This is a genomic window from Aeromonas aquatilis (assembly GCF_054052405.1).
In genome coordinates, this window is the sequence record NZ_JBSTYP010000010.1 from 57,672 (window position 1) to 103,134 (window position 45,463).

A 45,463-nucleotide genomic window follows, 5' to 3' on the forward strand; every position below is an offset into this window, starting at 1 on the left:
GAGCAACCGGGCTGGTTTCGCGAGGCGGAGGCCAACAGCCGCCTGCTTGAGGAGTTGCAAGAGCTGGCGCAGATGGAGCCAGCCAAACGGGAGGCTCTGCTGCTGGAAACGGGAGGGCCGGAAGCGGTGGATCGGATGCGCCAGCTGGAGCAGAACCGGCAAGGGTTCGAGGAACAGCTCAGCGGCTTTCTGGCCGAGCTCAGACAACTGCCGAACGAGGCCCGGGCCGAACAGCAGCAGGAGCTGCTGGCCCGCTGGTTCGAGCCCGGACAGTGGCGCCGGGTCGAGGCGCTCACCCGGATCAAACTGGGGGAGCCACACACCGAATGAGAAGGGGGCCCGAGATGGGCCCCCTTGCTATTGCGCTTATTGCGGCTTGTTGGTCGCCGGCAGCGGCTGCCAGGTGAGGCGGGTTACCTGAGTGCCCTGCACCTCGCACTTGAGGCTCAGCTCCTGCCACCCCTTATCCTGACGCAGGGAGACCTCTCCTTCGATCCCCTGCTCGCCAATCTTCAGCTTATCCTGCTCGAAGATCACCTTGTCGCCGTGGGCGAGATCCATCAGTTTGCCGTTGCAGAGCCAGTGAGCGAGATCCGCCCCCTTCAGCTTGACGCCCCCCTTGGCCGCCTTCTGTTCGGCCGCACCGGGAGCAAAGAGCTTGCTCAGCTCGGCGGCTCGCTTGGTGAGCCACTCCTGACGCTGCTGCATGCTCATCTTGCTGACGAACTCGGCGGGCTGGCCCTTCTCGTCCAGCCATTGGATCAGCTTGCCGCTGTCGTCAAAGGCGAACTGGGCGGCGGGCTCTTTGACCCCGAACAGCTTGCCGCCCTTGAAGTAGTAGCGGCTCTCCCCTCCCAGCTTGCCCAGCTCGTTCATGATGGGCACGGCGATGATGACGGGGGCGCCATCGATCCAGGCCTTGATATCAACGCCGTCATGGCTGAATTGACGGGTATCGAGGGCGCTCTCGGCCCCCTTCTCCATCAGGGTAAACTGCTCGGCGAGAGAAGCGGCCAGAGAAGGGAGGGAGCAGAATCCCAGGGTCAGCGCGATCGCTGTGTTGCGCATTGAGTTGTACATAGCACTCCTGTGATGGACCATCCGGCCCGTGGTTAACTCTCTGTCAGCCAGGCCCGCAGCCCTTCCCGGTGAGCATCGCTCAGGGGCAGGGATTGGCGGGCCCGGTAGTCAAAATGGATCAGGGTCGTTTCGGCGGTGACGGCCAGTTCGCCGCCCTGCCAGGCCTCCTGCCAGACCGTGAAAGAACTGGTGCCGATGCGGCGTACGCCGGTCTTGATGGTGACCGGCTGGCCGTAGAACAGCTCCCGTTTGAACTGCACCGTGTAGCCCGCGATGATCAGATGCCAGTTATGCACATCCAGATCTGGGGAGAAGATCCGGAACAGGGGATCCCGCGCCGATTCGAACCAGACCGCCGGCACCGTATTGTTGATATGGCCGAGGGCATCAGTCTCCTGAAAGCGGGGTTGGATCTGCATTTCCAGCATGGGTTGACTCCTTGTCTCTTTGTTCTGTCCTTGTCCTGTTGATTGGACATCAGTGGCCAATGGGTGGCTGCCGGGCATCACCAGCGGATCAGCATGTTACATGATACTGCTGGCCCAAGCACAGGGATGCCAGCGGCCCTGCGATACCGGCCAGCAGGTGTCGCAGCGCGGCGGATTGTAGGGCTGCACAGAAAAGCGGGCAGTAAAAAGCCCCGCACATCTTGGCTGTGCGGGGCTGATTCAGATAACCAAACGGCTCGGGGGTTAGCCGAGCAGATCGAAGCGATCCGCATTCATCACCTTGTTCCAGGCGGTGATGAAGTCACAGACAAACTTCTCCTTGTTGTCATCCTGGGCATAGACCTCGGCATAGGCGCGCAGCACCGAGTTGGAGCCGAACACCAGATCCACCCGGGTGGCCGTCCACTTCAGGGCGCCGCTGCGGCGATCGCGGATCTCGTAGAGATTGCTCGCTTTCGGCAGCCACTGGTAGCCCATGTCGGTCAGGTTGACGAAGAAGTCGTTGCTGAGTACCCCGACCCGATCGGTAAAGACCCCGTGCCCGGTACCGCCGTGGTTGGTGCCGAGCACCCGCATCCCGCCGACCAGCGCCGTCATTTCACAGGCGGTGAGCCCCATCAGCTGGGCACGATCCAGCAGCAGCTCCTCCGCCGTCACCACATAGTCCTGCTTCAGCCAGTTGCGGAAGCCATCGGCCAGCGGCTCCAGCACCTCGAACGAGGCCACATCGGTCTGAGCCTGAGTGGCGTCCCCCCGGCCCGGCGCAAACGGCACGCTCACCGTCACCCCGGCGGCCTGGGCTGCCTGCTCGATGGCGAGGTTGCCCCCCAGCACGATGAGATCCGCGACGCTGACGCCACACTCGGCCGCCAGCTTGTCATAGACCGCCAGCACCTTCGCCAACTTCGCCGGTTCGTTGCCCGGCCAATCCTTCTGCGGCGCCAGCCGGATGCGGGCGCCGTTGGCACCGCCCCGCTTGTCGGAGCCTCGGAAGGTACGGGCGCTATCCCAGGCGGTACTCACCCGCTCGCTGATGGAGAGGCCGCTGGCGGCGATCCTGCCCTTCACCGCCGCCACATCATAATCGGCACGTCCGGCTGGCACCGGATCCTGCCAGATCAGATCTTCTGTCGGCACATAGGGGCCGACATAGCGGCTCTTCGGCCCCATATCCCTGTGGGTCAGCTTGAACCAGGCGCGGGCGAAGGCGTCGGAGAAGGCCGCCGGATCATCGCGGAAGCGCTCGGCAATCTTGCGATACTCGGGGTCGAATTTGAGCGCCATATCGGCATCCGTCATCATGGGTTTGCAGCGGATCGACGGGTCCTCCACATCCACCGGCATATCCTCTTCGGCGATATTGATCGGTTCCCACTGATGGGCCCCCGCCGGAGATTTTTGCAACCACCAGTCGTACTTGAACAGCAGCTCGAAGTAGCCGTTGTCCCATTGGGTCGGGTGGGTGGTCCAGGCCCCCTCGATGCCGCTGGTCACTGTGTTGCGGCCGATGCCGCGGCTGTGGTGATTGATCCAGCCGAGCCCCTGCTCCTCGAGGCTGGCCCCTTCCGGCTCGGGCCCAAGCTGTTTGGCATCGCCGTTGCCGTGAGCCTTGCCGACAGTGTGTCCACCAGCGGTCAACGCCACCGTCTCTTCGTCATCCATCGCCATACGGGCGAAGGTGACTCGCATATCCTGCGCGGTTTTCAGTGGATCGGGCTGGCCATCCACCCCTTCCGGGTTGACGTAGATAAGCCCCATCATCACCGCCGCCAGCGGGTTTTCCAGATCCCGCTCGCCGGAGTAACGACCGCCCGGCTTGCCGCTGGGCACCAGCCATTCCTTCTCTGAGCCCCAGTAGATATCCTTCTCCGGATGCCAGATATCCTCGCGGCCAAAGGCGAAGCCGAAGGTCTTGAGCCCCATGGACTCATAGGCCACGGTGCCCGCCAGAATGATCAGATCGGCCCAGCTGATCTTGTTGCCGTACTTCTTCTTGATGGGCCACAGCAGGCGACGGGCCTTGTCGAGGTTGGCGTTATCCGGCCAGGAGTTGAGGGGGGCGAAACGCTGGTTGCCACTGCCGCCACCGCCGCGACCATCGGCGATGCGATAAGTCCCGGCCGAGTGCCAGGCCATGCGGATCATCAGGCCGCCGTAGTGGCCCCAGTCGGCGGGCCACCACTCCTGACTGTCGGTCATCAGGGCAGTCACATCCTGCTTGAGGGCCGCCATATCGAGCCCCTTCAAGGCTTCCCGATAGTTGAAACCGGCCCCCAGCGGATTGGTCTTGGTATCGTGTTGGTGAAGAATGTCGAGGTTGAGGCTCTTCGGCCACCACTCCATTCTGGACGTCTCGACGGAGGTGGTTCCCCCGTGCATGACCGGGCATTTTCCTGCGGAACTGTCTGAATTATTGCTCATCGTTTTCCTCATTTGCTCTGCTGTCCATAACCTGACACAGCATGGCACAGAGGCGTGACACAAACTGTGCAGCAGCGGCCGATTTACGGATCTTGCACGCAAGCGGCCACGGAGCGCCCATCGGCCGCGACAGAAATTGGACGAACTATGGCGCCTCTGCGGGCTGATGGGGCGGCTCGGGCCGCAGCCAGGCGCTGCGAAAATCGAACCAGCCGAGCGCTGTCATCCGCACCCCGTGCACGCCGACCCGACTCTCCAGCTCCAGCCAGTGGTGGAACAGCGGCACAAACCAGCTCTGCTGCTGCACTGTTGCCAACAGGGCGCGGGGGCCAGGCTCCTCACCGCTGGCCCGCCACTGCATCAACCCCTGCCACAACTCATACTGACTGCCCCACACCTTGCGCAGCAACGGGGTGCCCTGCAACCAGGCGTAGGGGGCAAAGGGGCCGGCATGTTCGAGGTTGAGGGTGCCGAGCCAGAGATCCACGTCTTCATCCTCGCCACTCACCCAGCGACCGTAATCGAGGGTGCGCACCTCCAGCCGGATCCCCTGTTCGGCCAGCAGGCTGCTCATGGCGTTAGCGCACTCGTTGAACTCCAGATGCTGGTTGAAGCAGGCAAGCACCAAGGTCGTCGGCATCTGCGCCGGTGTGGGCAAGGGCGCGGGCAGCGCTTCGCGCCAGTGGGGCAGCAGGCCAAGGGCGCTGGTCCAGCCCCGTTGCAACTCGGGGGCGACCCGCCCCATCAGAGCCACCGGATTGAGCAGTTGGCCGAGCCACTGCCGCAGGGCGGGATCCTGCAAGGATCCGGAGCGATCGTCCTGCAGCAGGAAGTAGCAGCCCGACTCCAGCTCCGATTCGCCGCGCATGGTGCCGAGCTCAGGGCTGTCGCGCCCCAGCTGCAGATGTGTCTCCAGCCGCTCCGCCAGCTCCGGCAGCATCCAGATATCGATCTCGTCGAGCAGGGCGCGCAGGCCGAAGTAGTCGTCAAACGCCGCAAGGCAAAGATGCAGGGGATCGTTGGCGGCCACCCGGTAGGGGCCGGTGCCCACCGGTTGCAGGGCAAAGCCCGCCTCCCCCTTGAGCTCCCGCGGCAAGATGGTTGCCACCGGCTCGCCCAGCAGGTGGGGCAGCCAGGGATCCGGGCTGTCGAGATAGAGATCCAGCGTGCGCGGCCAGGGGCTCTCCAGACGAGTCAGATGGGAAAACAGCGGGCGATCCCGCAGGGCCAGCAGACTCTCCATCACATCTTCCACCACCAGCTCGCGGCCGTGGTGAAAACGTACCGCCGGGCGCAGGTAGAAACGCCAGTGACAGGGGCCCAGACACTCCCAGTGGTGGGCCAGATCCCCTTCGATTTCCCCATTTTCCTCATTTCGCCGGGTGAGGCCGTTGAAGATCTGGCGGCTCAGGTGAATTTCGGAGCGGCGCATCGGGCCAGTGGGCAGCAACTGCGGCAGCGGCCGGTAGTATGGCACCCGCAGGATCTGGCGCCCTTCCCGGGTGGCCTGACCGAGCTGTTCGATCAGCAACGGAGTGAGCAGATCAAGGCGATTTTCGGCCAGCCGCACCGCCTGCGCCAGCTGGCCCTGACTGAGCAGATCCCGCAAGCGGCGCCGGGTCAGGCTCTCCTGACTATCGAGCAGGGTGAGCCGGGAGCGCCGCCCCCGCCCCGCTTCCGCCGACCAGCTGAGCCAGCCCTGATCCTGCATCCGCCGCAGCAGCAGACGGACGTTGCGCGGGGTGCAGCAGAGCAGCTCCGCCACCTCGGCGAGACTGATCTCCCGCTCGTCGCAGCCAAGCAGCTGGGCGAGTCGTTGAAATTGCTGGTAGAGGCGACCGGTCGGCATAAAAGAGGAAATCCTGTTGCTATAAGTCATCAGTTTTTACTTCCGCATTTTAGCTCAATACTGCTGGCGAACGTGAGAACCACCGCACAGGAGCACCATCATGAGCCACGCCAATCCCCTCAAACCGAACCGGATCCAGCAGACCTTGCGCCGTTACTTCAAGCGGATCCTGCCGCGCCCGCTGGCACTCATCGAGGATCCCATGCAGCAGCTCAACCGCCTGATGCAGTGGGATATGAACCAGATCGATGACAAGGAGTATCGCCGCCGCCTCTGAGTGCGGGCCATGCCAACCACTCGGGACGCGCATCCCCTGCGGGCGACATTGCTTTGCCGGATCTTGCTGTTTACATCGGCCACGGGCCTGATAGATTGGACGTCTATCCATCTATAACTGCCACAAGCAACATCCAACAAGGAGTGTGTGATGAAAGATGCGACCCTGGCCCTGCACCACGGCTTTTCCAACGACCCCACCACCAAAGCGGTCGCCGTGCCCATCTACCAGACGGTGGCCTACGAGTTCGAGAGCGCCCAGCACGGGGCGGATCTGTTCAATCTGGCGGTGCCGGGCAATATCTACACCCGCATCATGAACCCCACCAACGATGTGCTGGAGCAGCGGATGGCCGCGCTGGAAGGGGGCATCGCCGCGCTGGTGGTCTCGGCAGGTTCCGCCGCCATCACCTACGCCATTCAGGCGCTGACCGCCGCCGGTGACAACATCGTCTCCACCCCTCAGCTCTATGGCGGCACCTACACCTTGTTCGCCCACATGCTGCCGAGTTTCGGGGTCGAGGTGCGCTTTGCCAAGGATGACAGCGCCGAGGCCATCGCCGCCCTTATCGACGACAAGACCAAGGCGGTCTACTGCGAAAGCATCGGTAATCCGGCGGGCAACATCGTCGATCTGGCCGCACTGGCCAAGGCGGCCCACGCCCGTGGCGTGCCGCTCATCGTCGACAACACGGTCGCCACCCCGGTGCTCTGCAAGCCCATCGAACACGGCGCCGACATTGTCGTACACAGCCTGACCAAATATGTGGGCGGCCACGGCAACTCGCTGGGTGGCGTCATCGTCGACTCGGGCAAGTTCCCCTGGGCGGATCACGCCGAGCGCTTCCCCCAGCTGACCAAACCCGAGCCCTCCTACCACGGGGTGGTCTATACCGAGGCCTTTGGCCCAGCTGCCTTTATCGGGCGGGTGCGTACCGTGCCGCTGCGCAATACCGGCGCGGCGCTGGCGCCGATGAACGCCTTCCTGCTGCTGCAGGGGCTGGAGACCCTGAGCCTGCGCATGGAGCGCCACGTCGACAACGCCCTGCGGGTCGCCAACCACCTCAAGCATCACCCCAAGGTAGCCTGGGTCAGCTACGCCGGTCTGCCGGGTCACCCGCACTATCTGCTGGCGGAGAAGTACATGGCCGGTCGCCCCTCGGCCATCCTCTCCTTCGGTCTGAAGGATGGTTATGAAGCGGGCGTGCGCTTCTACGATGCGCTGAAGATCTTCAAGCGGCTGGTCAACATCGGCGACGCCAAGTCGCTGGCCTGCCATCCTGCCTCCACCACCCATCGCCAGCTGAGCGAGGAGGAGCAGGCCAAGGCTGGCGTGAAACCCGAGATGATCCGGCTGTCGGTCGGGATCGAGGCCATCGAAGACATTCTGGCAGATCTGGATCAGGCGCTGGAGGCCTGAGTCAGTCAACGAGGGAGCGGGCATCAGCCCGCTCTTTTTTAGCCATCGGTGAACCGCCCCCCTCGCTTGCTCGTATACCCCATCCTGCCACCGAATCGAGGTCGTTATGATAGTCCTGCACCACCTGAACAAATCCCGCTCCCAACGCATCATCTGGCTGCTCGAAGAGCTGGACCAGCCCTATGAGATCAAGGCGTATCAGCGCGATGCCACCACCTTTCTGGCACCGCCCGAGCTAAAAGCCATCCATCCACTCGGCAAGTCGCCGGTCATCGAGTTCGACGGCCGAGTGCTGGCAGAATCGGGCGCCATCACCGAGTACCTGATCGCCCGCCACGCTCCGGAACGGCTGGCACCGGCTCAAGATAGCCCGGAGTATCCCGAATATCTGCAGTGGCTCCACTTTGCCGAGAGCTCGGGCATTCTGCCGCTGCTGCTCGACATGTTCGTGCGCAAGGATGGCAGCCCGATGCGCTTCCTGCCGGACTACGCCAAGGCGGAGTGTGCCAAGGTGCTGGGCTACCTCAATGAGGTACTGGCGAATCGCCATTTTCTGGTGGGGGATCGCCTCTCCGGCGCCGACATCATGAACTCCTTCTTGGTGGATCTGCTGGCGCAAAGCGGTCAGCTGGCCCACTTCCCGCATCTGCAAGCCTACTGGGAACGCCTCAATACCCATCCGGCCCGTCAGAAGGCGGTAGAGCTGGAGCGCGAGCTGGATCAGCGCCCCTGACCGAACAGCCATCATGCAAAACGCCCCGACAGTCGGGGCGTTTTTGTTATGCAGCGAGCGCGGTTTACTTGGTCGCAGGCACCTTGTCCCGGCGCGACTTCCACCACCAGCGCAGCCGGATCTGAGAAATGAGCATCCCCGCCAGCATCAGGGCGCAACCGGCAATGGCGCGCTCATCCAGCGTCTCACCCAACAGCAACACGCCACCCACGGCGGCAAAGACGGTCTCCAGACTGAGGATGATGGCAGCGTGGGCCGGATGAGCACCCCGCTGCCCCACCACCTGCAGGGTATAACCGACCCCGACCGAGACCAGCCCGGCATAGAGCAGCGCCTGCCAACCGGCTACTGCGCCAGCCACGGTCGGGGTTTCGATGACAAAAGCGGTGGCGAGGCTGAGCAGGCCGCAGACCACAAACTGCACCCCGGCCAGCTTGATGGGAGCAACCCGGTTGGAGTAGTGATCCACCAGCAGCAGGTGAACGGCCCAGAAGAGGGCGCCGACCACCTGCAACAGATCGCCAAAGCCGATGGTGAACTCGTCGGTGACGCTCAACACATAGAGACCGGCCAGCGCGATGACGGCGCCGATCCAGGTATTGAGGCCGCTCTTGTGACGCAGCAGTAGCCCCAGTACCGGCACCAGAATGATGTAGAGCCCGGTGATGAAACCGGCCTTGGCGGCAGTGGTATAGAGAAGCCCCACCTGCTGCAGGGAGGCGGCACAGAACAGCACCAACCCGGCCAGCACACCACCGATCAGCAGCTGACGATGGTCGCCCGCAACGGCAACAGGTTGTCGGGATTTGAGCCACCAGAGCAGCGGCAGCAGGGAGAGGGCGCCGAGCAGAAAGCGCAGGCCATTGAAGGTATAGGGCCCCATGTGATCCATCCCGAGGCGCTGGGCGACAAAGCCCATACCCCAGATGGTGGCAGCCATCAGCAACATCAGATTGGAGCGCATGGCGATTCTTCCTTAAATCGGCGCGTGACGGGTTATCCGATCCAAGATACCCGCCTCCCTATCCTCTTGTCTCCACTCTTTGTCTTCGCTCTCTACGTTCTGCATCGCACGGCTTTTGAGCACCGCGAGTGTTACAGCAGCGAGGGCTTGGTGAACACGGCCAACAGGGCAATCAGTAGCAGATTGCCCCGCAGGATCCACATCACCCAGACATACTGCTGGCTGGAGATCATCGGTGCCTTGCCCAGACGCAGGGCGCGACGCCAGCGATAGAAGAGGCGACTGGGGTAGTCGAGGGTGCCGACCATCAGCAGAAACAGCCCCATTTTGAGGCCGTAGGCCGGATGGGCAAAGATCTCCGCCACCGAGCTGGCGTGTTCGAGTGCCAGCAGGCAACCGGTGGCAAAGATGGAGAGGAGCGCCAGCGCCGCGATGCCATCCGCCAGCAGCAGACGGCGCACCCGCAACATATTCAGGCCGCGACGAAAGATCAGATATTCGATACAGAGGGCCAGCAGCAGCACCGCTATGCTGCCGTAGTGAGCCATTAAGAGCAGAGTGGGGTTCAGCATCGGAAAAATCTCATTTTCTGCCTTTAGACACGCTATGGGGCATCATATATGCTGGTGTCACTCGAGACGAAAAGGATTTGGTCATGCCTCCCAGCCCCCCCAGAAAAACCTGGTCCCTGACAACCAGAATGCGACTGGGTTTAGTCTTTCTGTTCATTCCCGTACTGCTGCTGGGCACCGTCTACTACCTGCATATGGAGCGCACCTTGCACCGTGAGCAGGAGAACAATCTTATTGCCCGCAATAACCAGTTCTTCCATACCCTGCTGGAGCCCTATCTCAAGAATCTGGAACGCCAGTTTACGCTCATTTATCAGCAGGTAAATTATCAGGACTTCAGTGGCCAGGCGATCCGCAACGGCGAACACTATCTGCAGCAGTGGCAGGCCTACCGCAAGGTGATGGACCTCGATTATGTCTACGTCGGTACCGAGCAGCGCCAGATGCTAATCCACCCCGCCTGGCAGGCTGATGCCGCGTTCGATCCCAGAACACGCCCCTGGTACCGGCTGGCCGCAGAGCATCCCGGCAAGATGGTCTGGGTCGAGCCCTACTATGATTACACCTTGGGTACCCTCACCATGGCGCTGGCCCGGGTAATTGAGGATCCTGCCGGCAAGCGGGTCGGGGTGTTATCCATGGACACCCAGCTGGCGCCCCTCTCCAGCTGGCTCAATCATGCCCACCAGCTAGATGAACATGGCGAACAGGGCTACCAACTGCTACTCACTCATGAGGGTATCCAGCTGGCACATCCCGATCCGAAACAACTGTTCAAACCGCTGCCCCATCCCGAATGGCTAAGCAGGATGCCTGATGAGCAGGGCTTTTTTCTGGACAACAAGAGCGGCAGCATGGTGGCCTACCACAGGATCCCGCAGCAACGCTGGATCCTGCTGAGTGTGACCCCGACCGCCAGTCTCCATCAGGTGGTCGATAGCGTCACCCTTAACGTCCTCGGTATGATAGCGCTCGCCTCCATCCTCTACCTGCTGCTGGCCTTGCGCTGGTCACGCTATTTCACCCGCATGCTGAAAGAGATCAGCAGCCTGATCCGGGCCAGTATCAAGGGGGATCACCACGATCCGGAACACCAGATGAGTGAACTATCCACCATCTATGCCGAGATGGAGGCGGCGGGCAAACTGGTGGCAGACGTGCGCCAGCAAGCCCACCAGGACCAGCTCACCGGGCTCTACAACCGCCGCTTCTTCGACGAGTGCCTGCAACAACAACTGGTCAGCGGCGCCCCTTTCGGGGTGGTGATGTTCGATCTCGACGATTTCAAGCGCGTTAACGATACCTACGGCCATCAGGCGGGGGATGTGGTGCTCAAGCGGGTGAGCAAGCTGGGGATGCAACTGTTTGACCAGTGGGGCTGGTTCTGCCGCTACGGCGGTGAGGAGCTGGTCCTGATCTTCCGGCTCGATACCCAGATGAGCGAAATAGTCGTGCTGCTGGAGGCATTCCGTAATGCGGTCGAAAAACTGGAATGGCGCGAGCAAGGTCTCACCGTCACCATCAGTGGCGGCGCGGCCATTAGTCACTCGGGGCTATCGGCCAAAGAGCTGGTGGAGCTGGCCGACAAGGGGGTCTATCAGGCCAAGCGGGAGGGTAAAAACCGTATCTGCTTCACCCAACGCAGTGTCAGTGACCAGATGGACGAGGAGCCCCATCCTCACCTCGATAAGACTCGACGGCATGCCCATTAAGTGGAATGGGTAATCCCCATCGGCGACACAAAAATAAAGAGAGAGGCCATCGCCTCTCTCTTTTTTATCTCGCTCTTTTCTATCCCTTTTTCGCGCGATAACTCAGCGCTGCCACTCCCACACCGGCCAGCCCAGCTCCTCGGCCTGCTGACGCAGCGCGGGGGCCGGATTGACCGCATGGGGATGGCTCACTGCCCGCAGCATGGGCAGATCGTTGTGAGAGTCGCTGTAGCCAAAGCTACCCTGCCAGAGGTGGTCCCTGCCTGCAAACAGCTGGTTGATGCGGGCTACCTTGCCCTCGCGAAAGCTGAGGGTGCCGCGAGTCTGGCCGGTCAGCATCCCCTCCTCCTCATCGAGCAAAATGGCGACGCAGTGATCCATCCCCAACATCTTCGCCATGGGGGCGACCAGATGCTCACCAGAGGCGGAGATGAGCACCAGGTCGTCGCCCCGCTCCCGATGCCATTCGATGCGCGCCAACCCCTCGGGGTAGAGGCGCTCGCGCAGTACCTGCTCGGCAAAGCGGGTGCAGAGCGAGTCGAGCCACTGACGCGTCTTGCCCGCCAGCGGTTGCAGGGTGAAGGCCATGTACTGGTGCATATCCATCTTGCCCTGATGGTAGAGGGACATCATGGCCTGCTCCTCGGCGATCATGCTGGCGGGGGCCAGCTCCTCGGCCACCATGTACTCCAGCCAGAGGCTGGCGGAATCCCCCGCAATCAGGGTCTCGTCCAGATCAAACAGTGCCAGTGCCATGAGGGCTCCTTGCGGTAACAACGAAAATGAAATGAGGCGTCATGCTACCTCACAGAGTTGATCCCGGGCCACCGCCAGGGTCACGGCACTGCCAGTGGCCAGCAGATCGCCAGCCGAGCGGTTGAGGCAATCCACCGTCAACAGCCCCACCTCGCACTCCACCTGATAGCGGATCACGTTGCCGAGCAGCTGTTGCTGGCGAATGATGCCGGGCAGGCTGGGCTCGCTGCTGGTCGCCCCGGCTGGCAGCAGGGTGATGGACTCCGGCCGCAGCGCCAGCTTGCCCTGAAAACGGGGGCCGAAGAGCGACTTGCCCTGCTCGGCGCCGAGCAGGTTGTAGTTGCCGATAAAGCCCGCCACAAACTCGCTGGCGGGGCGGGTATAGATCTCCTCCGGCGTGCCGCTCTGGACGATGGAGCCCTTGTTCATCAGGAAGATCCGATCCGACATGGTGAGCGCCTCCTCCTGATCGTGGGTCACGAAGATGGTGGTGAGCTCGAGGCGCTGCTGGATCTCGCGGATCTGCTGGCGCAGGCTGCGGCGGATGCGGGCATCCAGCGCGGAGAGCGGCTCGTCCAGCAGCAGGATCCGCGGCTGAACCACCAACGCCCGCGCCAGCGCCACCCGCTGGCGCTGACCGCCAGAGAGCTCACCCGGATAGCGGCGCTCGAAGCCGGTCAGCTCTACCAATTCCAGCGCCTCCTGCACGCTGGCGGCGAGATCCCGCCCCGGCTGGGGTTTCATCTTGAGGCCGAAGGCAACGTTGTCCCACACCGTCATGTTGGGGAAGAGTGCATAACTCTGGAACACCATGCCGATGCCCCGCTTCTGGGGCTCCTGCCAGGTGATCTCCTCACCGGCCACCCGCACCTGACCGCCATCCACCGGAGTGAGCCCGGCCAGCGCCCGCAGCAGGGTCGATTTGCCGCAGCCAGAGGGGCCGAGCAGGGTCACCAGCTCCCCCTTGCGGATACCGAATTCGATCCCCTCGAACACTTTGGTGTCGCCGTAGGATTTGTGCAGTTGATTCACTTCTAGATGGAACATGTTGATTCACCGATGAAATCTGTTGGCCGCCCAGGTGAGCAGCAGGGTCAGCAGGAAGTAGCTCATCACCAGCGCACTGGTGAAGTGGCCCGAAGTGGCGCGCATGTTGTAGAGGTAGACCTGCAGGGTCTCGTAACGGGTGCCCACCAACATGTTGGCAAACACGAACTCGCCGAGCAGGAAGGAGAGCGAGAGAAACAGCGCCGCCAGCAATCCCTTGCGCAGGCAGGGGATCACCACCAGCAGGAAGGCGCGCCGACTGCTTGCCCCCAGCAGGTGGGCAGCATCCATCAGATCTTTCAGCGGCACTCCTTGCAGGCTGTTGGCCAGCGCCCGGTACATAAAGGGGAGCACCACGGTGAACCAGGTGCCGATCAGGATCCACGGCGTGCCGATGATGGGCAGAACACCGTCAGCGTAGATCTGCAGCAGCCCGACTGAGGAGACCACCGGCGGCACCGCGAAGGGGAGCAGGATCAACAGGTTCATCCAGGGATCCAGCTTGGGGAAGTAGTAGGCCACCACCAGCACGGTCGGCACCAGCACCAGGGTACCCAGCAGCAGGGTGGCGAAGCAGACCAGGAGGCTGCGGCCAAACGCAGCCAGAAAGCGCGGGTCGCCCCACAGCTTGAGATACCAGTCGAGGGTGAAGCCATCCGGCAGCAGGGTCGCCCCCCAGCGGGTGGAGATGGAGTAGAGAAAGGTGGCCAACAGCGGCAGCAGCAGGGTGGCGACCAGCCCCCCCAGCACCCACTTGGGCCAGCGCGGCGTCAAATCATGCATGGGATTGCCCCTTGTTCACATAGCTCTTTTTCAGCAGCCACTGGTTGGCGGCCGTCACCACCCCCTGCAGCACCATCAGGATCACCGCCAGCGCCGCCGCCATATTGGGCTCGAGGAAGATGTCGCCGGAGACCAGACTGGCCACCCGGATGGTCACCAGATTGAAGTTGCCGGTGGTGAGGGCGTAGGCAGAGGCATAGGCCCCCACCGCGTTGGCAAACAGGATGATCAGGGTGCCAAGCAGCGCAGGCGTCAGCACCGGCAGCGCCACGTGCCATACATACTGCCCCTTGCTCGCGCCGAGCAGCGCGGCCGCTTGCGGCCACTCATCCTGCAGCGCATCGAACGCCGGATAGAGCAGCAGCAGGGCGAGCGGGATCTGGAAGTAGGTGTAGATGAGAATAAGGCCCGACCCCGAATAGAGGTTGAAGCCGTCGATCAATCCCCAGGATTTCAGCAGCAGGGTCACTGCGCCGTTGATGCCGAGAATGATGATAAAGGCGAATGCCAGCGGCACGCCGCTGAAGTTGCCGGTCATGGTGACAAAGGCCAGCAGCACCCGCTTGACCCGCTCACCGCTGTGACGTAACGCCGCTGCCCCGAGGGTGCCGATGGCAAGCCCCGCCAGACTGGCGATACCGGCGATGCGCAATGAGTTGCCGAACGATTGCAGGTAGAAGGGGGAGCTCAAAATCTCCCGGTAGTAGTCGATGCCCCAGCCATCGGGGGTCTGGAAACTGCCCACCAGCACCCACACCATGGGGGCAAGCTGGAACAGGATCATCAAGAAGATAAAGGGCAGCAGCACCAGTGCGGGCAGCCAGTGGCGGCGCACCCGGCGCTTGGTTGCCACGGGTTGATCCACCAGGATCTCGGTGGTTGCGGGCATCATCAGTGCACCTCGCGCATAAAGGCCGCCTTGAGCAGCGGTGGCGCTGTCGGCTTGTCGTGGGAAACCCCCAGCAGATCCGCCATCAGGGCGCAGAGCTGGGTCTGGGCGATCACCACCCCATCCGGCCAGCGCTCGATAAAGGCATCGCCAAACAGCCAGAGCGGCACGGTGCGCTCTTCCGGCAGGGTGCCGCCGTGGCTCAGGTCGTTGTTCATGCCGTGATCCGAGGTGACCACCACCTGATACCCCTCCGCCAGCCACTGGGGCAGCAGGTCGGCCAGCAGGCTGTCCATGCGGCGCGCCTGATTGCGGTACTGGCGGGAATCGAGGCCAAACTTGTGGCCCGCATCGTCCACCCCCATCGGGTGGATCAGCAGAAAATCGGGGTCATATTGGGTTCTGAGCCATTCCCCATCCATCAGCAGATGACTGTCGGGGTAGTGGTCATCCCAGTAGAAACAACCGTGCTGGATCGGCAACAGCTCATCGTGGGTAAAGCGATCGCGGGCCGCTAGCCAGGGACTCTTGTTGTAAAGCTCGCTCACCCAATGGTAGGCCGCCGCTGCGGTGCGTTTACCCGCGGCGCGGGCCAGATGGAAGATGGAGTCATGCAGACTGAGGCGACTCACCCCGTTGTGGGTGATGCCGCTCACCACCGGCGGCACGCCGGTCAGGATGCACTCGTAGAGAGGCCGGGAGAGAGACGGCAGAGCAGCATTCAGGGTCGTATGCAGGCCCCGCCCCGCCTCCACCATGCCACCGAGGTAGCCCATGGTGTGGGCTACCTCGGCTGCCAGACCATCCACAAGTACCACTATCACCTTGTGTTGCACTGGATTCCCTTACTGCATGTTGATCATGACGGTTTCTTGCCACTGGCGCGGCAGGGCTTTGGAGCTCTGCTCCCAGGCGGCGTGATCCTGCACCGGTTTGGCATTGGCATACTGCTCGGCCGGCAGCAGCTTGGCCTTCACGTCATCCGGCAGGGTCACGTTGCTGCGGATCGGGCGAGCGTAGCCACGGGCCAGGTTGATTTGACCGGCATCGGAGAGGATGTATTCACGGGCCAGTTTGGCGGCGTTGGGGTTCTTGGCCCACTTGTTGATGATGGTGGTGTAACCGGCGATGACTGAGCCGTCGCTCGGGATCACCACATCAAACTTCTTGGGGTCGATCTGGTCGCGGTAGTTGAGGGCGTTGAAGTCCCACAGCACCCCTACTTCCACTTCGCCCTTCTCGATATTGGCGATGGTGGGATCGTTCAGGGAGAGACGACCCTGTTTGGCCAGCTGACCGAACAACTCCAGGGCTGGTTTCAGATTCTTCTCGCTACCGCCGGTGGCATAGGCCGCCGCCAGCACGCCGTTGTTGGCCTGGGAGGCTACGCCCACATCACCCAGGGTCACCTTGTAGTCGCCACCCAGCAGGGATTGCCAGCTGGTGGGGGCGGCCTTGACCAGGTCCTTGTTGATCAGGAAGGCAATGGTGCCGGTATAGGCCAGCATCCAGTGACCGTCCGCATCCTTGGCCCAGTTGGGAATATCGGCCCAGGTGGAGGGTTTGTAGGGCTGGGTAACCCCCTGCTTGACCGCAACCGGACCGAAGGCGCCGCCTACGTCACCGATATCGGCGGTGGCATTGGCCTTCTCGGCGGCGAACTTGGCGATCTCCTGCGCCGAGCTCATGTCGGTATCCTGATGCTTGATGCCGTAGATGTTGCCCAGCTGCTGCCAGGTATCCTTCCAGTTGGCCCAGCTGTCGGGCATGCCGATGCTGCTGAGCTGCCCTTCGCCGCGGGCGGCCTTCTCCAAGTCCGCAATATTTTCCGCGGCATAGCTATTTGCAGCAAAAAACGGTTGGCTGATGGCCACCAGAGCCAGTGCACTTGCGATCACGCTTTTCATCATCCCATCCCTCTGGACTAGGTCAGTTAAGGTTCGAGAGGGATGCTAGAGGGGAAATATGACGGTCGCGGGGCGCTTTGATGGCAGTTTGATGACAATTTCCCTGTCATGTCGCTGTCATCCACAGCAGTTACAACTCTGAACCCGAGTGAGGCTGGACTATTCCAGTAAGGGATTGGCCAGCCACCCGCCTTCTGAATAAGCAACAGGGACAAGAGTGTGACCGAGCCGAGATTGAGCGAGCAGAGAGTGAACGAACAGAGCATGGCCGATGGCCGCTCCTCCTCCAAGTGTGAACAGATTTGCCAGACCCTGCGCCGCTATATCGGCAGCGGCCAGTTGGGGGCCGGGCAGCAGTTGCCCGCCGAACGGGCCCTGAGCGAGCGCTTCGCTACCACCCGTATCACTATCAAGGAGGCGCTCTCCAGCCTCGAAGCAGACGGCCTTATCTACCGGGCCGAGCGCCGTGGCTGGTTCGTTGCGCCGCCCCGCCTCACCTACGATCCCGCCATCCACACCCACTTTCACCAGTGGATCGGCGAGCAGCAGCGCACCGCCGAAACCCGGGTGCTGGCCCACGGTAGCGAGCTCGCCAGCAGTGAGCTCTGCCGCTGGATGGGGCTGGATCCTTTTACGCCGCTGTATGAAATTCGCCGCCTGCGCCTGATCGATGGCCGCCCAGTGCTCCATGTCAGCCACCATCTGCTGGCGAGCCGCTTTCCCGATATCGCCAGCGCGCCGCTGGCCAGCTCCCTCACCGAGCTCTATCAGCAGCGCTATGGCATAGGCCAGGGCGGGGCGAGTCTCGAGATCACCCCCTCGGCGGCGCGGGGCGCCATCGCCCGCGCCCTCAATCTGGCAGAGGGGAGCGCGGTGCTGCGACTGGTGCGGGTCAACTATGACGAGCGGGGTGGTCTGGTGGATTGCGATATCGAGCACTGGCGGCCGGATGCCATCCGTATCTGCCTCGATACCCGGGCATTGCAGCCGCTCGCAGGCAAGCTGCAACAAACCCGGGTCGCCGATTAGACTCCAGCCAACAGAGCGGATCCCGCAGGATCCGCCGGGATCAGTTGTCGATATTGGGGATCATGTCGTCAAAGCTCTGGTAGCCGCAGTCGGCCAGTTGCAGCGACATGGTGTAGGTCTTGGCGTGCTCCTGCTGACCGATGGCGGGGCGGTTGAGCTTGATCTCCTGATGCCAGTACTCCTTCATCCGGTCGATCAGCGCCATCGCCTCGCTCTCGTTGAGGTGCAGCTGGCAGAGCGCCATATAGTTGTTCGACTTGTGCATGTTCTCCACCAGATACTCCCCCAGCACCGACATTGCCTGCCGCGCCTGCTGGCGGGCGAAACGGCTGTGCTGCTCGAAGCTGATCCGCTCGCTGATGAGGAAGTGGTAACTGTTGTCGATACCGAGCTGCAAAATGCCGAGCTTCTCCAGCTTGCGCAGATAGAGGTAACAGGAGGCATCGGTCAGGCCGTACTCCCGCTTGAGATCGATCAGCGTCTTGTCGCGCCAGAAGATATTGGCGAGAAAGGCGTAGAGCCCAGGCTCGTTGTGAAACGCCTCGTCCTGCTCCTGGGTAAAGACGGCGCGGCGGCTCTGGGCGTCCTGAGTGCGATCCAGCAGCTCCTCGAACGAGAGCCCCACCAGATGGCAGATCTCCAGCAGGGTATCGAACGGCAACGAGGGCTTGTTCATCATCCGTTTCACGGTGGCGATGGAGACGCCCATGGCTTCTGCCAGGGTCTGATAGCGGATCCCCTTGTCGGTCAGGGTCTTCTTCAGGGTGTCGAGAATATTGTTGGCCAGGGTCTGGCTGTAGGTCATGCCACTCTTCCTTGTTATCGCACTTTCATTGCATGGTTATGCCGAGTCAGCTTCTGACCTGTTTTTACCTTCAAGGCTCAGATATTGACACCGAAAAAACAGCCTAGAGAAAAAATCGCCTACAACACCCATCAGGACAGACCAGTTAAGCAGAAAGGTCGCAAAATGTGACACCAGACAGTGCATATCTTTCAACCCGCAAACATTTTGCTAGTGCTGCATAGAACATCGCGCATAATCGAAACGTATCGAATTCAAGACCCTTCCTGGTTGAGAAATCGATTGTTTGCTTCCAAATTTTTATCTTTTAAACCGTAAGGTTTTTTCTCTTTCCTGGCATTGGGCGGCGCTGATAGCACCGCCCTTTTCTTTTCCCTGAATTCGCAGGTCAGGTCAAGGGCCCCGGCAAGGGGAAGTGTCACCGGCCACCCGCCGCCCACTGATGCACCAGCCACCACGACCGTTCTGACAAGGTATCCTAAACGGCCATCAATAGCGTCTCATTGCCATTCAATATATTTAAATGGCTTAATTGGAACGCTTCATTAAATATAAAAACGAATATAATAAAGTTATTTAAAACACCAAAAACCTATCTTTTAAATGGCTTGCATATATAAGACAAAAAAATTAATCAGGCCGCACGACCCATATCTGCTTATCACACCCCATGCCCACCCCAACGAGTGCTGCCGGGTGAAGAGAAAAGCCACCCACAAGCGCCCATTCGCGTATCTGATGGGCAACATGGCCCACGCAAAAGCAGCCTCAAAAGACCACCAGAAGTCACAATAGGAACAATCCCAAACCCAAAAAAGAGCAAAAAACAGGCAAAAAGATAGATTTTTTTCTCACGGTTTCACCTTGTTAGGCGCTCACAAAAACATCAAAATGAGCCTAATGCCAATCAGTGACATCTGAGATGCCAATTTTTAGACAACTCATCATGGCAACGCTAGAATGAAAACTAAATACCGATACAAATCAATCACATAGAATCAAAACCAAACTCTCAGCCTGTCATTTGCCTCATCGGTTAATTATTTAAACATCAATAAAGCTAAAACTCTAATAACACCATTTATTAAACAAAATGCCCCTGCTTGCAGCCAGTCATATTTAAAAGAATGGGAAAATCACTCTCTTGTTATTCAGAAAATCGCTGACTATACTGCGGCCCCTCTGTGAAAGCAGAGCAATGACGGAAATATAAAAAGCTTCATGGATTGAGCAATATAAATCACACGCAGTTCACGCAACATAAGGTTTATTTATCCATGAACAAGTTTAATAAAATTGCCGCGTTCTCCCTGCTTGCTCTGGCCATGAATGGCAGCGCCCATGCCGAAGGCTGGTATGCAGGTCTGGATCTGACCACCTCCAAGATGGATCTCGACGGCCAAGCCAAAGATCTGAGCAATGCCGGCATCATCGATGACCAGCTCAATGGCGGCAGCCTGATCGTGGGTTACAGCTTCAAGTCCTGGCTGGCGGTTGAAGGCGGCTTGCATGGTCAGCACATGAGCCAAAGCAAGAATGGTGTAGACGTTTCCACCAACACCAGTATCGATACCAGCAGCATCAGCCTGGCAGCCAAGCTGAGCCAGCCGCTGGCCTGGGGCTTCAGCGCCTATGCCAAGCCGGGTATCGCTTACACTCGCACCAAAAGCGAGTTCTCCATGAATATTGCTGATGTCCAACTGACCAAAAACACCACCAAGGGTACTGTACACCCCAATCTGGAAGTGGGTCTGGACTACGCCTTCAACGACCACTTCTCAGCCGGTATCGGTTACGAGCGTCAGTTCAACGCAGTCTCCCTGCGTGATGATCACTACTCTCTGGATACCTTCAAGCTGGGTCTGCGCTACCACTTCTAAGTCGCGCCGCGTCAGTAACAATGCAAAAGGGCCGCAGATTTCAAACCTGCGGCCCTTTTTACTGCTCTTCTTTCCGTGCCCTGCGCGTTAGCAGATCTGGTCTTTACCCAGCTGCTTGGCCTGATAGAGCGCCCGATCGGCGCGCACCATCAGGCTCTCCTTCTGCTCATCCGGTTGATACTCCGCCAACCCGAAGCTCATGGTAGCGGGCGCATGGGGGCAGATGGGCTCGCTCGCCATCAATGCCTGAAACTTGCTCGCCACCACCAGCGCATCCTCACGGCCGGTGTTGGGCAGCAACACCATAAACTCGTCACCGCCCCAGCGGGCCAGCAGATCGATCTCGCGGATATGGCGGCGCACCAGCGCCACTATGTTGATCAGAGTCTGATCCCCGGCGCTGTGGCCATAGCTGTCGTTGATCTGCTTGAAGTTGTCCACATCCATGGCGATCACCGTAAACGGCTGATGGAAGCGGCGCGCCCGCTCGCACTCCAGCTGCAACGCCCGCTCCAGCCGATAGCGGCTGGCGGCGCCAGTCAGGGCATCGGTCTCTGCCAGCAGACGGTTCTCCTCGGCTTTCTGTTGCAGCGCCTCGTTGAGTCGCACCAGCTCGGCGGTGCGCTCGGCAACCTGCTGCTCCAGCGAGTGATTGCGCCGCTCCAGCTGCTGCAGCAACAACTTGCTGGCGTGGATATCGCGATGGGCGCCGATCATCCGCGCCACAGACCCGTCGGGATTGCGCTCAATGATGCGGCCGCAATCCTCAATCCAGAGGTAACTGCCATCACGGCAGCGGCAACGGTACTCGGCACGATACTCATGGGCGCTGCCGCTCAGGCAGAGATCGAACTTCGCCATCACAGCCGCCAGATCGTCGGGGTGGATCACGTTCTCCCAAGTGAAGACGGTATTGCCGAGGGAGTGAGGCTCGTAACCCAGCATCCGGTACCAGCCCGGGTTGCGATAGACAAAACCGGTATTGGCATGCCAATCCCAGATGCCATCGCTGGTCACCTCCAGAATGCCATGCACCACGGCCTCGCTGACATCCGAGATCCTGATCGTGTCACTGTCCTGCACCATAGCCGTTATCCTTGTTCTTCCGCCCCGCGCCACCACGGGGAATCGCGCTGTTATCGTGAGGTGCTACCTTGGCATATTGCAACAGTTCTGTCAGCCAGAACCCCACCGCCCCACCGTTTCCCCGGTTATCGGCCACTCACGGCACAGGCTGAATCAGGGTGACCATAAGTGTGGCTCAAGCGCGCCCCATTTACCGGATTTAACTCACGATTCAGTCATTTGGGGGATGGGAAAAATGAGGGGATACCCAGAGGCCCTCACAGAGGTCACTCGGCCAGAATCAGTCGGTAAAAATCCGTCTCCCGATGCTTCGGATTGGGGCGCAGAAATACCCAGCCAAAGCGCCGGTAATGATTCAAGGCCCGCACATTGGTGCGACTCACGGAGAGCATTGCCCATTTGCAGCCAGCCCCCAGCAACTGCTGGCAAATATAGGCCTGCAACTGCGCGGCCAGCCCGCGGCCACGATATTCAGGGAACAGATAAATCAGCTGCACATAACCGGTCTCGGGCTCATCGGAAAAACTGCGAAATTCCAGCTGACCCGCCAGTTGTTCACCCGCCCAGACATGGAGGTAGTGCCATTGCGCTTGCCCCAGCCTTTCGCGGATCCGCTCCCGATAGCCATCGATAAAGTCGGCAAAACCATCATGGGTATGAAAGCTGCAAAAATAGGCATCCCTGCGTGCCTGCACACAGAGCTCGTAATCCCGATCCAGATCGATGGTGTTAAATTCAAGTCTCAAGCAATGACATCCTGTCGTGTATGGGTTGGATGTAGGGTGTAATAAGCGCAGCGCATTACACCTTTTGGCAGATAAATAGCTGCGGTGCAATGCACTTCGTTCTTTGCACCCTACTCGCCCTCACCCTGCCCTCTCCCATTAATTAGAAAAGGAGGAGAAGGGCTGGGGATGGGGGGGAACAGGTTTCGCGGTAAACGTTGAGCCTCGTTCAAGCACAACCTACACAATCGATAGGTTGGTTATGAGCCTGCTAAGCCCAACAAAAAAATATAATGGTTCACTTAGACATTTCTTATTATTATGCACACAATTTAATATTTAGACAATATTGAGAACACCACATTGAACATTACAGTAGAAATGTTTATTAATTTTTACACATCCTGTCTTTGTGCGGTTATATGCTATATCTAGCTTAAAGTCACTACCACTAAATAGCTCCCATTGCTCTCTATAAAAGTTACTAAGTACGAAATTCGTGAACAGTTCTGGAGTAAAGATTCTGTCAGTTGCAATCCTTGAACTATTGTTTACACCTAAATGTAAATGCGCTATTGGATGATTAACTCTTTTATGTTGTTCTTCACTTAGATCATAGCGCAGCATTGGCGTTGTTATATTCGCTCTTAACTCACAAAGTGCTTGCGTGTACTCCTCAAATGACCATTCTTCATTGATATAATACTGATGATAAGTTTGTAACAAATCCGTTGGTGATTCAGGACTGCTTGTGCGGGGACTAGCATTCATAGGGTTGGGATAGAAGGCCATTCTAATTTCATAAGGATATGACAACTGTGGTTTTCCAGGTTTAGCGATCACATCTTGGAATGAGAAGTGAAAGTAGGAAAAATCATTAAGAATAAAATTGTAATACCTTTCATTTAATCCAGAAAAATAAATATCCTCATGTGTTGCCCCCTCAACCAAAGCTACTTTATTAAACTTTTTATTTACCTTCAAGCTGACTGGTGTAACCATTTGGGGATCTAAGCCGATAGTTTTACATATTTCCATAGCACGAATAATTCCCTTATCGAAGTCTCTCTGATTCATTTTAGACCCCCTTAAAAAATTCGTTCTTTTCTTCTTCACTAACACCCAGTAGATCTAGTTGCTCACGATATGTTCGTTGTAGTTCTTTTAATTTCTGGCTTTTCTCAGATAAGTCTCTTTGGAGCGTCTCGATATATTTAGGATCTGGTTGAACAAACTCTAACCTAGGAGTCTTACTGAGAGATTCCTGTAGTTCATTGAAAAACAGCTCTGCATTGGCACCAATACCACTGACTCGAAGCCAAGCTTTTGCCCTAGTGAATGCAGTAAAAATTCTATTTCGAGAATAATGACTACCCTCAGTGAAAAATAAAGAGTCTATCCCTATTACAAGAACAGCTGGAGCTTCGTTCCCTTTTGCTCTATGAATAGTTGACATGGTTACTAGCCCCTTCTCAATGAAAGACTTTGAGCTATAAGGATTTAGTAACACATTGTTTGATTGAATGCTGCGTGTAATTAATCTGCTTTGAATAGCGTTAAAGTAGCTACGAGCATTGCGATCATCCAATGCGATAATCATTATGTCTTCCGGTTTCAAGCCATCACTTAATAGAGATGTAACATTTTCTACAACCCAATCAGCTTCTTGATATAGGTTTTGAAACGATTTGTATTTGATAAGTTCATCTAGTGGTTCGTATTTTGATATCGATAGTGGACTATTTTTGCTTGGTCGTTCTAAAATAATTTCAGAGCCAACTTCGAAGTTACCTTTCAAAACTTCGTATCCGACATCTTCCCAGTGAGCTTTATCTTCTAAATTCTGCACAGGGCAGCCATCTTTCCTATATAAACCAAATCCTAATGCATGCGCAGCGATCAACACTTCACGTGGATTTCTATAGCATTTAGTAAGAACGATATCGTTATCTAGATATTCTGGTAGATTTCTTCCCGCTCTTTGAAGATCGATATAGTCCTCACCCTTTTCATCTTGACCAAACAGCTCTTTAGGAGAGCGTGTTTTAACCTTAAATATGTTTTGAAGTTCGTCATAACCCCAAATTATATTTTTAGCATCTCTATCGCCTTTTGTTATGCGATATATAAGACGGAAAAATGATAAGGTCATATCTTGAGCTTCATCCATTAATACGTAGTCATACTCTGGCCTGAGCTTATTGCTAGCAACAGCATCTGCACAAACATACTCAAAGGGGTTACTTGGTGACTGCGCCTTTGCATGTGAGAAATTAACTGTAGGTATACCATTTTCATTACATGCTGAGTAGTAAACTCCATCTACACCGGCACCACCCCATGCATGTTTAATTTGTAGATTCTCCCAGTTGGGATCAACCTTTTTATAGTGACGATAAAAGCGAGTAATAAGATTTTTAACATGTACATAGAGACTTTTTGTAAAAAAAGTAAATAGAATTTTTTTCTCAGGATACTCCATATGAATATGAGCGGCTTTCATAGCCAAAACTACTGTTTTACCTGACCCAGCCAATCCACGAATTCTTTGTGGTCCATCGATGATCGTTACTGCACTATTTCTTTGACGAATATCAAATACTTTAATTTCTTCTTCAAGCTTCATCAAAGTGAAAGCCTTAGTAGCCTTCTCATCTTCATCAACGTTTCTTTGGGTATCAGAGGTGAGCGCTTTTGTTCCTTCTAATATAGAGCGACACTCATTAAATTTTTCTTGTGATAATGGTTCTGCAAGCTCCCCTCTCATTATTTCAAGAGTCTCAGCAAGCTCAGTTATGGACGTTATAAATAGGTCTTCATCACAATTCAGAGAATTTATAGACTCCGCATAAAAAAATGCATCAAAACCAATGGCCAGTTCTTGGGCTCTTTTCTTTTTTGTCCTAAGCAACTTACTTTCGTAGAGATTTGAGAATATTAAACTTCTAAATTCATCCCACTCCTCATCAATTTTATTAGATAAGGTTTTGTTGTCAAAGTCACTAAATCGCAGTGCTAAAATACCATGTTGCTCGCTTAGTATTACTAAATCAGATGTTTTGATCGCATCTGATTCGTAACCATAAAACTTTGGAAAGCCAAAGTAGACAATGGCCTTTTCCAAGCCTAATGCTTTACTGTTTAATTTAAGGTGTTCTACTACTAGTTTTGCTAAGGGCACGCTTTCAAAGTGCTTCGAGGTTATTACTGTTTCCATTGCCATAAACCTTTATTTATATGATTGTTTTATCATATAGATGAATATAACCAGATTCTACTGGGAAGAAAAATATTTGTAATAGTCAGTCGGAGCTACTAGAGCCTCCAAACAGCAGATAAATTGAGGAACTCATCCCTACCACAGAGCGATCTGTACGATCCCCGTTAAAACCTCACTCGAACCATTCCAGAAATGGTAGTTCTTGTACCACCGTCAAATGGTTCACTCCCCCAACCTCTCCGCCAATCCGGAATAACGCTCGGTCTTTTTCCGCACCGCCTGGGCCAGCAGGGCGCGATCGCCGTAGAGATCGAGCCGCGCCTTGGCGCGGGTGATGCCGGTATAGACCAGCTCGTGGGTGAGCAGCGGGCTGGGGCTGTCGGGCAGCACCAGCACAGTATGGGCAAACTCCGAGCCCTGGGATTTGTGGATGGTCATGGCGTAAACCGTCTCGTGGGGTGGCAAGCGGCTGGGCAACAGGGCGCGCAGGGTACCGTCCGGCTGCTCAAACCAGACCTTTAACCGGCCAGTTTCATCGGGCAGGCAGAGCCCCATATCACCGTTGTAGAGGCCGACGCCGTGATCGTTGCGCACCACCATCACCGGACGACCGGCATACCAGTCGCCATCGCGGGCAATCAGGCCGGCCCGTGACAGGGCCAGTTCGAGCCGTTCGTTAAGTCCCAGCACCCCGAACGGGCCATCACGCAAAGCGCAGAGGATCTGGAAGCTGTTGAATGCCTTGAACACGGCGGCGGGCGCCTCCCCGGCGCGGGCCGCCTTCAGATAGGCTCCGTAACCGGCCACCCCCTGGGCAATCAGGGCGTCGTAGGCCTCCCCCGCCCAGGGGTGCAGGCTGATATCGGCAAAGCCCATGCCCCAGACTGATTCCACCGCAGTGGCATCGCCGCTGTTGCAGGCGCGCGCCAGCTGGCCGATGCCGGAGTGCTGATCAAAGCGCCAGCTCTTGGCCAGCAAGCAGAGGCTGTCGCGCACCGGTGCTCCTGCTGGCGAGCCCTGCAAGCGGTAGCCGGTCTGGCGGGAGAGCCACTCCGCCTGCGCCGGGCTGATGCCCTGTTCGATAAAGCCGCAGATATCGCCGAGCACGGCCCCCGCCTCCACCGAGGCGAGCTGATCCTTGTCACCGAGCAGGATCAGGCGGGCGTGGCTGGGCAGCGCATCAAGCAGGCGCGCCATCATCGGCAAATCGACCATGGAGGCCTCATCCACCACCAGCAAGTCGAGGTGCAGCGGGTTGCCCGCGTGGTGGCGGAACTGGCTGCGCCCCGGAATGACCCCGAGCAACCGGTGCAAGGTGCCCGCCTCGGTGGGGATCGCCTCGACCCATTCGGGGGGCAGATCCAGGGCCTGCAGGGCGGAGCCGATACTCTCGGTGAGGCGCGCCGCCGCCTTGCCGGTGGGGGCCACCAGCCGGATCGCCGGGGCCTTGCCCGCTTGCAGGCCGGTCTCCACCAGAATGGCGAGCAGTTTGGCGACCGTGGTGGTCTTGCCGGTGCCGGGGCCGCCGGAGATGACCGCAAAGGGGCGCGCCGCCGCGGTGGCCGCCGCCAGCTTCTGGCCGTTGCAGCAGAGCGCCTCGGGCACCAGCGCATCCAGCTTGCTCAAGTCGCTCGCCGCCTGGGCGTTGGCCAGCAGTGCCTCGATGGCGGGCCAGTCCACCTCGTTCGGGAACACCAGATCCAGATACTTCTCGATAAAGTGGCGGGCCGAGAAGTCGGGGGCGAGGCGGGCTTTGAGCAGCGCCGCGAACACCAGCCCATAGTCGCGGGCAAACAGCCGCGACAGGGCCGGGGCAATCTCCGGCCATTCGGCTCGTTCACTCAACGCGCGCAGATGGCGGGCTACCCCCAGTTCAAAATCGTGGTAACGGGTGAGGTAGAGCCGTCCGTGCCACAGCCGCAGCGGCCAGCGCGGGGCGAGCCCGTCATCTTGTTCGGTGCCAACCAGGGGACTCTCTGCAAACAGGGCGGGCCAGCTGGCAGGATCCGCCAGACCCAGCAACAGATCCCGGCTCTGCTGGGGATCCAGCCCGAACGGGCGCAGGGATCCGGCAGTCAACATTTCAAGCGGCAAACAGACATGGCCGCGGCCCAGCTCGAAGCAGGCGAGCGCCGCCCCCAGCACCAGCTCGGGGCTGCCGCCAAGGTCGGCCACCAGCCTGGCAAATTGCAGATCCAGCTGGCGGATACGGCCAGCCAGCGCCAGTGTTTTCAACCGTTCAACCATCATTGCGCTGGTCGCGGTGCTGATCATGGTGCCGCTCATGCCTCTACCTCGTTCAATGGATGAGATCTTGCTGTGGGTGTCTCACAACCTTCGCTAAACAACTTATCCAGCCCCAGCACCAGTTCACGGCTCGGGCGGGTATGGAAAATGCCCCCCTGCGGCATGCCGCGCAGGAACAGATAGAAAACGCCGCCAAAGTGCTGCTCGAAGTCGTAGCCCGGCAGGCGCAAAGTGAGCAGCCGGTGCAGCGCCAGCGAGTAGAGCTGGTATTGCAGGTCGTAGCGATGCTCGGCCATCGCCCGCTCCAGCGCCGGACGGCTGTAATCGGCGGGGCTCATGCCGAGGTGGTTCGATTTGTAGTCGAGCAGATACCAGCGCCCCTGCCACTCGAATACCAGATCGATAAAGCCCTTGAGCATCCCCTGTACGGTGGCAAAGCTGAGCGGCTTGTTGCCCCGCGACAGCGGGTCATGCTGCTGGCAGAGGGCGGTCAGCGCCGGTGCCGTCACCCGCCCCATGGGCAGGAAGAACTCCAGCTCCACCTGTTTGCGCTCGGCACTCAAGTCCCGCAGCCGCACCGGCTCACCAAAGCCTGTTTCCAGCGGGGTATCCAGCACCGCCTCCACCTGCTGTTGCAGCACTTGGGCCCAGCTCTCGTCGAAGCCGTCCTGCGCCAGCAGGGTGGCAATATGCTCCGCCAGCGGCTCGCCCGCGGCGCTTTGAAAGTCGATGGTCTCGAACAGGCTGTGCAGCAAGGTGCCGGGGCGCGCCCCCTTCGGGAAGGTGAAGATGGAGGGTTGGGGCGCCTCCTCCGGTTGCTCGGAAGCCAATGCAGCCGCCTCTGTGACGACCTCGTCATCGAAACCGGGATTGGCGAGTACGCCCTTGCTGTGGCCGTGACCCTGCGCCGCCAGCCCGGAGTAGGAGCTGATCCACCAGTCCCGCTCAAGGGAGCCGGTAAAGTGGCGCACCTGCGGCTCGCCCAACTGCTCCTCTTCTGGCGGCAGCGGGGCCGGACGGGTGAGCGAGGGCTCACCGACGGCCACCCCGGGCAGCGCCTGCGCCAGCTCGGTCAGGGCGGTCGCCAGCGTCTGTGCATCCCCCTCTTCGCCCTTTTGCAGCAGGTAGCCGATGGCGGTGTGGTGCAGGTCGGTCTTCTCCGACTTGCCCGCACCCGCCCGCACCGGCGCCAGCCCCAGCCAGGTGGCGTAGACGCCCCGGGTCAGCGCCACATAGAGCAGCCGCAAATCTTCGGCAAGGCGCTCCCTGTCCGCTTCGGCGAGCGACGAGTCGGCGCCGGTGAGATCGAGAATGGTGCGATTACCCGCCTCATCCGCCTCGTGATAAAGCGGGGTCTCGGCGGTTCTGTGGCTGCAGATAAAGGGCAGGAACACCAGCGGGTACTCCAGCCCCTTGGATTTGTGGATGGTGACGATCTGCACCAGCTTGCGCTCGGATTCGAGGCGCAGTACCTGCTCAGCATCCTGGCCGCTCTGGCTGTTCACCGCCTCCCCCAGCCAGCGCAGCAGGGCGTACTCCCCGTCCAGCTCGCTGCTCACCTGTTGCAGCAGCTCGCCAAGATGGAGGAAGTTGGTCAGCCGCCGCTCGCCATAGGGGCTAGCCAAAAGCGAAGAGGCAAGATTGCGCCGGTGCAGCAGGGCCCGCAGCATCGCCAACACGCCGCGGCGATGCCAGATCTTGCGGTACTCCATAAACTCCTGCACCGCGCTCTCCCACGCCCGCTCGTCGCTGGCCAGCCCATCGAGCGCCTTGGCATCGAGATCAAACAGGCCGGTCGCCAGCGCCGCCCGCAGGCTGCGCTCTTCGCTCGGGTTCTGGCAGGCGTGCAAAATCAGCAAAATCTCCCGCGCCTCCGTCTGCTCCAGCACGCTCTCGCGGTTCGACAGGTAGACGGAGGCGATGGCGAGCCGCGCCAGCTCCTGCTGCACCAGCTTGCCCTCGCTGCCGGTTCGCACCAGCACGGCGATATCCCCGGCCTTCACCGCCTTGTCGCCGATCAGCGCCTTGCCCTCGCGGGCCAGGGTCAGCAGGCGGTGGATCTCGGCGGCGGTGGCGCGCGCCATCTTGCTCTGGTAATCCCCCCGATTGAAGGTGGGCTGGCCGGTCAGCTGCCAGCAGTGGAGCACAGGGGCGGTGACGCCATCGAGCAGCAGCGCCTTGCTCTTGCCCTGCGCCTCCACCGGCAGGAAGGGGATATCCGCCTCGTAGATAAAGGGATCCTTGGCCCGCTCGAACAGGCCGTTGACCGCCCCCACCAGCGCACTGCTGGAGCGCCAGTTGCGCCCGAGGGTGTAGTGGGCGCTCACATTTCGCCGCGCCTGAATGTAGGTAAAGATGTCGGCGCCGCGAAAGCCGTAGATGGCCTGCTTGGGGTCACCGATCATCAAAAGCGCCGTGTCTGTGTGGCCGCCACTCTCTTGTGAACCATAGAGGCGATGGAAGATGCGGTACTGCTGGGGATCGGTATCCTGGAATTCGTCGATCATCGCCACCCGATAGGTGGCGCGAATCCGCTCGCAGAGCCGCTCGCCAAGGCTTGAGCCAAGCGCCCCGTCGAGGTCTTTGAGCAGGTCATCGAACGAGAGCTGATGGGCTTGGCGCTTGCTGGCCTGCATCCGGCTGCGCACCACCTTGGCCGCCCGTTGCAGGATGAGATCCCGAATACCGGGGCGGCTCGCCAGCAGTTCATCGATTTGGCTGAACAGCGGCAGGGTCGGCACAGCGCCCCCCTTCTTGAGGTTCTCCTCCAGTACCGTCTGGCCGAAGCGCTCCAGCTCCTTGGGAATGGCGTAGCCACTGCTCTCGTCCTGTGCCCAGTCGCTTATCTTGGCAAGCCACCCTTCGTAGTTCTTGCCGGTGTAGCGGCTGATCTGGCCGTCGGTCTGGCGGCGGATCTCGTCCCCTTGCGCCAGCCATTCGCTCTTCACCGCCGCGATGCGGCTCATGGCCGCCTGATGGCGGGCGGCCAGAGTCTCGTCACCCAGCGCGGGGTGGATCTCCAGCTCGCTGTTGTCGAGCCAGCTGCCCATCTCCCGCAGCAGGGCTGCGGGGCTCGGCCAGAGCGCGCGCACCGCGCTGGCGAGGGCTTTATCCACCGGATAGAACTCGGCGCGCCAGTAGTCGCTCACCGCCTGCAGCCTGAGCTGGCTGTCGTCGGTGAGAAATTCGGTTTCAAAGAGGGCGCCCGACTCGAAGGCATTCTGCTTGAGCATCCGCTGGCAGAAGCCGTGGATGGTAAAGACCGCCGCCTCGTCCATCTGCCGCTCGGCAGCCAGCAGGCGACGGGCCGCCAGCTCGTGATCCGCCACCTCGTCCAGCAGTTGGGCCAGCAAGTCATCCTTGCTCTCACCGCGCATAAAGGCGAGCCGCGCCTCGTGGATGCGGCCGCGGATCCGCCCGCGCAGCTCGGCGGTGGCCGCTTCGGTAAAGGTCACCACCAGAATTTCGGTCACCGAGAGTGGCCGCTCGTGGGCGCTAGGCTGACCGGCATCAGCCCCCTCTTCAATGAGCGGGCCGTGGCCCAGCAGCAGGCGCAGGTAGAGACCGGCAATGGTGTAGGTCTTGCCGGTACCGGCGGAGGCTTCGATCAGTCGTTCACCATGGAGGGGAAAACGCAATGTATTGAGCGGGTTAGCCATTATTTCAGCTCCTCCAGGGTCTTGAGCAGCGGGGTCAGGTGTTCGCGGGCCAGCGCCTGCAACTGACCCAACACCTCGTCATCGAGTTCGGGGAAACAGCGGGCAACGTAAGGATCTTGCCCCTCCCCGTTGATCATCCAGCCGCCGTTGAAACGGGTGAGGGCCGCCTTGTCGGCCGCCTCCGGCTTGTCGGGATCCTTCTCGATCGCCTTGAGCCAATCCCAGGCGGTGTTGGGGAAGAAGGGCAGCGGCCGCTTCATCCCCTGCGCCCAGCACGCCACCAGCGCCGCCAGCTTGGGCCGCGCCTCGTCGGCAGCAAGAGCAGGCAGTCGCAGACTCTGTTTGGCATCGAACAGCAGGGTGTCGCCGGGGGCGCCGCTCAATGAGAGGCAGAGGTGCTGGATCCAGCCCAGCAGCAGATCCTTGCCGTTGAAGCTGCCGGGTTTGACCACCAGCAAACGCCCCTTCTGGGTGTCGATCCACCCTTGCAGCTGGCCCTGAGTGAGGGAGATATCGATCTCCACCGCCTGCTTTTCTGACTCATTGGCAGCAACCCATGGCCGCAGCCGATCCGCCAGCTTGCCCATCTCGGCATCCAGATCGTCCAGCAGCAGGCTGCCGAACCACCCTTGCGGCAGCAGGCCGGTGAGCTGCAACCGCTCGCGACGCTCGGTACTTTCACCTTCCGCCAGATGGGCATCGAGCAGCAGATCTTTCAGCTGGTAATGTTGCAGGCCATCCAGCTCGAACGGCTCGCTGTCCTCGATGTTGGCTTCGTTCAGCTCAAACCACACCTTGAGGCGACGGTTGAGGAAATACTTGGTGGGCTGGCGATAGAAGCGCAGCAGCTCCGCCAGCTCCAGCCCCTGCTCCTTGCCCCATTCGGGGGGGAGAGGCAGCTCGCCGCTCTGGAAGTTGGCCGCGCCACGCACCGGATTGAGGGCGGGCAGCCAGTCGGCGGCATAGGTAAAGAGGCGTGAACCCGCCTCCGGATAGAAGTAGTTGCGGCTGTAGGGGGTGAGCGGATGCGCCACCATCAGGTGGTTGAGCAGCCGCTTGCAGGAGGTTTCGTCATCGAGATCCTCATCCCCCGCCAGCACGAAGCCCTGCCGCACATAGTCGATCAGCTCCGCCAGCAGTACCGACGGCACCTTGTCGCTGTTGTCCTGCGCGCTGAAGCCCTGATAGCTGATATAGAGCCCCTGCTGGGCGCTCAAGAGCGCCTCAAGGAAGAGGTAGCGGTCATCATCGCGACGGGAGCGATCCCCGCGCCGCGACGCCACCGCCATCAGGTCGAACCCCATGGGGGCCAGGGTGCGCGGGTAGACGCCATCGTTCATGCCGAGCAGGCAGACCTGCTTGAAGGGGATGGAGCGCATCGGCATCAGGGTGCAGAAGTTCACCTGACCGGCGAGGAAGCGCTGGCTGGAGCGGGACTCCCCCAGCACGCTGCCGAGATAATCCTGCAGCAGGTCGGCGGTAATGGGCTGCTCGAAACGGGCCTCGCCGAGCCGGGTCTGCCACTCGGCCAGCTGGCTGCGAATAAGCTGGAGCTGACGCTCCTCATCCTCGTCGGCCAGATAGAAGCGCGCCAGCAGCGCCAGCAGGCAGGCGTTCCACTCGGCCAGCGGCTGCGCCTGTTGCAGGCGGGGCAAAAATTCGGCCAGCGAATCGACAAACCAGGCGAGCTTACCGAGCGCCAAGCCCTGCTGACCTTCGATATCGGCGTAGGGCAGAATGCCCGCCACCGGCTCGCCATCCCCCATGGCAAAGCCGAGCAGCATGCGGCGCAGGCCAAACAGCCAGCTGTTGCCGGACATGGGCGGCAGATCGAACCGGACGGGGTAGCCGTCATCCAGCCCCCAGCGGATGCCGGTCTCCTGCACCCAGACCCGCAGCTGGTTGAACTCGTCGTCATCCAGCTCGAAGCGGCGCAGCACGGCGGGCACCTCGAGAATGGCGAGCAGCTCCCCCGCCCCGAAGCGGGCGTTGGGCAGCCTGAGCAGGGCGAGGAAGTTTTGCAGCAGCGGGCTCTCCTGACTCGCCGCCCGATCCGAGACCGCAAACGGGATCTGGCCCCGAGCACCAAACACCGCCTGAATATAGGGGCCGTAGCTGTTCACATCCGGCATCATCACCACCACGTCTTTCGGGGTGAGGGTGGGATCCTGTTCGAACAGCGCCAGCAGCCGATCGTGCAGCACTTCCAGCTCGCGCATCGGGCCGTGGCAGGCGTGGATCTGCAGGGATCCATCCGCCGGATCGATCGGGCTCTTGTGATGACTGCTGTCGAGATCGAACTGACCGGCGCCTCGTTCTGCCAGCTCCAGCACATCCTTCTGGATGGCGCGCAGCAGGCTGACATTGCCCTTGGCATCCACCTCGTCGATATCGACGAAAGCCTCGATTTGCGGCACCTCCAGCTCCATCAGCTGATGCAGGTAGTCGCGCCCCAACTTGCCCATGGAGGCGAGCAGCGGGTTGGCGGGGCCCTGCAGGGTCTCGATATCGGTGCCGGGCTTGAGCTTGTTCTCGAGGCGCGCCAGCGTCTTGCGATCGAGCAGGTCGCCCCAGTAGTAGCGGCAGGGGTTGGTGACGAACAGGTGCACCTCCACCTCCGGCCGACTGCCGAGGGCCAGCAGCGCCTCCACATAGCGCGGCGGCAGCGCCGAGATGCCGAACACAAAGACCCGCTGCGGCAGCTTGCCCGGCAGATCGGCGGTACGCTCCAGCTCGTGGATAAACTCCTCGTAGAGATTGGCTCGGTGGTAGCCGCTCGGAGAGAGCGCCAACGTGCGTGCCACCAGCTCGCGCCACAGCTCGGGCTGCCAATCCTGACCGCTCACCCCGGCCAGCTCCTGACTCAATCCTTCCCCCTCTTCCCAGCGGGCGATCCAGTCCGGCCGGTAAACCAGATACTGGTCAAAGAGATCCGCAACCTTCTGGCAGAGCTGCCACAGCCGCACCTGCTCGGGATCCTGTGCCGGATCCTCGTCCTCTCCACCGCCCAGATAGGCGGCAAGCGGGGCAAAGGCGGGGCGATCCAGCAAGGCAGGCAGAATAGTCATCAGCTGCCAGCTCATGGAGCCCTTGTTGTAGGGGCTCTGGCGCGGCACATCCGCCAGCACCCGGGTGAACATCTCCCAGATAAAGCTGGCGGGCAGCGGAAAGTCGATATTGGCTGCGATGCCGAAGGCTTTGGCCAGCTCCAGCTTGAGCCACTGGGCCATGCCCGGACTCTGCACCAGAATCTGCTCCCGATCGAAGGGGTGAGAGAGAGGGGCCTGCCGGATGCGGCTCACCAGCAGCTCTTTGAGCAGATCCAGCTGATTGGAGTGGTAGAGGGTAAACATGAGCAATTCCCGCCTGTGGATGAGAGGGGGCGAGGGAAAAGGCGAGCCATTTCCGTCACTTCACAAGAGAGGGAATTGTCGGGGATCGGGGGATAAGATGCAAAAGGCACTTGTGGCCAGCAGGCGGGCAAACCGTTGAACCATGAGGGGGGCCGCAGATTTGTGCAGCTGCCTCACCGCCCCGGAAAACGCAGACAGAAAAAAGCCGGTGCAGGGCACCGGCCAAAAGGCATTGGAAAACTCAAACTGACTGGCTGTTACCAGTTTTTGCCGAGACGGGCATCCACACTGAAAGCCCCTGCTCCAGCTGCCGCCAGCGCCAGGAAACCACCGGCGACGGAGACGTTCTTCATAAACATCAGCATCTGCATCTGTTCGGCAGGCTGGTAGTGGAAAATAAAGGCGGCCATCAGGGTGAAACCGGCCATCAGCACCGACAGGCTGCGGGTAAAGAGACCCAGCATGATGGCGAGGCCACCACCCAGCTCAAGCAGGATTACCAGCGGCAACATAAAACCCGGTACGCCCATCGCTTCCATATAGCCCTGGGTGCCGGCGTAACCACCGATCTTGCCCCAGCCCGCAATCACGAACATCAGCGCCAGCAGTACACGACCCGCCAGCAGCGCTACATCTTTCATCTTGTCCATTTCACTTTCCTCGTTTAACTCGTATCGCCACTGACCAATCAGGGCAGGTCAAATAACAGGGCCTGAGTGGCACTTGTCGCAACCAACTCCCACCGGTATTCATCACGACTGAGTACCCCGTCGCCGGGTCGGGCAGCCAGACCGTTGGTGGTCAGCTCCCCTGAAATCATCTGCAGGTAACCGTGTCGGCCAGCCAGTGCCCATTCGAGCGTCTCGCCCGGGGCCAGTTCCAGCCGCCATACGCGGGCCTGTTGGCGGATCCGCAGCGATCCCGCCTCGCCATCCGGTGACGCCACCAGCGTCATACCCGGTCTGGACTCGATCTTCTTCTGCTGATATCCGGGTGGCGTGCCGACTTCATTCGGCTCGATCCAGATCTGCAACAGGGAGAGAGGATCCGTCTGCGAGGGGTTGTACTCGCTGTGGCGGATCCCGCTGCCTGCGCTCATCAGCTGGAAATCCCCTGCCGGGATCTGCTCGGCATGGCCGAGGCTGTCCTTGTGCTCTATGGTGCCTTGCAGCACGCAGGTGAGGATCTCCATATTGGCGTGAGGGTGGGTGGCGAATCCGCCACCCGGCGCAACCAGATCCTGATTGATCACCCGCAGTACCGAGTGTCCCATCCACTCCGGGTCGTAGTAGTGACCGAAGGAGAAACTGTGGCGCGCGTCCAGCCAGCCAAAGTTGGCCTTGCCTCGCGCTTCTGCGGCTCTCAATTGCATCATGGTCTGCTCCTCATCTATCCGGGGTTCGACTTAGCGGGGGTTGCCACCACCGATGCCGAACGGAATACGGTATTCGCTGCTCTGGCCAGCCAGGCTGACGGTCACTGTGCCTTGCGTGCGCAGCGGCATGCGAACCTGCTGGGTGCCCATCAGGTTGGCGTGGACCGATGCCAGCAGATCACCAGACTCGTCACGCACCTCCAGCATCGGATTAGCTTTGCCATCCACTGCGGCAGTGGCGTTCCAGTTCACAAACAGCACGCCCGGGGCGGCGTTGATGTCAGCCGGTACGGAAGCCTGGGCGAAACCTGTGGTCATCAGGCCTGCAACGGCCAGCATCTTGATTACGTTTTTCATGTTCATTCAATCTCTTGTTTTATATGTCATTGCCAAGGCCGTTTCGGCCAGAATCAATGCATCCATGCAAGAGGTTATTCAAATAGTGTGTTGTTCTTTCACCGACGTCAGACAAACCGACTTGGTCTGTCACAGTGCGGAACTTCCCGCATATTTGGCCGCTCGACGTTCCTGCCGAAGCGTTGATTGAATATTAAAGTCGCTTGGCCTAACTTGTTAGCGAGATAATCTGGCAAACATATTCAAATAAATTGAAGGTGATAGATGGCCAAGGAATCGAACAAGGAGCGGGCGCTGACCCTGGAGGCAATCCGGGTGCTGGACGCCATCGACCGCCGTGGCAGCTTCGCGGCGGCGGCCGACGAGCTGGGCAAGGTACCTTCGGCATTGAGCTACACGGTGCAAAAGCTGGAAGATGAACTGGATGCCATGCTGTTCGACCGCAGTGGCCATCGCACCAAGTTCACCGCGGCGGGGCGCATGCTGCTGGAGCGCGGGCGGGTGCTGCTGGAGGCAGCCGAACATCTGGTGGGCAAAACCCGGGCGCTGGCCCGCGGATGGGAAACCGACATCACCATCGCCGTCGATGCGCTGGTACCCTTGCAGGCACTCTACCCCTTGGTGGATCGGCTGGCCGAGCAGACCGATACCCGGCTCAGGCTGCGGACCGAGGTGCTGGCAGGCAGCTGGGAGTGTCTGGAAGATGGCCGCGCCGACCTGCTTATCTCCTCCCTCAACCCGGATATCGTCATGACCGGCATCAAGCATCAGGTGCTGAAAGAGGAGGTGATGCTCTATGTCGCCCACCCCGACCACCCTCTCCATCAGGAGCCGGAGCCCCTCGCCGACGAGACCCTGCGCCGCTATCGCGCCATCGCGGTCGCCGATACCGCGCTGCGCAAGCCGGTGCTCACCTACCGCCTGCTCGACAAGCAGCCGCACCTCACCGTCAGCACCATGGCGGAGAAGCGCGACGCCCTGCTGGCCGGGCTAGGCATCGGCACCATGCCGCAGAGCTGGATTGAAGAGGACATCCGGGCCGGACGACTCAAGGTGATCAGTCCCGAGTACCGCCATCAGCTGCAGGTGGTACTGGCCTGGCGCCGCGATACCATGGGCAAGGCCAAAAGCTGGCTGGTGCGGGAGATCCCCAAACTGTTTGCGGCCGGTGAAAAATGAGATCCAGTTAACAGAAATGTTAATTGCGCGCCTCACTTGACACCCAATATCTTTGCTGATTTCATAGCCGCCTCATTGAACCCATGGAAGCTGTAGAAAATGAAAAAGACTTTGCTGGTAGCCCTCACCACCCTGCCCCTGTTTGCCAATGCTGGCCTGATGGACTCGCTGACCGACAGCGTCACCAGTAGCGTCAAAGATGCAGCCAACACCGCCGTATCGGGTGCCGTGGACAGCGCGTCCAACGAAGCCATCAAGAAGGCACTGGATATCAAGGAAGGCGGCTCCAACAAGCAGGCTATCAAAGAGAAGCTGGGCGCACCGGCCTCCACCAAGACCGAATCCGGCCTGGAAGTATGGACCTATGATCTGGATGCCCTGAACAAGGCCTCTCCGCTGCTGGCAGAAACCACCAAGACCCTGCTGAAAGATACCGACGCTGCCAAGAAGAACGTCGTTATCAAATTTGAAGGCGAGACCGTCAAAAAAGTAGACCTGACCGACAAGGCTCAGGGCTAAGTTCGCTCGTCCGGTTGAGTGGGCTGCACGCCCGCATCGGCACAGATAGCAAGAGGGGGAGCACCATGCTCCCCCTCTTTTTATTGGTAATCGCCTGCATTAAGCCAAGCTCTGCATGCAGCTCAACGCAGTAAGCACAAAAAGGGTGGCCTCGGCCACCCTTCGGTTTGTCACTGTCGTGCACAACAGCAGACGCTGTTACTGGTTCGCTTCGGCGAACTGCTTCATCGCTTCGGCGTGCTTGGTCATGCCGGCGGCACGCTCGTTGAGGTTCTTGATGAACTCCGCCTTCTTGGCCGGATCTTCAATGCGGTCATAACGTTGCTGCAGGTTGGCCTGGATCTGCTCCGGAGTCATGTTCTGCAGACGGGCCATCTTGTCGTGGCGGCCACCATGGTGTTTGCCACCCATCATGCCACCACCATCCATCGGGCAGTCCACCATGGCACCAGGTTGGCCGGTTGGGGCCGCTTCACTGGCGGCATAAGCGCCCAGCGGCAGGCCAAGGATCAGGGTGGCGGTCAGCAGGGTTTTGGTCAGCTTTTTCATGGTCTATCTCCTGTAGGGATGATTCTGGTTCGGCGTTCTTGCCTTGCCCTCAAGTAAACACCCTGTCGGTGTCTGAACTTTGCCAGCATCAACCTTTTTTGTAGCAGAGTGTGGCATCGTGCGGATCTGGCACACTTTGACACAAACCGCCGGGCGGATTTTCGTATACTCGTGCCAACGCCAAGCAGGGGAGGTATTCATGAATCAGGGCAGCACCCACATTCTGGTGGTCGACGACCACAGCGAGATCCGCGATCTCTTGAAGCGCTTTCTGGAGCAGCACGGCCTTCGGGTCAGTTGCGCCCGGGATGGCAAGGAGATGAAGCGACTGCTGGAGGAGCGGGAGTTCGACCTACTGGTGCTGGATCTGATGATGCCGGGTGAAGATGGTCTGACCCTCTGCCGCGAGCTGCGGGTCAAATCGAACCTACCCATCATCATGCTCACGGCCATGGGGGAAGAGACCGACCGCATCATAGGGCTGGAGATGGGGGCTGATGACTATCTGGCCAAGCCTTTCAATCCGCGCGAGCTGCTGGCGCGCATCAAGGCGGTGATGCGCCGCACCCAGGCCGACACCCAACCCGCCGCCGAGACCCTGACCCGGGATCTGCGCTTCGATCGCTGGCTGCTCGACGTCAATCGCCGGGAGCTGGTCGATGAGGATGGGGTGGGCCTGAGCCTCTCCACCGCCGAATTCGATCTGCTCAAGGTGTTTCTCGAACGCCCGCAGCGAGTGCTGAGCCGGGATCAACTGCTGGATCTGGCCCGTGGCCGCGAGGCGGTAGCCTTCGATCGCGCCATCGATACCCTGGTGAGCCGCCTGCGCCGCAAGCTGGAGCGGGATCCCAAGAATCCGGAGCTGATCAAGACCATCTGGGGTGGCGGCTATATGTTCTCCGCCGACGTGACGCAGGTTTAAGCAGTGGGCACCTTGCGACGACTGTGGGCACGGATGTGGCCCAAGGGACTGACCGGGCAGATCATTCTGGTGGCGCTGGCGGGCTTGATCCTGATCCAGCTGCTCAGCATCCAGATCTACCGCACGGATCGGGAGGAGGCGCTCGGCTTCGTCAACAGCCGCAACGCCATGCAGCGGATCATCTCGGTGGTGCGGCTGCTCTCCCTCTCCCCCCCGTCCCTCTATGACGAGATCCTCAAGGCGAGCCGCAGCGAGACCCTGCTGCTGCGCCTCTCCGACGAGCCGCTGCAACCGGATAACCGCAGTCCCCGCTTCGAGCAGCTGGTGCGCTCGCGCCTCAACTACCCTCCCGGCCTCACGGTCGAGATCAGTGCCGAACTGAAGGAGGATACCCAGCGCAGCAAGGCGTGGGAACATCATGCCCGCATGATGCGGGATCGCAAGGGACCGCCCCCGCCGCGGGATATGCGGCTCTACGGCTCCATCGAACTGCCGCAGGGGGGCTGGCTGCAGTTCAGCTCGCTGGTCGACAAGGAGGCGGGTAGCTGGTCGTGGCAGACCACCCTCAACCTGATGCTGGTCGCCAGTCTGGTTATCGGGCTGATGGTGCTGCTGTTTCGCCGTGCCACCCGTCCGCTCAAGCAGCTGGCAGGCAATGCGGAGCGGCTCGGACGGGGCGAGGATATCGAGCCCTTGAAAGAGGAGGGGCCGACCGAGATCCGCGAATCGATTCAGGCCTTCAACCGGATGCACACCCGGCTCGACCGCTTCGTGCAGGACAGAACCCGGATGCTGGCGGCCATCTCCCACGACCTGCGCACCCCCATCACCAGCCTGCGGCTACGCACCGAGTTTCTGGCCGATGGCGAGGACAAGGAGCGCATCCAGCAGACCCTGCAACAGATGGAGCAGATGCTGGCGGCCACCCTCAGCTTTGCTCGCGAGGAGGGACAGCAGGAGGCTACCCGCGAGCTGGATCTGGTCAGCCTGCTGGTCAGCCTGTGCGATGACTATGCCGATACCGGCCAGCCGGTCACCTGTCTGGCGGAGGGCAAAGAGGTCTACGCCTGCCGGGCCAACACCCTGCGCCGGGTGCTGCAGAACCTGATCGGCAACGCCATCAAATATGCCGGCAGTGCCGAAGTGTCGCTGGAGCGGCGCAAGGAGGAGCTGTTGATCCGGGTCTGCGATAACGGGCCGGGGATTGATCCGGCGCGGCTGGAGGATGTGTTCAAGCCCTTTGTGCGACTCGATGAAGCACGCAATACCGAGTCAGGCAGCGTGGGGCTCGGGCTCTCCATTGCCCGCACCCTGGTCCATCAGCACGGCGGCGAGCTGACCCTGCTCAATCGGCCACAAGGGGGACTGGAGGCGCGGATCAGCCTGCCGCTGTAAGTAGTCACTCTATCCGCCAGCCTTGTCATGGCGCCGTTTGCATCATGCAAACTTCATCATGTGAACGCTTGTTCTTCGATGAGAAAGGTGGTGATAATCGGTGACCACGGGACGATATACGGCAACGGATTGGAGCAAGGATGGCCTCTTCCAGGACAGGAGTCATAGTCAGTATCGGGTGGAGGCTCCTGCTGCTCGCCCTTACCCTGCCTGTCTGGGCCAAAGCCCCGGAAGAGCCGATCATCATTACCAACTCCAAAGCCTGGCAGCCCTTCTCCTATATCAATGAGTCGGGCCAGCCGGATGGCCTGCTGATCGATTTGTGGCGTGAATATGCCCGGGTGACCGGCCAGAAGATCGAGTTCAGGCTGGTCGACTGGCAAGGCTCCCTCGACCTGCTCCATGAGGGGAAAGCGGACGTTCACGCCGGACTGCTCTGGTCACCGGAGCGGGACAAACTTTTCGACTATGGCCGGCCTCTCGCCCAGCTCGACTCCCAACTCTTCTTCTCGAGCGAACTGCGCGGCACCGATGTACATTACTACCTGCTCCATGAAACGGTCGGTGTGGTAGCCGGTGGCTACGAGGAGTATTACGCCAGACGCTACTTCCCCGGCACCAGACTACAGACCTTCGACGACAATGACACCCTGCTGGCGGCGGCCTTTCGGGGCGACATAAAAGCCTTTATCGCCGATCTGCAGGTCGCCAACTTCTACATCTATACCTCGGACGATCCCACCCGTTTTATTCCGGTTCGCCACCTCTATACCGACCAGATCCGCTTTGCGGTGAAAAAAGGCAACCTTGCCCTGTTAAACCGGCTGGAAGAGGGATTCGCCCAGCTCAAAGAGAGCGATCGGGAGCGGATCATCCGCAAGTGGATGCATGTCGAGACCGTCTACCCCATCCATCTCGGTCCCTGGCTACTGTTTGCCGGAGTGTTAATCATGGTGGCCTACATAGTGCAACTGCGCCGCGCTGTTGCCAGCCGCACCACCGAGTTGAGCCGCGCCAACGCCAGACTGGAGAAACAAGCCAGTACAGATCCCCTTACCGGCCTGCTCAACCGACGGGCATTCATGCCCGCTATGGAGCAACGACTGGCAAGCGGGGAACCCTGTGCCCTGCTGCTGTTCGATGTGGATCACTTCAAGGAGACCAATGATCGCTTTGGTCATGGCATCGGGGATCTGCTGCTGGAAAAGCTGGCCACGACTGTGGCCAACCTGTTGCCCGAAGAGGCTCTGCTGGCCCGCATCGGCGGCGAAGAGTTTTGCCTGCTGCTGCCGCTGGCCACATTGGCAGAGACAGAGCAATGGGCCGAGCGTATCTGCCTGGAGAGCAACCGGCAAACCCTGCACACCAGCAGCGGCGAGGTGACCCTCTCCATCAGCACCGGGGCAGTCTGGGTCGCCGCAGAGAGACAGGCTGATGCCGACCAGCTACTACGGCAGGCTGACGCCCTCATGTATCAGGCCAAGGGACGGGGGCGCAATACCTGGCAAGCCGCCCCTTATCAGGCATAGCCCCCTGACCGACACGCAATAAAAACGGCCGCCATCGGAAGATGGCGGCCGCATAACAGGTTCCCTATCAGAAGTTGTAGGTCACGCCCAGGTTGTAGCGGCGACCATCCAACACAGTGCCATAGCTGCTGTAATCCACCGTCTTGTCGAACAGATTGTAGACCCCGACGGTCAGATCCAGATGCTTGTTGGCCTTGTAGACCAGGCCCATGTCAAAGAAGGTATAGGAAGGGGTCCCTTCCGCCATCTTCACACGACTCAGGTACTCTGAGGTCTCGCCACGGAAGTTGACCCGTGACCAGAGGCTGAGATCCTCGGTGGTTTGCCAGTCAACACTGCCGTTGAACATGTGACGGGGCATCTGGTTGAGGGCATGACCCGCCAGTGGACCACTCTTCTGCTCAGACTGGGTAAAGGTGTAGCTGGAGCTGACCGACCAATCCTCATTGATGGCCCAATCCATCATCCCCTCGACACCGCGCATGTTCGCCTTGTCGACGTTGACCCGATCACTGATGAAGTCATAACTGTGACCATTGAGGGTACAGGCGGGATCACTCTTGCTGGTGCAGCGACGCACTTCGGAGATCTTGTTCTTGAAGTCGGTGTTGAACAGGGTAACCCCGGCGTTGAAGCCCTGATGACCGTTCCACAGCAGGCCGATCTCTTCACTCACACTGGTCTCGGGTTTGAGGTCCGGGTTACCGACCAGCATACCATCCAGGCTGCCACCACCGGTGACCTGACCCCAGTTGGCCGCCGACATCCGCAAGTCAGGAGAGCGGTAACCGGTCGATACGCCTCCTTTCAGGGTCCAGCTATCATCCAGATGCCAAACGCCGTAGAGGCGCGGGCTCCAGTGAGAGCCGTAATTTTGATCCCGATCCATGCGGGCGCCCCCTGTCAGGGCAAAGCTGTCAGTGAGTGACCACTCATCCTCGACAAACATCGCCCAGCTCCAGCGGGTAAGTTGCTCGGCAGGGTTGGCCACTTTCAGGGTATTGCCCTGATCATGCAGATCCTCATAGCGATATTGACCACCGACACTCAGGTAGTGATCACCCAGAATAAACTGGGTATGGGTATCGGCGATGGTGTTGGTAAGCTCCATCTTGCGGCCGGGGTTGGTGTTGGTCTCCTGCTGCAGATAACTGCTGGACGAGCCGAAATCATACTGACCATCATGGGTCAGCGCATAGTTGGTGCGCTCGTAGCGATTGAGACTCTCTTTCGCCTTGGCATCCAGCGAATTGCCTGCCGTGCGATCCCGATCCTGCAGAATGCGACTGGCTTCCAGATCGAAGCGGTTGTGCTCGTCAGGCTTGAAGCTGAGCACAGCCGTGCCACTGCGAGTCTCCTGCTCGGCAAAACCCTGGATAAATTTGTCTTCACCACGATGTGCGAGCTGACCATTGAAACGCAGCCCCAACACGCCATCGATCAGTGAACCTGCGGTATAGGCATCGGTCTGGAAACTGTTGCCAGCATCCTTGTTCTCCTGGAAGGTCGAATCAGCATGAACCGAGCCCTGCCAGGCCAGACCGGTGGTCTTGCGGGTAATCACGTTAATCACGCCGCCCATGGCATCGGAGCCATAACGGGATGACATGGGGCCACGGACGACCTCAATCCGCTCGATTGCCTGCAGCGGCGGTAACCAGCCCTGCTCAATGCCCGGGCCATCGCTATTGGGACGAGTACCGCGGCTATCCACCTTCTTGCCATCAACCAGCATCAGGGTGTATTTCGACCCCATACCACGAATGCTGATATCACTGCTGCTGCCACCACCGGTCACCACCACACCGGGGACATCTTTCAGTGCGTCGGTCGCATCGCGATAGGCGCGTTTCTCCAGCTGTTCGCGAGTAATGACGGAGATAGAGGCGGCAGAATCTTCAATTTTCTGCTGGAAGCCGGAAGCCGTGACGACCATCACTTCCTGTTCGGAAGCTAGGGCGTGAATGGAGAAAAGAGAACCGATCAGCAAGGCAAGCTTGCTTGGTTGTATTGTTGTCATGATTTGGCCTGAACGTTTCAAGTAGGAAAGTGGCGTATTCCCTTACTTCACTCGTTACAAGACCCGGCCTCCTGCCGGGGACGGTGATTAATAAATGCTTATATGAAACGCAACTTATTAATCGGTCTGGATTGTAACGACCAGGACAAGATCAATCAAATGATAATCATTATCATTTACATAATTACAGTTAAACCCGCCCTGACGCAAAGTATGAGGCAGATGCTCTATAACATCATGATTTGTAATGATAAGTTTACTTATAGAAGAGACTGGTAGGAGCAGGCTGCAAGCCTGTGCTGATAACAACAGATCAGACACCTGGATTTCAGGCAATAAAAAACCCCGCTCGATGAGCGGGGTTCTTAAAATTGGTGCCTGGCAGTGTCCTACTCTCGCATGGCGAATGCCACACTACCATCGGCGCTACCGCGTTTCACTTCTGAGTTCGGCATGGGATCAGGTGGTTCCACGGCGCTATGGCCGCCAGGCAAATTCTTCATCGATTTGTCCGGAACAAATCGAAACCGCCGTAGGCGGGCCCGAAGGGTGAGGTTCAGGACGAACCGAATAATCTTGGAAAGCTGACGTGAGTAGTGATGTTGCGCTTAGCTTGTCACTATCACTGAATTTTGAGTAGTTCGCTCATTCGCTACAAGCCTTAGAACACTTCTTGGGTGTTGTATGGTTAAGCCTCACGGGTAATTAGTATGGGTTAGCTCAACACGTCGCCGCGCTTACACACCCCACCTATCA

General features: G+C 59.5%; 37 protein-coding genes and 1 rRNA gene (1 of these 38 running past the window's edge). 12 read left to right on the forward strand and 26 right to left on the reverse strand.

The window, feature by feature from the left end; all coding sequences use genetic code 11:
* Positions 1 to 330, forward strand: the 3' portion of a protein-coding gene (locus ACW5W8_RS05480) for a lipase secretion chaperone (RefSeq protein WP_498626819.1). The gene continues 420 nt to the left of window position 1, outside the view; only the last 330 of its 750 coding nucleotides appear in the window; its start codon lies beyond the left edge, outside the window; its stop codon occupies positions 328 to 330.
* A gap of 36 nt (positions 331 to 366) precedes the next feature.
* Here ACW5W8_RS05480 and ACW5W8_RS05485 read toward each other — a convergent pair whose 3' ends face one another.
* From ACW5W8_RS05485 to sgrR, 4 genes are all read right to left on the reverse strand, one after another.
* Positions 367 to 1,068: a hypothetical protein gene (locus ACW5W8_RS05485; protein WP_498626853.1), complete on the reverse strand. Its 702-nt coding sequence runs from the start codon at positions 1,066 to 1,068 to the stop codon at positions 367 to 369.
* 44 nt (positions 1,069 to 1,112) lie between these two features.
* Entirely contained in the window at positions 1,113 to 1,508 is a 396-nt protein-coding gene (locus tag ACW5W8_RS05490; RefSeq protein WP_005336457.1) for an acyl-CoA thioesterase, read from the reverse strand.
* A 264-nt stretch (positions 1,509 to 1,772) separates the two neighbouring features.
* Positions 1,773 to 3,950, reverse strand: a complete 2,178-nt coding sequence (katG, locus tag ACW5W8_RS05495) for a catalase/peroxidase HPI (RefSeq protein ID WP_498626821.1) — start codon at positions 3,948 to 3,950, stop codon at positions 1,773 to 1,775.
* A gap of 145 nt (positions 3,951 to 4,095) precedes the next feature.
* Positions 4,096 to 5,799, reverse strand: a complete 1,704-nt coding sequence (gene sgrR, locus ACW5W8_RS05500) for an HTH-type transcriptional regulator SgrR (protein WP_498626822.1) — start codon at positions 5,797 to 5,799, stop codon at positions 4,096 to 4,098.
* Positions 5,800 to 5,899: 100 nt separating this feature from the next.
* Here sgrR and ACW5W8_RS05505 point away from each other — a divergent pair, with 100 nt between their 5' ends.
* The 3 genes from ACW5W8_RS05505 to ACW5W8_RS05515 all read left to right on the forward strand — a co-directional run bounded on the left by ACW5W8_RS05505 (position 5,900) and on the right by ACW5W8_RS05515 (position 8,228).
* A complete protein-coding gene (locus tag ACW5W8_RS05505; RefSeq protein ID WP_101323416.1) occupies positions 5,900 to 6,076 on the forward strand; it encodes a hypothetical protein in 177 nt (58 codons plus the stop codon).
* A 150-nt stretch (positions 6,077 to 6,226) separates the two neighbouring features.
* Positions 6,227 to 7,495: an O-acetylhomoserine aminocarboxypropyltransferase/cysteine synthase family protein gene (locus tag ACW5W8_RS05510; RefSeq protein ID WP_042081222.1), complete on the forward strand. Its 1,269-nt coding sequence runs from the start codon at positions 6,227 to 6,229 to the stop codon at positions 7,493 to 7,495.
* 106 nt (positions 7,496 to 7,601) lie between these two features.
* Positions 7,602 to 8,228 (forward strand): glutathione S-transferase family protein, encoded by a 627-nt coding sequence (locus tag ACW5W8_RS05515; RefSeq protein WP_498626824.1) that lies wholly within the window; start codon positions 7,602 to 7,604, stop codon positions 8,226 to 8,228.
* A gap of 64 nt (positions 8,229 to 8,292) precedes the next feature.
* On the opposite strand, the gene ACW5W8_RS05520 is transcribed toward ACW5W8_RS05515, so the two are convergent.
* Positions 8,293 to 9,192, reverse strand: coding sequence for a DMT family transporter (locus ACW5W8_RS05520; protein WP_058060036.1), 900 nt, complete (start codon positions 9,190 to 9,192; stop codon positions 8,293 to 8,295).
* Positions 9,193 to 9,323: 131 nt separating this feature from the next.
* A complete protein-coding gene (locus tag ACW5W8_RS05525; RefSeq protein ID WP_498626825.1) occupies positions 9,324 to 9,764 on the reverse strand; it encodes a DUF2214 family protein in 441 nt (146 codons plus the stop codon).
* Positions 9,765 to 9,847: 83 nt separating this feature from the next.
* Here ACW5W8_RS05525 and ACW5W8_RS05530 point away from each other — a divergent pair, with 83 nt between their 5' ends.
* Entirely contained in the window at positions 9,848 to 11,476 is a 1,629-nt protein-coding gene (locus tag ACW5W8_RS05530) for a sensor domain-containing diguanylate cyclase (protein WP_498626826.1), read from the forward strand.
* Positions 11,477 to 11,578: 102 nt separating this feature from the next.
* Here the strand turns inward: ACW5W8_RS05530 and ACW5W8_RS05535 are convergent, their stop codons facing one another.
* The 6 genes from ACW5W8_RS05535 to ACW5W8_RS05560 are packed head-to-tail and all read right to left on the reverse strand — an operon-like array spanning position 11,579 to position 16,858.
* On the reverse strand, positions 11,579 to 12,232 hold the full coding sequence (locus ACW5W8_RS05535; protein ID WP_498626827.1) for an HAD family hydrolase: 654 nt from the start codon (positions 12,230 to 12,232) through the stop codon (positions 11,579 to 11,581).
* A 39-nt stretch (positions 12,233 to 12,271) separates the two neighbouring features.
* Entirely contained in the window at positions 12,272 to 13,279 is a 1,008-nt protein-coding gene (locus tag ACW5W8_RS05540) for an ABC transporter ATP-binding protein (protein ID WP_498626829.1), read from the reverse strand.
* A 6-nt stretch (positions 13,280 to 13,285) separates the two neighbouring features.
* Complete coding sequence (locus tag ACW5W8_RS05545) at positions 13,286 to 14,062, reverse strand: ABC transporter permease (protein ID WP_042648076.1); 777 nt, start codon at positions 14,060 to 14,062, stop codon at positions 13,286 to 13,288.
* Complete coding sequence (locus ACW5W8_RS05550; protein WP_498626830.1) at positions 14,055 to 14,954, reverse strand: ABC transporter permease; 900 nt, start codon at positions 14,952 to 14,954, stop codon at positions 14,055 to 14,057. The genes ACW5W8_RS05545 and ACW5W8_RS05550 overlap by 8 nt, the downstream gene beginning before the upstream one ends.
* Positions 14,954 to 15,787: an alkaline phosphatase family protein gene (locus tag ACW5W8_RS05555; RefSeq protein ID WP_498626831.1), complete on the reverse strand. Its 834-nt coding sequence runs from the start codon at positions 15,785 to 15,787 to the stop codon at positions 14,954 to 14,956. Before ACW5W8_RS05555 ends, ACW5W8_RS05550 begins: the two co-directional genes overlap by 1 nt.
* Before the next feature lie 9 nt (positions 15,788 to 15,796).
* Entirely contained in the window at positions 15,797 to 16,858 is a 1,062-nt protein-coding gene (locus tag ACW5W8_RS05560; protein ID WP_498626832.1) for an ABC transporter substrate-binding protein, read from the reverse strand.
* Between the two features lie 264 nt (positions 16,859 to 17,122).
* Between ACW5W8_RS05560 and ACW5W8_RS05565 the strand changes: the two genes are divergently transcribed.
* Complete coding sequence (locus ACW5W8_RS05565) at positions 17,123 to 17,887, forward strand: UTRA domain-containing protein (RefSeq protein ID WP_498626854.1); 765 nt, start codon at positions 17,123 to 17,125, stop codon at positions 17,885 to 17,887.
* Between the two features lie 40 nt (positions 17,888 to 17,927).
* On the opposite strand, the gene ACW5W8_RS05570 is transcribed toward ACW5W8_RS05565, so the two are convergent.
* On the reverse strand, positions 17,928 to 18,692 hold the full coding sequence (locus tag ACW5W8_RS05570; RefSeq protein ID WP_167557221.1) for a helix-turn-helix domain-containing protein: 765 nt from the start codon (positions 18,690 to 18,692) through the stop codon (positions 17,928 to 17,930).
* A 1,277-nt stretch (positions 18,693 to 19,969) separates the two neighbouring features.
* On the opposite strand from ACW5W8_RS05570, the gene ACW5W8_RS05575 reads away from it, so the two are divergent.
* Complete coding sequence (locus ACW5W8_RS05575) at positions 19,970 to 20,572, forward strand: porin family protein (RefSeq protein WP_201974414.1); 603 nt, start codon at positions 19,970 to 19,972, stop codon at positions 20,570 to 20,572.
* An 87-nt stretch (positions 20,573 to 20,659) separates the two neighbouring features.
* On the opposite strand, the gene ACW5W8_RS05580 is transcribed toward ACW5W8_RS05575, so the two are convergent.
* The 10 genes from ACW5W8_RS05580 to ACW5W8_RS05625 all read right to left on the reverse strand — a co-directional run bounded on the left by ACW5W8_RS05580 (position 20,660) and on the right by ACW5W8_RS05625 (position 36,600).
* The gene (locus tag ACW5W8_RS05580; protein WP_498626833.1) at positions 20,660 to 21,658 is read right to left on the reverse strand and encodes a sensor domain-containing diguanylate cyclase; all 999 of its coding nucleotides are present in this window, start codon (positions 21,656 to 21,658) and stop codon (positions 20,660 to 20,662) included.
* A gap of 266 nt (positions 21,659 to 21,924) precedes the next feature.
* Entirely contained in the window at positions 21,925 to 22,404 is a 480-nt protein-coding gene (locus ACW5W8_RS05585; protein WP_498626835.1) for a GNAT family N-acetyltransferase, read from the reverse strand.
* A gap of 318 nt (positions 22,405 to 22,722) precedes the next feature.
* Positions 22,723 to 23,460, reverse strand: a complete 738-nt coding sequence (locus tag ACW5W8_RS05590; protein ID WP_498626836.1) for a DUF2290 domain-containing protein — start codon at positions 23,458 to 23,460, stop codon at positions 22,723 to 22,725.
* 1 nt (position 23,461) lies between these two features.
* On the reverse strand, positions 23,462 to 25,600 hold the full coding sequence (locus ACW5W8_RS05595; RefSeq protein ID WP_498626838.1) for a DEAD/DEAH box helicase: 2,139 nt from the start codon (positions 25,598 to 25,600) through the stop codon (positions 23,462 to 23,464).
* 225 nt (positions 25,601 to 25,825) lie between these two features.
* Positions 25,826 to 27,889, reverse strand: a complete 2,064-nt coding sequence (recD, locus tag ACW5W8_RS05600) for an exodeoxyribonuclease V subunit alpha (RefSeq protein WP_498626840.1) — start codon at positions 27,887 to 27,889, stop codon at positions 25,826 to 25,828.
* Positions 27,886 to 31,509 carry an exodeoxyribonuclease V subunit beta gene (recB, locus tag ACW5W8_RS05605; RefSeq protein ID WP_498626842.1) on the reverse strand — a complete coding sequence of 1,208 codons (3,624 nt, stop codon included), beginning with the start codon at positions 31,507 to 31,509 and terminating at the stop codon, positions 27,886 to 27,888. Before recB ends, recD begins: the two co-directional genes overlap by 4 nt.
* Complete coding sequence (gene recC, locus ACW5W8_RS05610) at positions 31,509 to 34,862, reverse strand: exodeoxyribonuclease V subunit gamma (RefSeq protein ID WP_498626844.1); 3,354 nt, start codon at positions 34,860 to 34,862, stop codon at positions 31,509 to 31,511. The genes recB and recC overlap by 1 nt, the downstream gene beginning before the upstream one ends.
* Positions 34,863 to 35,119: 257 nt before the next feature.
* Positions 35,120 to 35,512, reverse strand: coding sequence for a DoxX family protein (locus tag ACW5W8_RS05615; RefSeq protein ID WP_498626845.1), 393 nt, complete (start codon positions 35,510 to 35,512; stop codon positions 35,120 to 35,122).
* Between the two features lie 38 nt (positions 35,513 to 35,550).
* Positions 35,551 to 36,237 carry a pirin family protein gene (locus ACW5W8_RS05620; RefSeq protein ID WP_498626846.1) on the reverse strand — a complete coding sequence of 229 codons (687 nt, stop codon included), beginning with the start codon at positions 36,235 to 36,237 and terminating at the stop codon, positions 35,551 to 35,553.
* A 30-nt stretch (positions 36,238 to 36,267) separates the two neighbouring features.
* Entirely contained in the window at positions 36,268 to 36,600 is a 333-nt protein-coding gene (locus ACW5W8_RS05625) for a hypothetical protein (RefSeq protein WP_498626847.1), read from the reverse strand.
* Between the two features lie 258 nt (positions 36,601 to 36,858).
* Between ACW5W8_RS05625 and ACW5W8_RS05630 the strand changes: the two genes are divergently transcribed.
* A complete protein-coding gene (locus ACW5W8_RS05630) occupies positions 36,859 to 37,773 on the forward strand; it encodes a LysR family transcriptional regulator (protein WP_498626848.1) in 915 nt (304 codons plus the stop codon).
* Positions 37,774 to 37,872: 99 nt separating this feature from the next.
* Positions 37,873 to 38,292 (forward strand): hypothetical protein, encoded by a 420-nt coding sequence (locus ACW5W8_RS05635; RefSeq protein WP_498626850.1) that lies wholly within the window; start codon positions 37,873 to 37,875, stop codon positions 38,290 to 38,292.
* Positions 38,293 to 38,490: 198 nt separating this feature from the next.
* Here ACW5W8_RS05635 and ACW5W8_RS05640 read toward each other — a convergent pair whose 3' ends face one another.
* The gene (locus ACW5W8_RS05640) at positions 38,491 to 38,841 is read right to left on the reverse strand and encodes a hypothetical protein (RefSeq protein ID WP_042657018.1); all 351 of its coding nucleotides are present in this window, start codon (positions 38,839 to 38,841) and stop codon (positions 38,491 to 38,493) included.
* Positions 38,842 to 39,040: 199 nt separating this feature from the next.
* Here ACW5W8_RS05640 and ACW5W8_RS05645 point away from each other — a divergent pair, with 199 nt between their 5' ends.
* The 3 genes from ACW5W8_RS05645 (at position 39,041) to ACW5W8_RS05655 (ending at position 42,687) form a co-directional block, all read left to right on the forward strand.
* A complete protein-coding gene (locus tag ACW5W8_RS05645; RefSeq protein WP_429122894.1) occupies positions 39,041 to 39,763 on the forward strand; it encodes a response regulator in 723 nt (240 codons plus the stop codon).
* A 33-nt stretch (positions 39,764 to 39,796) separates the two neighbouring features.
* Positions 39,797 to 41,158 carry an ATP-binding protein gene (locus tag ACW5W8_RS05650; RefSeq protein WP_021231762.1) on the forward strand — a complete coding sequence of 454 codons (1,362 nt, stop codon included), beginning with the start codon at positions 39,797 to 39,799 and terminating at the stop codon, positions 41,156 to 41,158.
* A 140-nt stretch (positions 41,159 to 41,298) separates the two neighbouring features.
* Entirely contained in the window at positions 41,299 to 42,687 is a 1,389-nt protein-coding gene (locus ACW5W8_RS05655; protein WP_498626851.1) for a transporter substrate-binding domain-containing diguanylate cyclase, read from the forward strand.
* Positions 42,688 to 42,754: 67 nt separating this feature from the next.
* Here ACW5W8_RS05655 and ACW5W8_RS05660 read toward each other — a convergent pair whose 3' ends face one another.
* Together ACW5W8_RS05660 and rrf are read right to left on the reverse strand one after the other, a co-directional pair.
* Positions 42,755 to 44,707 carry a ligand-gated channel protein gene (locus tag ACW5W8_RS05660; protein ID WP_498626852.1) on the reverse strand — a complete coding sequence of 651 codons (1,953 nt, stop codon included), beginning with the start codon at positions 44,705 to 44,707 and terminating at the stop codon, positions 42,755 to 42,757.
* Between the two features lie 376 nt (positions 44,708 to 45,083).
* A 5S ribosomal RNA gene (rrf, locus tag ACW5W8_RS05665) occupies positions 45,084 to 45,198 on the reverse strand.
* Positions 45,199 to 45,463 lie beyond the last annotated feature (265 nt).

Excerpts from the sequence above, each read along its gene's own strand:
- ACW5W8_RS05540 (WP_498626829.1), bottom strand. The coding sequence starts at position 13,279 with ATGTTCCATCTAGAAGTGAATCAACTGCACAAATCCTACGGCGACACC.
- recD (WP_498626840.1), bottom strand. The coding sequence starts at position 27,889 with ATGAGCGGCACCATGATCAGCACCGCGACCAGCGCAATGATGGTTGAA.
- ACW5W8_RS05615 (WP_498626845.1), bottom strand. The coding sequence starts at position 35,512 with ATGGACAAGATGAAAGATGTAGCGCTGCTGGCGGGTCGTGTACTGCTG.
- ACW5W8_RS05660 (WP_498626852.1), bottom strand. The coding sequence starts at position 44,707 with ATGACAACAATACAACCAAGCAAGCTTGCCTTGCTGATCGGTTCTCTT.
- ACW5W8_RS05535 (WP_498626827.1), bottom strand. The coding sequence starts at position 12,232 with ATGGCACTGGCACTGTTTGATCTGGACGAGACCCTGATTGCGGGGGAT.
- ACW5W8_RS05590 (WP_498626836.1), bottom strand. The coding sequence starts at position 23,460 with ATGAATCAGAGAGACTTCGATAAGGGAATTATTCGTGCTATGGAAATA.
- ACW5W8_RS05530 (WP_498626826.1), top strand. The coding sequence starts at position 9,848 with ATGCCTCCCAGCCCCCCCAGAAAAACCTGGTCCCTGACAACCAGAATG.
- ACW5W8_RS05635 (WP_498626850.1), top strand. The coding sequence starts at position 37,873 with ATGAAAAAGACTTTGCTGGTAGCCCTCACCACCCTGCCCCTGTTTGCC.
- ACW5W8_RS05620 (WP_498626846.1), bottom strand. The coding sequence starts at position 36,237 with ATGATGCAATTGAGAGCCGCAGAAGCGCGAGGCAAGGCCAACTTTGGC.
- ACW5W8_RS05550 (WP_498626830.1), bottom strand. The coding sequence starts at position 14,954 with ATGATGCCCGCAACCACCGAGATCCTGGTGGATCAACCCGTGGCAACC.
- ACW5W8_RS05645 (WP_429122894.1), top strand. The coding sequence starts at position 39,041 with ATGAATCAGGGCAGCACCCACATTCTGGTGGTCGACGACCACAGCGAG.
- ACW5W8_RS05560 (WP_498626832.1), bottom strand. The coding sequence starts at position 16,858 with ATGAAAAGCGTGATCGCAAGTGCACTGGCTCTGGTGGCCATCAGCCAA.
- ACW5W8_RS05570 (WP_167557221.1), bottom strand. The coding sequence starts at position 18,692 with ATGACCTACAGCCAGACCCTGGCCAACAATATTCTCGACACCCTGAAG.
- ACW5W8_RS05640 (WP_042657018.1), bottom strand. The coding sequence starts at position 38,841 with ATGAAAAAGCTGACCAAAACCCTGCTGACCGCCACCCTGATCCTTGGC.
- ACW5W8_RS05580 (WP_498626833.1), bottom strand. The coding sequence starts at position 21,658 with ATGGTGCAGGACAGTGACACGATCAGGATCTCGGATGTCAGCGAGGCC.
- ACW5W8_RS05510 (WP_042081222.1), top strand. The coding sequence starts at position 6,227 with ATGAAAGATGCGACCCTGGCCCTGCACCACGGCTTTTCCAACGACCCC.
- ACW5W8_RS05565 (WP_498626854.1), top strand. The coding sequence starts at position 17,123 with ATGGCCGATGGCCGCTCCTCCTCCAAGTGTGAACAGATTTGCCAGACC.
- recC (WP_498626844.1), bottom strand. The coding sequence starts at position 34,862 with ATGTTTACCCTCTACCACTCCAATCAGCTGGATCTGCTCAAAGAGCTG.
- ACW5W8_RS05595 (WP_498626838.1), bottom strand. The coding sequence starts at position 25,600 with ATGGAAACAGTAATAACCTCGAAGCACTTTGAAAGCGTGCCCTTAGCA.
- ACW5W8_RS05650 (WP_021231762.1), top strand. The coding sequence starts at position 39,797 with ATGTGGCCCAAGGGACTGACCGGGCAGATCATTCTGGTGGCGCTGGCG.
- ACW5W8_RS05515 (WP_498626824.1), top strand. The coding sequence starts at position 7,602 with ATGATAGTCCTGCACCACCTGAACAAATCCCGCTCCCAACGCATCATC.
- ACW5W8_RS05490 (WP_005336457.1), bottom strand. The coding sequence starts at position 1,508 with ATGCTGGAAATGCAGATCCAACCCCGCTTTCAGGAGACTGATGCCCTC.
- ACW5W8_RS05625 (WP_498626847.1), bottom strand. The coding sequence starts at position 36,600 with ATGAACATGAAAAACGTAATCAAGATGCTGGCCGTTGCAGGCCTGATG.
- sgrR (WP_498626822.1), bottom strand. The coding sequence starts at position 5,799 with ATGCCGACCGGTCGCCTCTACCAGCAATTTCAACGACTCGCCCAGCTG.
- ACW5W8_RS05545 (WP_042648076.1), bottom strand. The coding sequence starts at position 14,062 with ATGCATGATTTGACGCCGCGCTGGCCCAAGTGGGTGCTGGGGGGGCTG.
- katG (WP_498626821.1), bottom strand. The coding sequence starts at position 3,950 with ATGAGCAATAATTCAGACAGTTCCGCAGGAAAATGCCCGGTCATGCAC.
- ACW5W8_RS05520 (WP_058060036.1), bottom strand. The coding sequence starts at position 9,192 with ATGCGCTCCAATCTGATGTTGCTGATGGCTGCCACCATCTGGGGTATG.
- ACW5W8_RS05630 (WP_498626848.1), top strand. The coding sequence starts at position 36,859 with ATGGCCAAGGAATCGAACAAGGAGCGGGCGCTGACCCTGGAGGCAATC.
- ACW5W8_RS05655 (WP_498626851.1), top strand. The coding sequence starts at position 41,299 with ATGGCCTCTTCCAGGACAGGAGTCATAGTCAGTATCGGGTGGAGGCTC.
- ACW5W8_RS05485 (WP_498626853.1), bottom strand. The coding sequence starts at position 1,068 with ATGCGCAACACAGCGATCGCGCTGACCCTGGGATTCTGCTCCCTCCCT.
- ACW5W8_RS05575 (WP_201974414.1), top strand. The coding sequence starts at position 19,970 with ATGAACAAGTTTAATAAAATTGCCGCGTTCTCCCTGCTTGCTCTGGCC.
- ACW5W8_RS05505 (WP_101323416.1), top strand. The coding sequence starts at position 5,900 with ATGAGCCACGCCAATCCCCTCAAACCGAACCGGATCCAGCAGACCTTG.
- recB (WP_498626842.1), bottom strand. The coding sequence starts at position 31,509 with ATGGCTAACCCGCTCAATACATTGCGTTTTCCCCTCCATGGTGAACGA.
- ACW5W8_RS05525 (WP_498626825.1), bottom strand. The coding sequence starts at position 9,764 with ATGCTGAACCCCACTCTGCTCTTAATGGCTCACTACGGCAGCATAGCG.